This is a genomic window from Anaerotignum sp. (assembly GCF_030625865.1).
GTDB lineage: Bacteria > Bacillota > Clostridia > Lachnospirales > Anaerotignaceae > Chakrabartyella.
The window spans coordinates 1-57,671 of sequence record NZ_DAOUQB010000008.1 but is presented as its reverse complement, the minus strand read 5'-3'; the positions used below and the strand labels follow the sequence as shown (position 1 = coordinate 57,671).

The following is a 57,671-nucleotide window of genomic DNA, read 5'->3' as shown; positions in this document are numbered from 1 at the left end:
GCTGATTCTGATGTTATTCAAAAAAGCAAGCAAACACTAGGTAAAATGGAAGCCATATTAGGGGCGGATTCTACCTTGGATTCGTTGGTGGCAGATATCCTTGACCACTACGAGAATTACAGAGCCAATGAGTTAACAGGTAAGGCAATGATAGTCGCTTATTCAAGAGGTATAGCACTTCAGATATATAGAAAAATCCTTGCCATTCACCCCGACTGGACAGAGAAAATTGCTGTGGTTATGACATCTAGTAATAAAGACCCAGAAGACTGGCGAGAGATTATCGGTAATAAATCTCATAAAGACGAACTTGCCAAGAAGTTTAAGGACAACAGCAGTCCACTCAAAATAGCCATTGTGGTGGATATGTGGTTGACAGGGTTTGACGTTCCTTCTCTTGCTACTATGTATGTGTACAAGCCTATGAGCGGTCATAACCTTATGCAGGCCATAGCAAGAGTAAACCGTGTATTTGGTGATAAAGAGGGCGGCTTGGTTGTAGACTATGTTGGTATAGCCTCTGCCCTAAAGCAAGCCATGAATGACTACACTAAGCGGGATAAAAAGAATTACGGTGATACGGATGTTAGCAAGGTTGCTTATCCAAAGTTCCTTGAAAAACTATCCGTTTGTCAGGATATGTTTCATGGATTTGACTATTCAAAGTTTATGGATGGAACGAATTTAGAGCGAGCAAAGACCATTAGTGGTGCAGTGAACTTTATTATTGCTCGTGAAAAAGAAGCGGAGAAAGATATTTTTGTCAAGGAAGCACTTATGCTACACCAGGCATTATCTCTTTGTTCGTCATTGGTAGAAAAATCTATGCGTCTGGAAGCAGCCTTTTTTGAATCTGTCCGTGTTCTCGTTATGAGACTGACAAATCAAGGCACAGGTAAGAAAATTTCACTACCGGAGATGAACGCTCATATCAACGAATTATTGAAACAGAGCATTCAAAGCGACGGAGTTATCAATCTATTTTCAGACGTTCAGCAAGAGTTTTCTCTATTCGACCCTAAGTTCTTAGAAGAAGTTGCAAATATGAAGGAAAGAAATTTAGCGGTTGAACTACTTAAAAAACTTATCGCAGAACAGATACAAGTTTATCGCAGAACCAATGTGGTTAAGTCAGAGAAGTTTTCAGATATTATTCAGCGTGCTATGAATGCTTACCTCAATGGGATGCTTACTAATGAAGAAGTTATAGAAGAATTAATGAATTTGGCAAAACAAATAGCAGCCGCAAAGGCTGAAGGAGATTCCCTCGGTTTATCCGAGGATGAGTTAGCATTTTATGATGCGCTGACAAAACCACAAGCAATTAAGGATTTCTATGAAAATGCAGAACTTATTGCTATTACAAAGGAATTGACTGATACACTGAAAAAGAACAAAACCATTGACTGGCAAAAGAAAGATTCTGCAAGAGCCAGAATGCGTATGCTCATTAAAAAGTTATTAAAGAAACATAAATACCCGCCTGAGGGAATGGAAGATGCTGTTCAGACAGTTATGACCCAATGTGAACTTTGGACTGATAGGGTTATGGCAGTATAAAGAAGAAAAAAAAGTGGGCATATATAGTTTTATGTTTGACAGTAGGAAATGTCCTATTGTCCAGTTAATTTTAAGGATTGGTTGTCATTTCAACCATAGAGGAATATGTTTTATTTAGAAATCTTAGGGGAAAGTGAGGGTGGAAATCAGGTTTTGGGGGGGAATGGACTTGCCTTGATTTGGTTTCCCTTGAGTAGTCCCTATAACCCCTGAAGTAAATATATTTAAGTATGCATGCTTATTGCACGATGTTGGGCATGCTCCCTTCTCACACAAGCAATCTGTCGTTTTGTCGCTTTAGAAATTTAAAGCTTGATGGATACGGATATTTGAAAGTTCTAATTATAATATTTCAGTAGCTATTAACAATTCTTTGTGATATCCTTTGTAACTAACAAAGGAGGTGCTACAATGCCAAAACGATTAGACGATCTATACCACTGCTTTTATAAGCCACAAGAGTTGACAGAGTTAAAATCTTCGATTGAAGAAAATCATAAGTTACTGATTGAAAATCTCTCTGAGGGAGATAGAAAAATGGTTCTTAGGATTATTGATGCTGAAGAAATGATTTGCAACTATCAAAGCAAGGCAAGTTTCATACAAGGATTTATGCTTGGTGTAGAGCTTATAACAGAATTACAAAATTATTATGACCATAGTTGTGAGAAAAGAAATCTCAATGACCATGGTCATTTTTTTATGCCAAAAGGAGAGCATGATGAAAAAGAAAACTAAAGTTAAAATAACTTCTACAACTATCTTGATTATTGCTTCTCTGCCAATGGCAGCACTGCAAACCCCCAAACAATATGCGAATTCCATTGGAATTTGTCCTGAGTCCGAGTTCGTAAAAATCCATAGAGATAATCCCTCATCCTCACAGGTACACAACACTGTTGGGGAAGAAATACCTCATATTAAAAATCGAATTGCGAATTCAAAACAACCATCTCTCGAATTACCATCCACGCAACCGGCAGAAAACGAAGAATCAAACGTACCTCCGCCAGCTACCACACAAACTGCTACTAATTGGACTAAATCAACACTCACTGAGCTATCCAATCCTAAAATGGGTGACACACGAGTTATTGAAGGTCAAAAACAAGTTTACTTCTTAGGATTCGGTTGGATAGACGACGATGACGAGCCAAATGAGAGCATCTACTGCGATGATATGTATGAGAATGGCGATAAAATCGGAAGTATGGGTGGTGCAATCATCGGTGAGAGTGATGGTGACATTAATAAAATGGTGGGAGTAATGGACTGATGTTAAGCAAATATGGGTGCCTTGAAACATGGCACCCATACAATCAAAACTTTTTCATTATCTCCTTAAATTCAAAATCAGACAGTTCTCCTCGCATATTTTGTTCCATATAAGAAATCGCTTGTGCCACTTGCTTGTTCCATTCATCAATGGATAGCTTGCCACGATTCTTTCTTGTTTTCAATCGGTTATAAACCTTAGCGTACTCCTGCTGTGCCGGGGTACGCTTTTCTTTTTTCTGTGTTTCTTTAATATGGGCGCCAATATCCCGACAAGTTTTTGTATCACCTTCTTTTTTCTGGTTGGGTGCAACATTTGCACAATAACAAGTGTTATGCCCGGAAAGCAACAAAAAGTATTTACCGCAGTTATGACATTGGCGGGGACAATGCCCTTTCATTAACCCTCGAAAGAAATCTAAGTGCAAAAATCCGCCCATGCTTTTAAAAACAATGCGCTCAGCGATCAAATATTGTTTTTTGTTATCGGGGTTGTGCATAGGAGCATATTCTATGCCTACTTCTCTTGCTTGAGAAAAATCAAAGCTTGGCAAAGGTGGCAAGGTTATACGGATTTCATTTAAAAGCTTTGTATTTGCGAAAAAGCTGTAAACTCCAACAGCGTAATGCTCTTCATTACGTTTTTTTAGTTTTTCAAAATAGAGTTCAAGCATTGCCGAAATATACTGTTTAAAGGCTATGGTTTCATCAATAATAGAAATCAGCTTAAAAATTAAGTAATTTAGAACCTGACCCTGATGGCTTTCTCTATTTGTTAATATCAGAAATTCATTTGGCTGAACATTAAAAATATCTATAAGCATGGAGTGACCGAAGTCTTTATCAATTAAATAATGAAATGGTGGTAAAGCAAGTACCAAGTCTAAAACCTTGTTTAACTTGTTCTGTATTTCAGTAACATTTGCAAGGTCTTTATTTATGTTTGGATTAAATAATGTTTGGGTAGCCAAAGCAAGTTCATTGCGACTGTTATTCATCTGGGTTAAATAGTCATCGCTTAAATTTAAAATATCGGTCGTGCACTGTCCCAAAGGAATTTTAATCTTATCTATTAATATTTGGTTTTGCCAAAACATCAAGGTGAATTCTTGGATGGTATTTATTTTTTCGTTTGTTCTCTTTGTTCCATCAATCATATATTTCGCTTCCTTTGTATCAGATGAATTTTTCAGTTGTACCTGACCTTATGGTACAAGCCTAAAAGATATTGAAAAGTTATTTTAATCTGTTACCATTATTGTATCAGATAAATTTTAAAATATCAATCAGTGACTTTTGAACCTTGAAAAGTAAATGAACCGGCTAAAGATGATATGTTTGCAACGACCTTGAAAAAGTGAGCAGGCAATACGATGGGGTGAGATTCCCGGTCAGGAACTACTTTAGAACAGACGGTCAAAAATTAATTTATATTTAGGAGGCGTTAGAAATGTCAAAAAAATTGGAAACCATAGATGCCGAAACCTTAATGACCACTCCGCTCCAACAACTGAGATTTATTGTAGAAGGGCTGATTCCACAAGGACTGCATATTTTAGCGGGCTCACCGAAAATCGGTAAGAGTTGGTTATCTCTATGGATTTGTTTACAGGTTGCGAAAGGTGAAAAAATCTGGGAGTTTGAAACACTGAAAAGTGAGGTTTTGTATCTCTGTCTTGAAGACAGCTTTGCTCGAATCCAAAATAGACTGTTTGAAATTACTGATGATGCACCGCACACTTTGCACTTTGCAATTATGAGCGACACCATCGGCAACGGCTTAGAAAATCAGATTGAAAACTTCATTAAAGAATATCCTGAAACAGGTTTAATCGTAATTGATACTCTGCAAAAAGTTCGAAGCAATATTTCTACAAATGTAAATCTATACGCAGCCGACTATGATGATATCAATGCTCTAAAACAAATAGCTGATAAATATAAAATTGCAATCGTTTTAGTTCACCACCTAAGAAAAACTGGTGACACCGATCCACTGAACATGATTTCCGGAACAAGTGGAATTGCTGGCGGAGCTGATACTAACTTCATCTTGCAGAAAGAAAAAAGAATTGAAAACCGAGGGATACTCATATGTACAGGCCGTGACATTGAACAGCGAGAATTGTTTTTAGAATTTAACAAAGATACTTTTCTTTGGGAACTGCGTCAACCCATTGAAGTGGAGCAGAAAAAAGTTGATGAGGTGATTATTCTTCTCTCTGAATTTATGAAGTCGGTTAAAGGTTTTACTGGTACAGCAACAGAGTTAGCAGAGAAGCTAAAAGAATATGAAGGAACAGAATTTACGCCAGCAATTCTAAAAAAGAAAATTATTAAGCATATGAGCTATTTATTGGAAAACGGCATCAGTTATTCAGAAAACAGAACCTTTGAAAGGCGAGAATTTACACTTTCTTATGACGGTAAAAGTGAAAATGACGGTATGACGGTTGAAAACCTCCCCATAAATTTACCGTCTTTGCCGTCAGCACTGTCAGTGAGAAGCAATTCTGCCAACGTTGCCCCCTGTTCGCCCCTGTGTGCCATTGTAACAAGGAGGTAGAGTAATACTGCCAAAGCTATAGTTTGAGAGCAAATTTGACAAGGTGTGCCAATGTTTTAGATGAGGGGATGTTTCATAGCATTATCTAAAAGATTCCCATCTTAGGACTGTGCTCAAGATGTTCTCAAAACGGTAGGTGAACCCACCACTCGATAAAGTTGCAGGATAAAGCGGCGGTGTCGCCGCAGTCACAGCGGAGGGCAATGCCCACCGCAAAGTCCCACCGTTAGGGGATTTGTGGGAGGTAACGGGATGATATTAAACCCCGCCGTATTTCCGACTTTGGTGTCATAATCGAGTTTGAATGTGATGATAAAACCTCGATAAACCCCAGTACACAGCGTTTCCACAAGCACAGGTAGTGGTGTCAAGAAGAAAAGGGAGATGTAGCAGATGAAAAGCGAAAAAGTAAAAACAACCATTTATATGGACAAAGACTTACAGGAACAGCTTGAAAAATTCAGTGAAACCTACGGCTATAAATCTAAAAACGAGTTTATAATTGAGGCACTTAAAGATCACATTGCAACTAAAACTTTGGAAAACGAAAGCGATATTTTTGCTGAAAAGCTGGCGGATGCAATTCAAAAGCAAACAGATACTCTATCCAAAAGAGTTTCGAAAGGTCTCTATCGCTATGCGGTGGAACTCTCAATGATTATGCACATCTTAGCGGCACAAATCGAATTAGATGATGAAACAATAAAAATTTTAAGAGGAAGAGCCATGCGCGAGGTTAAAGGCTTGCGTGGTAAACTCTGCCTTGAAGCAATTGCGGATCACAAAATGGAATAGATAATCCCTACTATAAAGAAAGGGTTGATGGCTAATGGCTAGACTAAATATTAATATAAACAGCGAACTGCTTGAAGATATGGACTATCACTTAGGAAAAGAAAAATGCAAAAGTCGCAGTGAGTTTATTGAAAAAGCGTTACAGTTTTACATAGGATATCTTGAAACAGGCAACAGCAAGGAGTATCTAAATAAATCTGTAGCGGCGGGCGTAAGACAAGGAATAAATGATATTGAGAAACAAACGATGCCCAATATTTTTAGACTTTCGGTGGAACTATCCATGCTTATGAATGTTCTTGCCTCTGCTATTGATGTAACTCCGGAGCAGTTAAAAAGACTTCGCACTGATTGTGTAAAGGCAATTTATGCAACAAAAAGGCGGTGCAGTTTCGAAAATGCTGTTAAATATCAGAACGGCTATCCGTTAAATGATGATTTTTTTGAGAATTTCAGTGGGAAGATTGAGCTGGAGGAGGATGAGTATGATTTTAAATAAAGATTCAATGCGTGTGAATGCTACCGAGATTAGAGGAGTTAATTATGTTACCTTTAGTTTTTTTGAGGGTGAGGATTTAGTGTTTGATCATATTGGTAAGCTGATAGAAAACTCCTTTGAAACAGCAGACACGGACGAAATTACGAACGGTTTTTCAGTAGATAATGCTATAGCTATTGCATAGCAATTAGGATATATTATTACTGTCATAAACCGCTTCGTTATTATAAGGTAGGTTTACATTTAATATGTAAACAAATCTGCCATGAGAAAGGGGTAAACTATGCTAGCGAAGCAAGATAAATATATGGCTGCACTTTATTGCAGGCTCAGTCAAGATGATGGGCAAGTTGGCGAAAGTGGCAGTATACAAACACAAAAAACATTGCTTACAAGTTATGCAAAGGCAAACGGATATGAAATTTTTGACTGCTTCTGTGACGATGGCTTCAGCGGAACTAATTTTGAGCGGCCTGCATTTAAGCGAATGATAAAGGCAATTGACGATGGAAAGGTCAACATGGTAATAGTTAAAGACCTCTCCCGATTTGGTAGAGAATACGCTCAAATGGGTCTGTACATCGAACATTACTTTGAGGAAAAGAGCGTACGATTTATGGCACTGGGAGAAAATATTGACACCCTAAATGGTGTGGATAATATTTTAATGCCAATTACTAATGTTATAAATTCTATGTATGTTCGTGACTGTTCACGCAAAACTAAGGTAGGTCATCGCACCAGAGCAATGGATGGTAAATACCTTGGTAGTCATGCACCTTTTGGTTACTTAAAAGATCCTAGCGATCGTCACCATTTAATTGTAGATACTGAAGCGGCTGAAGTGGTAAGAGAAATCTTTAAAATGTTCAGCGAAGGTATCGGCTATGTTCGTATCACGAAGATTCTCCGAGAACGTAATATCTTAAATCCTCAGGCATACTTCAACCGAAACAATCCCGATTTTTATAAGAGTGATTACTGGAGACAGCCCTTTGATTGGCATGCAACCTCCATCCGTTCCATTATCTCAAACCCCGTATATTTAGGACATATCGTGTTTGGCAGAACTAAAATTAAAGGATTCTATGATAAAACACGAGTTAAAACAGGAGAGGAAGACTGGATTCTGGTGGAGAATATGCACGAGCCACTCATCACCCAGCAAACATGGGATACTGTGCAAAAGTTAATGCAGTCTAGACGCCGGGAAACAGTTGCTAAAGAAGAAATTCAATATTTTGCCGGGCTAGTAAAATGCTCAGATTGTGGTTCTTCTCTGAATGTTTCCTACGACAGGCACAAGGGCAAATACACTGGTTTTTCCTGCTGGGTTTATAAAAACTACGGTAAACAGCGTTGTACATCCCATGCTATCGGTTGGAAAACGTTGAATCAGCTTGTACTTGAGGATATTCAACGTAATGCTCAAATTGCAAAGAAAGCTTCACAAAAATATATGGAGGGTCTAATTGCCCTTAAAACTGAAAAGCAAAAGAAAGAAGTTGCCAAGTATAGACGTGAACTTACTTCCATAGAGAAGCGATTAAGTGAATTGGATAAGATTTTAAATAAGCTCTATGAGGATAACGCATTGGATAAAATCAGCGATGAGCGGTATGCAACCATGTCAAAAGATTATGAAAATGAACAGGAACGATTACAAGAGCAAAGTAAATTGCTCCTCTCTGAGATTGAAAAAGCCGACGAAATATTTACAAATGCTGAAAACTTTGTTAAACTAATAGAAAGTTATACAGATGTAAAAGAACTTAATACGAAGATACTCAACGAATTAATCGACCGTATTGTAGTGCATGAGAAAACTGAAAACTCAGATGGTAGCAAATGCCAGAGGGTGGATATTTACTATAAGTTTGTCGGATACATCTCACTTGGAGAAATGAAACAGGCAGTTAAGTTAGAAAAATCGAACGATGCTGAAGGTAAAAGAACAGCGTGAAATAGTCGCCCTTAAAAACAACCATGGGTTGTCAGTTCGATTCTGACCAGTAGCTTCAAATGTTTTGTCGAAAGATGTCGATATGTTTATATCGACATCTTTCTTGTTTTTGTTCTATACTTGTCATAGTGTATTTTATAAAATTATGATTTAAAAAAGTTGAAAGGAGAACGTTATGCCAAACATTAAGTACATTGGAAATGGGCCGGATAATGGCAAAGTTCATATCAAGGAATCCAGTCACAAAACTGGGTGCGGGGCTATTATTGACGATAATCCGGAAGACTGGGTGGAAACAACAGAAACTGTTACTTGTGAAAAAAGAGGCTGTGGTCACAATTAGTTTCACGTTTATTTAATCTAATGGAGTAAAGTAAGAAGCCTGTAAACATATGTGTTCGCAGACTTTTTTGCTTTGCCTCTAAAACTCAGCTATACAACAAGAGTGGGACAGTTCGTGTACCAGAGAAAACACGCCCCCCTTAAATGACCTTGGGTAACAAATGCAAGAAAATGTACCATTTCACTCATGGAAAAAAATCTCTATAAACTTTACGGGCTTTGAGGGATGATATAGATATTCAGGCATAAAGAATGACCCACCAAAGTGCTTTTTTTTATTTGGCGGGTATTCAGGAACTATAGTTTTATTTTGCTCCATTCCTTTGATTTGATATGATTTATTACTAATAACGTGCTCAATTCGGTAAGACCCTTCTGAGCGCTTTCTTGACTGACACTGATTTGTATAAGGAGTTCTGATAAAACGCAGTGTTTCTCATATATTCCCTTTGCGACTTCTTTTCCCATAGGAGTCAATCAAAGATATTCATTTTGATCCTTTTTCAGAAAACCCCACCTTCCAAGTGTAGAAACAGCGTGTCTAATCCTGGCGTTTGAATAACCTGTCTAATCCACAAGATTTATGCAGCAGCAACTTTCACCTTCGTAAAATGAATTATGTGAATTTCCAACCTTTAGAGGCCTGTTGAATGGATGCAAACCTCTCGTAAACTCCATTTTGGAGGTGGTAAAATTTGGTCAGTAAGCTGCAAATTTACTTTTCCTGCTACCAGATGGGCCGACAATCGCAGTGTTTTGCGGATACTTTCTAAAATAGTGCAGGCAGCTGTATGAGAAAGTGATGTTGCGATTCTATAGCTTACGATTCTTATCAGATATTTGGTAATACAAAAACCATTTTATATAAGTACAGCGTGCCAATCGACATTTTTTTCAATGAACCGTTTTATAATTTGATAAACTCCCAAGTAGGGTGCAAGGCATCCTGTTGCACTGAGAACTGCACAAAATACAGATACACTCAGTTTTCCTGTACATTCAGATGCAAAGCTGAAAAGCACTTTCCACCGGGGGTTTTCTTTCTGTTTCACGACAACATCTCCGAAAAAAAACGACTAATCTTGTTAGCCGCTTTTTTAAATGCGAAGACTGTTTTTAATTGACCTCGGTTATTTCTCCATCTGCAAGTCGGAGGATTCTTGAGCACGATTCCTGAACCAATTCTTTATCATGTGTTATGATAAAAACAATTTTGTTTTCAGCCAGCTTTTTCACCATTCGGCTTACCACCAGCATATTCGTATAATCCAATCCGCTGGTTGGTTCATCAAACACAATAATGTCCCGATCCGATAGGAAGGCAACTGCTATTGCTAATCTTTGCATCTGACCTCCCGAAAGGGTCATGGGATGCTTGTCCATCAACGGTTTTAAGTCAAGCTCCGTCAATATTTCTGTTATTTTATCATCAGGTACGGTATGATTGAGAAGCTGAAATTCCTGCTTTACACTTTCTGCAAAAAGCTGATGTACCACATCCTGCATAATCATATAGCATAGACTGCGGCGTTGCTTATGGTTATAAGTCTTATTTTGATAAGTAACGGTTCCGCCCGATTCTTTTATTAGTCCGCATAAACAGCGCATAAAGGTGGATTTTCCGGTTCCATTTGTCCCGGTAACAGCAATAACATCTCCCTTAGCTGCAGAAAATGTTGCCCGGTGTACAACCGGTTCGTTTCTATAACAACAGGTAAGGTTTGCAATCGTAAGAAGAGCCTCTGAGGGCTTTGGCTTCTTGTTTTGCCAAACAGCCATATCAATGGGATAAAATGTTCTGAGTCCCAATTCACGCCTTTGGGTATCTGAGATATTTTTAAATTCCTTATTTGAATAAACAAACTCAATATTACCGTCCTTCAAATATACGGCTTGATCCAGCAGATCCATTAGATAGTATAATCTGTGCTCTGCTATGAGAATGGTCTTTCCCCGTTTCTTCAGCTTGAAAAGGATCTGACGAATACGCTCAATTCCCTGTTCATCAATATTTGCAGAGGGTTCATCGAAAACATAAATCTGCGGATCGGCTGCATAAACCGAAGCAACTGCCAAAGATTGTTTTTCTCCGCCGGAAAGCTCGAACACTCCTCTGTTTAGTAACCCTTCAATTTCAAGCTCCTGTACCACTTTGCTAACTCTTGTTCTGATTTTGACCGGATCAGTCCCCATATTCTCTAAACCAAAAGCCAGTTCACTGTCCGTATCCAGATTAAAAAACTGTGTTTTGGGATTTTGAAAGATGGAACCTACGCGTTCTGCAATCTGATAGGTTTTCAAATTACGAGTATCCTGCTGAGAAAGAAGCACCTTGCCGTTGTACTTACCTTCTGCGAAATGAGGAATTAATCCGTTGATCAGCTTTGTCATCGTTGTTTTTCCGCATCCGCTCTTTCCGCAGAGCAAGATAAATTCTCCGGGCTGTATGGCAAGGGTAATATGAGAAAGCTGTTCTTTTTTTTGTTGTTTATATGCAAATGATACATCATCTATTTGAATCATTGTCATCCCCCCTTATAGGAACATTTTTGTAATTGTCCAGCCAAGAAGACTGATAGAAGCCACTATCATAAAAATATCAAGGCTTCTCAGACGAATATCTATGGCACAGGTTTTGGGAACTGGGTTATCAATTCCACGTGCTGTGATTGCCTGACTTAATTCATCGGCAGTATTCGATGCAGTGATCATGAGGGGCACATATATGTATTCCAGTTTTTTTGCAATTCCTTTTACATCTCTCATTTTCATTGCATTGGAAATAGCCTGCCGCTCTTCAGAAAGTGCCGGAAAATAACGAACGGTAATTGTCAGCGGGATAATTAAAGTTTGGGGAATGTGCAGTTTTTGTAGCGTAAACATCAACAAACGAATGGAAGTCGTTTGTACCAAAATTTCCCCCGCTAAAAAGCAGGGAAGGAGCTTGCGGAATGTAACAGCTACAATGTTAAAATTGGCGGCAATCATATTTGGGAGAATTGGCAACAACCCATACTTAACGGCGCTTAACGTTATGTAAATGATTATCCCTTTCAGCGCAGTTTTTGGGATGCCAAGCCCAACCGCTATCAGCATCAGTACTACCAAAATCGAAGCTTCTGCCAGATAACTGGTGTTGGTAAAAATAAAGCTGCTGACAGCAATAAGCAAGAGCATTTTTGTTCGTGGGTCTAAAGAGATAACCCCTTTTGGAATTGCGCCCATTAAATAATGCCTGCCTTTTCGAAATGCTTTTTGAAGAGAACTTTGCCAATAAAGCCTCCAATCAATCCACCTACAAAAGCAACTGCAATAAATCCAAACAGGGAACCGACTGAAATCATCTTTTGCATATTGGCGACGTAAGTAGGATCCATACCCATTTTGATGATGGAATCAACATAACTATTTTGAAACAGCCACATAGGAAGCGGAGAACCCATAAATCCGGAAGCAAGGATTCCGCAAGATACCAAAGCACTCTTTGTGGTTTGATATCCTAATGCTCCGCGCGCAATTTCAGCGACAATACCGGCAATTGCAAAGGATAAAATAATCGTCCATGTGCATTCCCCAATGGCAAAATAGATAATACCATTAATCAGTGCAACCAAAAGAGCGGTTCCCTTTTTGGGTACCTTCGCCACCAGTAACATATAAATTGATCCGCATACCACACCGCATATTGCAGGCCATAAGAGCCAAATAATCGGTGAGGCCATGGATGGTACCATGAAGATGAATGAAAGGATCATGTAGATAGCTGAAAACACACCTATGTTTACCAAATCTTTTACCTTTAAACTTTTTTCTTCCATGTTAATTTCTCCTTGAAAATATATTTTCCAATAGTTCTGATGCAGCCGCATAAAACTAGGTGGAAGCAGTAAGTAAACAATTTTAGTTAGTGTTAACTAACTAATAAAACAGAGAAAATCGGGTTTCTGCCCGATTTTTAAAATAAAAGATGATTCAGTTTTTGTGGATTCATAATTTTTTCCCAGCCGAAATTCATCGCATCAGCCATTAAATCTATGAACGTAAGCGCTTTTTCATAAGGATAACTGTGCGTGATAATCTCAAACAGCGGGGTCAGTGCTGTACTGTATAAAATGTGAAGCTGTTCATCATTAAATTTCTGAATGGGAATTCCTTGTTGTTGTAATGCTTCGATCAAACGTTTTGCACCGCTTACTTCTAACATTACTAAATCGTGCCGGATTGTTTCATACTTTGTACCAGAAGAACGATTAAACATCAGCTGAAATTCATCAAAGTGATGATAAATATAGTCCAGCACTTCACGGTTGCTATTATCGGAAGCCATCCGAAACAAATCGAAATTTCGATTTGCAATCTGCTGGATAGCAATATTTGTTAACGCTATATCGCGCCTAAAATATTCTTTTAAAGTTGGCTCAACCAGTGCCTCAAACATCGCTTCCTTTGTGGGGAAATGCTTGTATAATCCTCCTGCTGTAATCCCAGCCTGAGCCGCAATTTTTCGCATAGATGCTTTCTCAAAACCTTGCTCCAAGAATTCTTTTTTTGCGCTTGTTACAATTTTTTTATGTGTATCTGTTTTATTACGTGGCATAATGAACTCCATCAAAATAAGATTACAGTGTTTACTAACAATATATCAGACTCAAACTTGATTGTCAAGTCTTATACTTATGTTGCTGCTGGTGCACAAACCTGCTCAACCCCCTTATTTTTTCCTTACTGGAAATGAGAGGCATTTTTCTGACTTCTCTTTTGTTGGAAAGGAGTGTGTTCGTAAATATGAAATGAGGGAATTTTTTTGCCGTACAAAATCAGATTTTTGATTTTGATTGTCACCAATTGCATTTTTTGTGTACTGCTATTTCTGCAAATGCAGAAACAAGAAAAACGGATGCTATCCTAGCAAGCAGACCATCGCATCAGCTTTTTTAAAGGAGAAATTACTGTTTTGATAAGGTTGGAAACCTTATCTTCACTCTTGTGAAGCATCCAAAGAGGTCGAGATTCCGTCCGAATCTTTAGTGGATAATGGTATAGCGATCAATGAAGATTGATGAGATCCTGTCGTGCTAAAGGAGGTGCGACTATGGCACAAACAAACACAGTGATCTACTGCGGCCTTAGTCCAGAGAATGATGGAGAATTCGCCGAGGGGGTAGGCTATGTCCGTATAACAAAAATCCTGCGGGAGAGGCGAATTCTCAACCCGCAGGCCTATTTTAATCAGAATAAACAGGACTATTTCCAGAGCGAATACTGGCGAAAACCCTCTGATTGGCATGCTACTTCCATATGCTCCATCATCAATAATCCGGTATATCTTGGCAAAGCGGTGTTGGAGCGCCGCCACACAGAGGGATTTCTTTGATAAGAGAGAGAATCGTGGATGTTCCAGATTAGAACTGGATAGTGGGAGACAACACCCATGAGCTGAGTATCTCGCAGGAAGCGTGGGATACGGTGATCAGATTATGAAAAGTAGGCGCAAGAGAAAACAGCAGCGGAGAGGTTCAGATGTTTGCTGGATTGGTGAAATGCTCCGACGGTGGTTCTTCCCTGAACGCTTCGTACAGCAAGCCGTAAGGAAAGTATATCGGCTTTTCTTGCTGGGTTTACAAGAACTATGGAAAAGAACGCTGTATTTCACATGCCATTGGTTGGGTTACTATGAATCAGCTGGTACTGGAAGATATTTACCGCCATTCTCAATCAAATTCGGTTGTTTATTTTTTTGCCGGGGCAGATCCCGGTTTTAAAAATGGAGGCAATTCCTTAGCGGCGTTCAAATTAAACACCATAGCTTTAGCCTCTGCATACCAAATTCCCGTAATGTGATAACGGTTTTTCTGTTGCCATTGTTCACCCATGACACCACGTATCATTCTACGGATAGCACTGAAAGATGTGGCAATGGCCTTCTTTTGCTCGCCCTTTGGCTTAGAAAAACGTATAGAATGTTCATTGTCCGCTTTGCAGGCCTTGATAGCAAATGCCTTATTTTTGACATCAATCATGGGGGTTATGTACTGAGGATAACCCATATCTTCAATGCACTTGAGGGTAAATGTGATGCCATTTTGCGTGATATGTACATCGGGAGTGCCAGTTACGGAAACATCAATAACCTCGAAACAAAAATCTTCAAAATTCATTTGATCAAACATTTTATCAATTCCTTTCATGTAATAATTTTTCAAGCACCTGAGCAACTTCTTTTTTGTTCCAGCTTGGATTAATATAAACAAATCCTTGCAAAGCGCCAGTTTTCACTCGTCTGACAAATATACCGATATCTGGTTTCGCATTCAGCTTTTTTGAAAAACGACGGGATTTTAGAAGATTTTGTACTGCCAGCCATCTGTCTTTCGGTATGATGGCTGGAATACCACCCTTTAAAAGATATTGAGGCCTCTGACCTGTGTTCCTCATCTTTTTGTGGGTAAAACAATCTACGGTAAATGTTTTTTGCATCAAAACATCACCGCAGTACTTCTCATTTTTTAAAATACGAAGAATGGTACTGCTTTTCCACACGGGGTTTCCCAGCACAGTAGGAATGCGGGCATCTGTAAGAGACTGCGCAATTTCACGAGCATTAGATCCATCCATATAGTTGTCATAAATATAGCGTATAATATTTGCTTCTTCTTCAACGATCACAACCTGTCCAAAAGAATCTTTGTCAAAACCGAGAAGATTGTGCGTAGAAATAATGGGAATACCTTTTTTAAAACGTTCGATAATAGACCATGTGATTGCAGCACTTTTCTGCTCGCTCTCACCTTGAGCTACCAAACTCATAACCCCCAGAGTAAATTCGTTTTTACTTTCAAGGGTATTGAGGTTTTCAGTTTCAAATAGGACACCCACAGGTGGACTTAACATTTTGAGCAGCCTGACTACATCAAGACAATCTCGTGTGTTACGTGCAAAACGGTTTACGCCCTTGGTAATAATGAAGTCTATTTTCCCGGAACGGCAATCTTCAATCATGCGCAGAAACTGCATACGTCTGTGCATAGAAGTTGCAGAAACGCCTTCATCCGCATAGATTCCAGCCAACTCCCATTTCGGGTTTTGTTCAATCACCTCCTTGTAATGCTGCACCTGTAGTTCAAAACTCCCGGCCTGAGCTTCTTCATAGGTGCTGACACGGCAGTAGGCGGCAACACGCAGTATGGTGTTATCATCTGTCAAATTTGATTCCGTAGCCGGGATAACCTCCACACTTGCTGCATTGGAAAAAGCCTGCTGAATGCGCTCTTTCTTTTGCTGCCGCTTACTTTCGGTTTGTGCAGACTTCTTCCAGTAAGTAATTTTGCCTGTCTCTAATTTTTTTCTTATATAACCACCTCCTCTTCAACAGCATGATATGGATACTTGTAAATTCGCCTTACAAGTAAATCCTGAAAAAGACTGCAGACGCAAAAAGCCGAACCTTTGCAAATAGGCTTGGCTTTACACATAGTTTAGCATGATATAGTGGGCTGTTCCATTCTCCAATGGGGGTATTCCGAAAGTTATTTCAGATCAATTGATACTGAGTACTGGTGCAACGGCTGTATCACATGTCATGACTTCAGCAATATATAAAACGGTACTTTAACGAAGAGGGCAAGCGCAATTTTCAGATGCAGTGAAAGATGACTACAATTGTCAATGCTGTTTCCTCGGATATTCAATGAATGACCGCCGTTTCCTCATGGTTCTCACATAGCCCGCTGGGGAGACAGTCTTGATAAAAGAGGGGAAAGGTGCAAACGGATTATGTCTTTGCTATTTTCCAAACGCGTATTTTACCTCATGCAGGAGAACAGATTTCTTTAGGGATTATGAAACCAGATAAGGACGCTCTATCAAAACACAGATTCCGATGTGAAATATCAGATTGAGTGTAAACTGGAAAACTATCTGATTCACTTAAATACATACGTTTAACGGTAAAAACAGATACCGAAAAGGCGATTCAGTAATAATTTAGTCTGTCTTTTCTACAAAAAGATAAAGCAACCCACCAAAATTACGGCTTTAGAGGGTTGCTTTAGAAAATTGAGGTATGGAGAATTCCTACTAAATCACGGTTTTTTATTTGGTCGGCGATACTAAATTTGATTTAGAAGTGAAGGTACACAGTAAGTCAGGTTTGCTCAGTTATTTGTATGTTTTTGTGTTTCAATTTCAAGATAACATCTGCCTGCCGTGCAACATTGTTAGAGTGGGTTACTACAACCACACATTTTTGAAGTTGATGGGCGCTTTCCTTAAGGAGTGTGGTGATTTCAGCCGCCGTATCTTCATCCAGATTTCCTGTAGGTTCATCGGCTAGTATGATTGCCGCGTCGGAAGCCAGCGCACGGGCAATGGCAACCCTTTGCTGTTGACCTCCGGATAGCTTCAAAATATTGCGCTTGATTTCTGCTGTTGTCAAGCCCAGCCGCTCCAAAATCGGTGCTGCGTCTTGTCGTGCAGTAAGCTTGGTATTTTCAACGGGTGTCATGTAGTCAATAAGGTTATAGTTCTGAAATATCAGAGCTACATGATTGCGCCGATGATAGGCTAGTCCCCGCTTGCCAATATCTTCCCCGTCAAAAAGGACTTCTCCCCTTGTAGGAACATCAAGACCGCCAAGTAATGAAAGCAATGTAGTTTTGCCGGAACCCGAAGGACCAAGTATAGCGTACAACTTACCTATTTCCAGTTCTGCTGTTACATCACTCAATATTTTTGTTTTTTTATCGTAGGTGTAAGAAACACCTTTCATTTCTAAAATAGCCATTTCAATATCACCTTTCTTAGCTCATTTTTGATAAGATTTCTCGTGGCTTCAAGCGCATAATTGTTGCACCGGAAATACCAACCGAGAGAATAATAACGGCAAAGCCAATGAAACAAAGCTGAATCAGGCTGTCGATGTCAACTGATACATGGATGCTTTCCGCCTTCGGCGTTTGCGCTAGAGCATCAGTACCGCCTGCACCTTCAGGAACTGCTGCCGTCACTTTATTATCATCCGAAGAAATTTCATTCTGGACGGTGTTTTGTGTATTCTTTTGTAACAGGCCATTGCAGACATCGTTGGCAATGATATTACTTGTAAAAAATGAAAATCCAAAAGCTAATACTGCGATCAGAAGCACTTCAACAAAATATTGTCCCAGTATAGATGCTTTTCCGATTCCTACAGCCAGGAGCACCCCTGTTTCATGGATACGGTTTTTAGCCCACATAGTCAAAATAAGCGACAGGATAATGGCACTTACAACAACAGTTACAATCAACATTGTTACCACCAAGCCATTCAGTTTTTCCAGTGGGGCGGCAGCTTGCATATATGTTTGATTGTCTGCGCTGAGAGAAAACGCTTTCCAATCTATATCAGAGAGGTTTTTGACCTGTTCCATAATCCTTTCCAGCTCAGCAGGATCTGTGGCTTTGAATGTCACTGTATCAAAGCCAGCTGTTCTATCGGGAGACAGTTGTTGCAGGGTATTGAGGTCAAAAAAGATTTTGTTTTTCAGCTTGTCATAAGATGTTACCTGCGCAAGTATACTATCGTCGCTTTTCATTTCAAACAAGCCGATAATTTTCACGTCAACAGAATTATCAGATTGCAAAGTCAGTGTATTTCCAATAGAAAGACCGTTCCGTATGGCTAATTCTTTGCTGATGATTGCAACGTGACTGTCTGTGCCACCGATGTGTTTGCCTTCAATAAGTTTTATTTGTCCGGAAGTGAAATAGCTATTATTTTGGGAATTCCCGACAATCATTGTGTTTGCCATGCTTTTGAATGCATTTTCAATGGGAATATTACCGGGAATAAAATCAACATCATCGACAGAAAGCAAAAGTTCGGATGTTGCATCATTGCTTTCAATCCCCGGAACATTCATAATTGAGGAAATGACCTTCTGGGTAATGGGCATTTCTGAATACATAATTATGCCGTCGTCTACTGGCTCTGTTTTGAAATAAGGGTTATCTTCTGAATAGCTGACGTTTACTTGAAATTCACCGCCAAGGGCTTTCCGCAAATCCTCCTGTGTGTTTTCCGATGCCTTTCCAATCGCAAGCCCCGTTAAAACAAAAGATGACATGATCAGCAGGATGACAAGAAGCAGGATGCTTTTCCCACGTTTTCGGGTGACATATAGCATCGCTCGTTTTACAAAGTTCATAATCGTTACCTCCAGTTCGTTAATTTGTTTTGTTGAACATAGTAACAGGATAACGTCTGCATATGGAGCGTATATGAAACGTAGATGGAATCACATAAAAAAGCACTCCGATTTCTCGGAGTGCTTACTTAGCGTTGTTCAAAGCTCAATGGTGAAACGCATTCCATACGGTTTCTGCATGGGACAGAAGGTATATGGGATGTTCATAGCATGTAACAGTGTATCCACAATGTATAATCCAAGTCCATTGCCGCCGTTATCCCGGTCACGTGCAAAGTCGGGGCGATAAAAAGGTTCAAAAAGGTGTTTGAGGTCTTTTTCCGGAATAGGGATACATTCGTTTTCAATGATAATTCTGTGATTGTCTAAATATACTGCTACCATTTTCCCTCGTTCAGTATAAGAAACAGCATTTGCAAGCACATTCGATACAGCTTTACAGAATAGCTTTGAGGGAAGGATGGTAGTGAAATTCTCCGATAGTTCAACATGAAATACTATCCCATGCGCCTTTGTGATTAACTGATAAGGTTCACACAAAGGCAGCAACAATTCTGATATATTTATTTCTGTGGTGGGTTCATTTTCCACGGACAAGCCAGCTTTTGAAGATTCAATAATTTCATGTATCATATCTGAAATCTGCTCAACCATTTCTTTACACTCCGGCAAATAGGTTTCATAATCCTTATATTTGCCGACACCGAGTATCATGTTCTCAAGTGTAGCGTTAAGGGCTGTTACAGGCGTTTTCAGTTCATGCGAAGCTGCTCTTAGAAAATTAACTTTTGACTGCTCACTTTCGCTTACCCGTTGTTTTTCGATCTCGAGATTTTCAATGGTGGATAGGAGATTTTGGTATAAGCAATTAATATTATTTGCCAAGATCCCTATTTCATCCTGAGAATGTACCATACAGGCCGCCGATTTATCCATCTGTGCCATGCGTTTTGTTACCTTGGAAATCTGCCGAATGGGTATGGTTGTATCTCTGGAAAAAAGCAGAGAGCAGCCGATAGAAAGCAAAATGCAGCAGATAAGAGAAATAGGCAACGCACGTTGCACCGTTTGGGTTACAAATTGTGTAGGGTCTATAACAGTACTAATTATAATGTAAGATGTCATGTTGTTAATTGGTGCAGTCTCCATTGCCATTTTGGGAGCGAGAATAAAAAGCAGAGCATGGGCAACAATCACGATAAATAACATTAGCACCAAAGTATAGGCAAAGGTTTTTGGGAAAATTTTTAATCGTTTCATTTTTTTACCTCGTATTTATAACCTACCCCTTTGACCGTTACGATGCAGTCCAACCGAAGTTTCTTGCGAATATTCTTGATGTAGGTGTCAATTGTCCTATCAATGATGGGGTAGTCATAACCCCACAAATCATCAAGTATTTGCGCCCTCGTCAGCACCAGCCCGCTATGCTTCACAAGGAGTCGGAGTAATTCTATCTCTTTTGGGGTAATATCAATTTTTCCGTTTTGATCATTTGCTGTGTATCCGGCGAAATCCACTATAACGTTGCCAAAGCTAACTACGGACGGGGATGGACTTTTCCCTGCTCGGCGCAGAAGTGCAGTAATCCGTTTGCCAAGTAAAACCATTGAGAAGGGCTTTGTCATATAATCGTCCGCCTGCTCGTCGAAACTTATGATTTGTGTATATTCATCTTCAACGGCGGTCAACATAAGTACAGGTATATTTTTGCTTTGTCTGATTTTATGTAATACTGAAATGCCTGTAATCTTCGGAAGCATAATATCCAAAACAACCAAATCAAACTGCGTATGACCCAAGACGGTAAGGGCTTGTTGTCCGTCATAGGCAGGAATTGCTTCATGCTTTGCCGAGCGCAGATATTCGCAAACCGCTTCATTGGTTTTTTTATCATCTTCAACTATTAATAGTTTTGCCAATATTAGGAACCTCCTTCATTGTTAATGTGTAGATAATTTTAATTTAACAGTATGGAATCTGTATGAAATCGTCCAATCTTTTATATAATCTTTTAGTCTGTCATCTGCTGGTTTTTTGGCATTGTTTGGAACTGTCCATGCATGATCGAAACGAATAAAATTATGAGAATAAATTTTTAAAATGATAAAAGCAGATACCGAAAAGACAATTCAGTTAATCATTTTAGATACTTTACCGATAACAAGCGGTTGTGGTTTCAGCAAGAACAGTTCCAACTGCGATACTTAATAAAGTGTCCTTTGAAACAAAGGGATAGTTTATGAAACCAACTTCTACTTTTGTTCGTTCCGCAATTTGCCGTACCGTTATTTTGTCTATATCTGAGACGTCGCTCAAAATTTCTATAGCTAACTTTATTATGGGAACCCTTGCATCTTTTTTGTTATGATTTATTTCCATATCTCCTAATTTCATCTAAAGCGAAAAGTATAGCAGACTGAATAAATTCTGAACATGTCAATTTATTACAATATCATAATTTTGTTAATAAACTGCATTTTTTTGGAACATAAAGAATTTCAATTAAATTATGCATTTGTTCTCTCCCTATAAAAAGGCAATTGTATGAAGATAATAAAGTTGATTTGCAAAGTTTTGAAATAGCATTGTTGGGTAGAATAGAAAGAAAAATTGCTGTTTATGATAAAAACACGAAGAATTAAAAAACTATTATTGACATATGACATTAACTGCCGTACAATAGGATAAATGGCATATGACGAAAAAAAGTTTTGCTTATCACTTGTTTAATTTATAGGAGAAGGATAGCATCTTATTTTGTGGGTTTGGAAATTTAGTTGGAAATTCCAAAGCATGTATTATGCCAATTTATAGTTTAATTTGGAACGAATTCAGACGAAAGGAGTTTTTTATTTATGAAAATTGCTATTCCCATGAATGAAAGTCGTGTAGATGGGGAGGTTTGTGTGTCTTTTGGCAGAGCGCCTTATTTTTTGTTCTATGATACGGAAAGCAGGGAAACAAATTTTATGGAAAATCCAGCAGCAGCGGCTCAAGGCGGTGCAGGAATCAAAGCGGCTCAGGCACTTGTTGATGAAAATGCTCAGGCGTTGCTTACCGTTCGGTGTGGTGAAAATGCGGCAGAGGTTTTCAAAGCAGCAGAAATCAAAATTTACAAAACAACGAAGGTAACTGCAAAAGAAAATATGGAAGCTTTTGAGAAGGGAGAGCTTGCACTGATGACTCATTTTCATGCGGGCTTTCACGGAAAAGTATGAAAATTGCGGTTTTAAGCGGAAAAGGCGGAACCGGAAAAACCTTCGTTTCGGTAAACCTTGCTGTTACAGCAAAAAATGCAGCTTATATAGACTGTGATGTGGAGGAGCCCAATGGCCGGCTATTTTTAAAACCAAAAAATATTAAAGCAGAAGAAATTTTTACGCTGTTGCCCCATGTTCTTGAGGAAAAATGTGTAGGTTGCCGTGAATGTGTGGAGTTATGCAGATTTAACGCCTTAAGTTTTATCAAAAATAAGCCTTTCGTTTTTCCTGAAGTTTGCCATTCTTGTGGCGCTTGTTCCCGTGTCTGTCCTACCCAGGCAATTTATGAGGTAAAACGTCCCATTGGCGTTGTGGAAAGAGGTAATCGTGGGTCGGTTGAGGTCGTAACGGGAATTTTAAACATTGGTGAGGCCAGCGGGGTTCCTGTTATTCATAAGGCGTTAGAAACAAAAACATTGAGTGGAGGGATAATGGTAATTGATTGTCCCCCGGGAAGTGCTTGTACAGTAATGGAAAGCGTGCAATCGGTGGATTACTGTATTCTCGTGGTGGAACCAACTGCTTTCGGGCTGCATAATTTTAAGATGGTGTACGAGTTGGTATCACTCTTGCAAAAGCCTTGCGGTGTTGTGATAAATAAAGAAGATCATGCATATGCTCAGTTAGAAAGCTTTTGTAAAGAAAACAAGATTCCTGTGCTTTGTCGAATTCCTTATAAGGAAAAATTGGCACAAATTGGAGCCAAGGCGGGGGTTGCTTGTGAAGAGGATGAAGAAACAAAAAAATTATTTTCCACGCTTTTGGATACAATTAAAATGGAGGTGGAAAAATGAAAAAGCTGCTGATTTTAAGTGGCAAGGGCGGTACAGGAAAAACCACAACGGCCGCTGCCTTCATAGATTTTTCAAAAGCCCAGGCTTTTGCCGATTGTGACGTAGATGCGCCGAATTTACATCTTGTTGGGGGTATAAAAAGCGAGCCTATAAGAATGGATTATTATGGTTCTGAAAAGGCAGTTATTCACCCTGAAAAGTGTAAGGGTTGTGGAATTTGCTATGAAAATTGTCGTTTTGATGCTATTATAAAGGAAGGCACGAAGTTTTCCGTAAACCCCTATGCCTGTGAAGGATGTGGCGTTTGTATGTATACTTGCCCTGGGGGAGCTGTGACTATGGAGGAAGATATTGCGGGGGAATTAATGCTCTATCATGAAGACCGTGTATTTTCCACTGCAAAGCTAAAAATGGGAAGGGGAACCTCAGGCAAGCTGGTAACGGAAGTGAAAAATCAGTTAGAAAAAGCTGTTGACACTGCAAAGTTTGCAATTATTGATGGATCTCCTGGAATTGGATGCCCTGTCATTGCTTCCATAAGCGGAGTAGACATGGTTTTGATTGTGGCTGAGCCCTCTCTTTCGGGAATCAGTGATATGGAACGTATTTTAAAAACTGCCGCAATATTTCAGACAAGGTCTGCAGTTTGCGTAAATAAATTTGACACTTGCGTTGAGAATACAGAGAAAATTGAAAAGCTGTGCTTGCAGGAGGGAATCCCTTTTTTGGGACGTATTCCCTATGATAAGCAGGCATCGGTTGCCATCAATGAAGGACATAGCTTAGCAAAAGTGGATTGCCCTGCAAGTGATGCATTGTATCAGGTTTATGAAAAGGTAAAGGAGTGCTTTGCAGAGGAAACGGGAGAAAGATAAAGGGGTTATACGCTGAGATCTGATGGAATAATTAAGGTGAAAGCTAAGTTTGAATGTTAATAAAAATAAAATTAATATAAAAAGGAGAATGAGTATGAAAATAGCAGTAGCATGTATGGGTGATTTGGTGGCACAACACTTTGGTCATTGTGAGAACTTCTACCTGTTTGAAACAGAAAATGGTAAAATAACAGAGGTAAAAAGTGTTGCCAATCCTGGACATAGACCTGGATTTTTACCTAATTTTTTAGGCGATATGGGTGCAAAGGTAATTATTTCCGGTGGAATGGGCGGCGGTGCCATTGAAATTTTCAATGAGAGAAATATTGAGGTTATTGTTGGCGCGGAAGGCAATGCACAGCAGGCGGTAGAAAGCTATTTGAAAGGCGAATTAAAATCTACAGGCTCTGTTTGTCATGAACATATGCACGCTGATGAATGCGGAAATCACTAATTAAAAAGGGATAGCTTTGTTGCCAGAAATAAAAGACAAAGGCTCTAATAGGGTATGAATCAAGAGGTAATCCTAAACAAGGGGTTACCTTTTTATTTTTTATTTAAGGGATATTCTTAGCAATAAAACAGATTTTATTTTGGTTCAAATTAGTTATTATAATGGCGGAGATAAAATCATAGTACTCTAAAACATCTTCAAGGGTGTTAATGAAAATCAAATGGGATTTGTTTTAATTTCAGGGAGACGGTTTTTCTTTACCTAAATTGCTATGATTCTTTTGTGAAAAACATTTATTGTGTTACAATGAGGGCATTAAAATATGTTTTCCTAATGAGGAGGAAAAGGGTGTGGGAAAATCTTTATCTGAAATGAGTTTACAAGAATTATGGCGGTTATTCCCCATTTTTTTGACAGAACATCAGGAACAATGGGAAGATTGGTTTAAGGAAGAAGCTGCTTTTCTCCATAAAATATTGGCAAACGAGCAGGGAATAAGAATTGGCCATGTGGGAAGCACCGCAATAAGTGCAATATGGGCGAAACCCATTGTTGATATTCTCGTTGAGGTACCGGTATCCTGTGATATGGATGAGGTGAAAAGGATTCTTATCCAAAAGGGTTATATTTGTATGTCTGAAAGTGAAAGTCGCATTTCGTTTAACAAGGGGTATACAGAAGACGGATTTGCAGAAAAAGTATATCATTTGCATTTAAGATATGTTGGAGACAATCACGAATTATATTTTAGAGACTTCTTAAATGAAAATCCTGTTACGGCAAAAGAATATGAGACATTAAAATTATGTTTATGGAAAAGGTATGAACATGATCGGGACGGATATACCAAGGCTAAGACGGAATTTGTCTTGGCGTATACACAAAGAGCAAAAGAGAAATACGGAGATAGATACTGTTAATTGAAAATCTTTTAATAATATTTAGGGTGTCATTATTTTAATCGATGACACCCTAAAATATTTAATGGATTGCGTATATTCTTGGCTAGGAATTAAAATGGTTTTGCAGCCTTCACACCTCGGAGTACAGCTTGTTCTGTTACCTTTGCCGCCATGATTCCCACCAAATCCACGGGGGCAGTAGGAAGCTCAATTTCTTCTGTGGAAAGGCAAAATAGGGTATCTCCATCTAAAGTGGTATGGACAGGAGAAATACATCTGGCAAGGCCATCATGAGCCATCCCTGCGACTTTTGCCGCCTGGGCTTTTGTGAGCTTCACATTGGTTGCGATAACCCCGATGGTGGTATTTTTACCGCTGAAGGAAAGGGTGGAAGCGTGGTGAATAATTCCCCGGGCAGTATCCAAGAAGTTTCCCTCTTCATCTTTAGTTCCGGCAATGATTTTCCCATTTTCCAATATATCTCCAAAGGCGTTTACGGCAATCAAAGCAGCAACGGTAATGCCGTTTTCCGTTGTTTCTGCCCAAGAGCCGATGCCGCTGTTGCACCAGCCCAATGTGCCCCGTAGTTTGCCCACCGTTGCACCGCAACCTGCCCCAACATCGCCTTCGGGCAACGTTTCGGTGTAAGCGTTTTCGCAGGCCTGTCTTCCCATATTTTTATCGGGACGGCAAAAAATATTTCCGTTTTCCAGATCATAGAGGACTGCTGCTGGGATAATAGGAACTTTGGTAACACCCACATCGAAGCCGATTCCTTGTTCTTCCAAATAATTCATTACCCCACAGGAGGCTTCCAAACCAAAGGCGGAGCCACCGGAAAGCACAACGGCATTTACTTTTTCCATGGCGTTTATGGGGTTTAATAAGTCAGTTTCCCTTGTTCCCGGGGCGGCCCCCCGTACATCTACCCCACAAACGGCCCCTTTTTCAGCAATAATGACGGTTACGCCTGTTTTACCTTCAGAATTTTGTGCGTGCCCAACTTTAATTCCCTTAATGTCTAAAATATTATGCTTCATCGGTTTGTCCTCCGTTGTTTTTTCTTTCATATTACATGGAATTCAAGTTTTTGTAAATATCATTGCATTTGGATATGCACCAGAAAAAATGTCCTATTATACTATGGGAGTAAGATGCTTTTTGGAGGGAACGGCATGGGGTACTACTTGATTGAGGGCGGAAAACCCATAGGCGGAGAGTTTGCGGTAAGAGGGAGTAAAAATGCAGCATTACCTATTTTAGCGGCAACACTTCTTGCAGAGGATGAAGTGGTGCTGGAAAATTGCCCGCTGATTCGTGACTTTTATCTAACGTTGGATATCTTAAGAACGTTAGGCTGTAAGGCGGAGCTTACAGGCAGGACGGCAGTCATTGATACAAGGCAAATCAAAGATGTAAAGATTCAGGAGGAAACGGTGCAAAAAATGCGTTCCTCCATCCTTTTTTTAGGCGCTCTTTTAGGGAGGGAGAAACGGGCAATTTTAGGCCATCCGGGAGGCTGTGCCATTGGGAAACGCCCCATTGATATTCATTTGAGTTCTTTTGAAAAAATGGGTGTGGAGATCAATGAGGAAGACGGACTTTTTTATTGTTCTGCGCCCCATATTTTGGGATACCATATTTATTTGAAGTATCCAAGTGTTGGTGCCACAGAAAATCTTTTGCTTTTGGCTGCAAAAGCCGAGGGGGTTACAGTGATTCACAATGCAGCAAGAGAACCGGAAATTGTTGCATTGGTTCATTTTTTGCGTGCTTGCGGAGCTGAAATTTACGGTGAGGGCACGCCATCTATTATGATAGAAGGGGTAAAAAAACTGCACGGTGCGTATTTTTCCATACCTTTTGACCGTATTGAGGCAGGTACATTCCTCTGTGCATCGGCGATGACGGGAGGAGAGCTTTCTTTATTGGGCGTTGAAAAAAATGATATTGAAACAACTCTGGATGTCTTACAAAAGACAGGGTGCAGGTTTACTTTTGAGACGGAACGCCTTCGAATGATGCCGCCCAAACAATTAAAAGCCGAATTATCATTGGTTACCGGACCATATCCGGGATTTCCTACGGATATGCAGCCCTTAATCATGAGTCTATTGACATTGGCAAAGGGAACTTGTATGATTAGTGAAACAGTATTTGAGGCTCGATTCCGCCATGCAGAAGAACTTTGTCGCATGGGTGCGGATATTGTGATTGCGGATAGAGTTGCAAAAATTAAAGGTTCCCCAGGGCTTCATGGTGCGGAAGTTTTTGGCCGTGATTTGCGTGGGGGGGCGGCACTTTTGATTGCGGCCCTGGCAGCTGAGGGGAAAAGTACAGTATACGGCTCAGAATATGTGGAGCGAGGGTATGAGAAGATTGAGGACGCCTTTTCTTTATTGGGCGGCAATGTACGGCTAATGGAGTGAAAAAAATGGCAAGAAGAAAAAAAAAGCAGACAAACAATGTGGATTTAATGGAAGAGCTTGATTATTATGAGAAACCCAAAAGAAAGATAAATTCTAAATTTATTATCGGGTTTCTTTTGGTTTTGATTATTATTGCTGGTATATTGTTTTCACCGCTTTTTGCGGTGAAAGAAATTCGTTCGGAAGGGGCCCAACATTTTACTACAAGCGAGTTAGCAGAGCGGATTTCCCTTTCCCATGGGGATAATTTGATTTTATTCGGAAAGGGCCGTGCTGAGGAAGTATTGGAACAAGATCCTTATATCTCCCAGGCCAAGGTGGCGGCTGAGCTGCCTAACACTATGGTGATTCGAGTGAAGGAGCGTAAGGTGAGAGGATATGTACCTTATATGGGTGCATACCTTTACATAGATGAAGAAGGGCGGGTTTTGGAAACCCAGAAAGCCTGTCAAGAAGCGTTGCCAATTGTAACAGGTCTTAAATTTGATAGTTTCCTTTTAGGGGAGGTATTGCCCGTTGAAAATAAAGACTCCCTTCAAGTGGTTTTGCAAATGTCGCAATTAATGAAAAAATATAATTTATTGAATCTTGTAGTAAAAATTGATGTAACGGATCCTAAGGATGTTTATGCATTTGTGAATCAAGTTGAGATTCATTTGGGTGATATGCGGGATGCAGATCAAAAAATTCGTATTATTGGTGAAATTATGAAAACCATTCCCTCCCAGGACAGAGGAACCTTAGACTTAAGGGACTTGCATAAACCCATAATTTTTCAGTACCTCACATAAGCTCTTAAAAAAAGGGGACAGGCTATGAGAAAAAATCATTATTTATTTGCACTGACGTTAATTTGTGTGCTTTTGGGTATGATTATCGGCATTCAATATAATACCGTAAAAAAGCAAAATGACTTGGCGGAGAATCAGCGCTTGACAGAACTGACAGCAACTTTAAAGAAAGTGCAGGAGGAAAATGAAGCGTTGCAGGTTCATCTGGATGAAAAAGAAAAGATAATTAAAGACTATGAAAGTGGACAGAATTATGGCGCAACCATTGAGAATTTGCAAAGAGAAATGGAGCAACTGCGTATATTTGCAGGGCTGACAGAGGTTCATGGTTCCGGGGTTATCGTAACGATGAATGACAGCAGTACAAAAAATGGTGGCGACAGTAACGCTTACTTGGTACATGCTGAGGATATTTTGGGGGTAATCAACGAGTTGAATTTGGCCGGAGCCGAAGCAGTTTCCATCAATGGAAAACGCATTGTGGGAACAAGCAGTATAAGCTGTGCGGGCTCCATTGTTATGGTTAATGGAGAGCGAGTTGCTGCACCGTTTGAAATATTGGCGGTGGGTGACAGCGATATTTTACAATCTGCATTGAGGTTTCCGGGAGGGGTTGTGGATAATTTGGCGCCGTGGGGCATTGAAATTACTATTAAAAAGGAATCGGACGTAGTGGTTCTTCCTTATACACAAACAGTGCTTTGGAAAGCGCCGGCTTTGGAACAGGAGGTTGTTGGGTGATGATTGCGCCTATCTTAGGTTTGATATGTGGTGTATTCATTGGTGTTGCCAGTAAAGTGGTGATTCCCTATGGCTATTCGGGTTATGTGGCTATAGCAATTTTGGCTTGCCTTGATTCTGTTTTGGGAGGGATTTACGCCATTTCTCAAAAACAATTTGATTTGAAGATTTTTATTAGTGGATTTTTTTGCAACGGTATTCTTGCTGTAGGTTTGGTATTACTGGGAAATCAGCTTAATATCAATCTTTCCATTGCTGCGGTAGTAGTGTATGGATCTCGCATTTTTAATAATTTTAGTCAGATTCGAAGATTTTTATTGAATAAAACGCAAAAACAGATTATAGTAGTAACGGAAAAAGAAGAATAATGCGGTAAAAAAGCCAAAATTTTTCTGAATTGTTTTCTTTTACTATGGTAAGTAAACTTGTTTTCGTGTATAATTATATATTATTATGTATTTCTTGATAATTAGGAGGGGATTTTTTTGCTCGAGTTTGATATCCCAATGAGCAGTATGGCACAAATAAAAGTAATCGGCGTTGGTGGCGGTGGCAACAATGCTGTTGACAGAATGATTGAAGACGGTTTAGACGGTGTTGAATTTATTTCAATTAATACAGATGGACAAGCTTTATCAAAGGCTAGAGCGACAACAAAAATTCAGATCGGTGAAAAGCTGACAAAAGGTCTTGGGGCAGGTGGAAATCCGGAAATCGGTGAAAAATCTGTTGAAGAAACCCAGGATGACATTGCCCAAGCGCTTCGTGGTTCTGATATGGTATTTATTACCGCAGGTATGGGAGGCGGCACCGGTACAGGGGCAGCCCCAAGAATTGCGTCCATTTCCAAAGAATTAGGTATTTTGACCGTTGGTGTTGTTACAAAGCCCTTTAACTTTGAAGGCAAAAAAAGAATGAGCAACGCCGAAAAAGGTATTATGGAATTGAAGAAAAATGTGGATACTTTGGTTATTATTCCAAACCAAAGGTTACTGAGTATTATTGATAAAAAGACCACGCTTACCGAAGCATTTAAAAAAGCTGACGAAATTTTACGCCAAGGTGTTCAAGGTATTGCTGATTTGATTTCCAAGCCAGGTGTTATTAACCTTGACTTTGCGGATGTTCGTACAGTTATGGCAAATAAAGGCGTTGCCCATATGGGTATTGGTCATGCCAGTGGTGAAAACAAGGCGGAAATTGCTGCAAAAATGGCAATTCAAAGCCCTCTTTTGGAAACAACCATTGAAGGTGCGAAGAGTGTATTGATTAATTTCAGCGGTGATATGAACCTTGGATTATTGGAAACAGAAGAAGCGGCTGATTTGATCAGAGAAGCAATTGATCCGGATGCGGAAATCATCTTCGGTACAACAATTAATGAAGAACTTGAGGATGAGGTAATTGTTACAGTGATTGCAACAGGGCTTGACGGCGAAATGCCAGTACCTGAAGTGAAAAAGCCTGAAGCTGTTCCTGAACCAGAAGAAGAAGCAAAAGAGGAACAGGAAGAAGAAGCACGTCCCAGAAGATTTGCAGATTTAGATGATTTTGAGTCGGAAATCAAAATACCAGATTTCTTGACAAGAAAAAAATTCTAATACATACAATTTAGGTGAATTGATTGAAATGTTTTATTAAAATTTGATTTTTGTTTTATCGGAGCAGATGGATGATCCATCTGCTTTTTTTTGTATGTTTTTCTCCTCAAATACAAATATTAGTAGTGTAAAGGAGGTTTAAATGAAAAATTTTTGATTATCTATTACAAAAATAAAAATCCCTCAAAAAATGGAATTTAACATAGATTTAACGTGGGAGTGATTTTTCATTTAACATAGCTTCGGTATACTTTGCTTGTATCTAAAATGATGATTATTAAAAGGAGAGGAAAACAATGAAGAGAAAAATAGGCTTAGGCTTGATAATGTTAATGCTAACAGGTGCACTGGCAGGTTGCGGCGGTTCTGGTGACAGCGCAGCAGAGAACAATGGTGACGCTGGGGAGGCAGCGGCAAATAATGCGGCAATTACTGTTGTTTCTAGAGAAGATGGTTCCGGTACCAGAGGCGCTTTTATTGAATTATTCGGCATTGAAGAAAAAGATGCAAATGGCAATAAAGTTGACTATACTGCTGATACAGCAGAAATTACAAATAGTACCGCAGTTATGATGCAGACGGTTGCAGGGAACAAAGATGCGATTGGATATACTTCTTTAGGTTCCATGAATGACTCCGTTAAAGCATTGGAAATTGACGGTGCGGCAGCGACGGTGGAAGATATTAAAAGCGGTACTTACAAAATTGCAAGACCTTTCAATATTGCAACAACAGGAGATATTTCCCCTGCGGCACAGGATTTTATTAGCTTTATCATGAGTGAAGAAGGTCAGGCAGTTGTGGAAGAAAATGGGTATATCAGCCAGGGTAACACAGGCGCATATGCGGCATCCGGTGCTGAAGGTAAGGTGACGGTTGCAGGTTCTTCTTCTGTAACACCTGTAATGGAAAAATTAAAAGAAGCTTATGTTGCAGTAAATTCCAATGCAAATGTAGAAGTTCAGCAGAGTGATTCAACAACGGGTATGACATCAGCAATTGAAGGAATTTGCGATATCGGTATGGCTTCCAGAGAATTGAAAGACAGCGAAATTGAAAAAGGTCTTACTCCTACAGTTATTGCAATGGATGGTATTGCAGTCATTGTAAATAAAGATAACTCTGTAAACGGTTTGACTGCCGCACAGGTAAAAGATGTCTTTACAGGTGCTGCAACAGATTGGAGTATTGCTGAATAAGCAAACAAGCATAGTGAAAAATAATTTGAGAAACCTGTAAGATAAAGGATGGTTAGATAGTTTCAGGATCTAAAAGCATTTTAGGAATGGAAGCATCTGGAGCTCACAACTCTTTTTCCCTTAAACTTTGAAGCATGAAATTCCCATATTGCTCTATATCTTTTAAAAAGCTTTTAGATCTTGTTTTTATACGACGGGCCTCAATGAAGGAACCGTCATTTTGTATAGATAAATAAAAATGTATCAAAGGATAAAGAAGGGAAGTTCGTATGAAATGAATGGCTGTTTCGTCGGATTTACAAAAAGACGCAATCCCTTTTGTGCTCAAGGAGGACTTGTATGAAAGAAAAGGCAATGCAATGGGTTTTTTTGGCTGCTGCCAGTATCTCCATATTTGCAGTGGCATTGATTTGCTTTTTCCTGTTTGCAAACGGCGTGCCGGCAATTCAGGAAATTGGTGTTTTTCAATTCCTTACAGGAACAAAATGGAAACCCTCCAATGAATTATACGGCATTTTTCCTATGATTATAGGAAGTATTTATGTTACGGCGGGGGCAATCATTTGTGGTGTACCCATGGGGATTCTTTGCGCAACTTTTTTGGCGCATTTTTGCCCCAAAAAACTATATAAAATGATTAAGCCTGCTATTGAACTTTTGGCTGGTATCCCCTCTATTGTATATGGTTTCTTTGGCTTGGTTGTGATGGTGCCCATTATGCAAAATTTGTTTGGCGGAAGCGGCAAGGGGGTTCTAACGGCATCCATCCTGTTGGGTATTATGATTTTACCTACGGTTATTGGGGTGACTGAGGCGGCCATTCGTGCTGTACCCAGCTCCTACTATGAAGGGGCACTGGCGTTGGGAATTACCCATGAAAAAAGTGTGTTTTTTACGGTTTTGCCTGCCGCAAAACAAGGTATCTTTGCAGGGATTGTTTTGGGAATTGGCCGTGCCATTGGGGAAACAATGGCGGTTATTATGGTTGCCGGCAATCAAGCAATGATTCCTACGGGATTATTTAGTGGGGTAAGAACGATGACAGCAAATATCGTTATGGAAATGGGTTATGCCACAGATTTACACAGAGAGGCCCTGTTAGGTACAGCGGTTGTTTTGTTCGTATTTATTTTAATTATCAATCTTAGCTTTTCCTTCTTAAAAAGGAGGGATATGTAATGGAAACAATGAACAAAATTACATGGAAAGAAAAATTATTAGGCTACAAAAAAGACCCTTTTTCTGCTTTTCTTTTACTCTTGGTGGTTTTGTCAGCAGTTATCACAGTGGGGGTTCTTATTTCATTGATTGCTTACATCATATTCAGAGGCGTGCCCAATATAACGCCGGAACTGTTTGCTTGGAAGTACACCACGGATAATGTTTCTATGATGCCTGCGATTATTAATACCATTACCATAACCTTGCTTTCTTTGGTTTTTGCGGTACCTATTGGTATTTTTTCTGCAATTTATTTGGTTGAGTATGCGAAAAAAGGGAATCGTTTTATCCCTGTGGTTCGTTTGACAACAGAAACCTTAGCGGGCATTCCGTCTATTGTATTCGGTTTGTTTGGCTATCTTTTATTTAATATTTATTTTGGCTGGGGATATACCCTTTTAGGCGGCGCTTTCACGTTGGCAATTATGATTTTGCCATTAATTATGCGTACCACGGAGGAAGCCCTTCTTTCTGTTTCCGATGCATACCGTGAGGGAAGCTTTGGTCTTGGCGCTGGAAAACTGCGCACGGTTTTCCGTATTGTTCTGCCTTCCGCGGTACCTGGTATTTTATCCGGGGTTATTTTGGCGATAGGACGTATTGTTGGTGAAACCGCAGCGCTTTTGTATCCGGCAGGTACTGCTACGGTGGTTCCTCATACCGTAATGGAATCCGGCAGAACTTTGGCGGTACATATGTATGCACTGCTCAATGAAGGATTTTATATTAACCAAGCATATGCAACAGCAGTTGTGCTATTGGTTTTGGTGATTGGTATTAATGCGCTTTCCGCATTTATTGCAAAGAGAGTAGGAGTGAAGGAATGAGTAAAATATCCATTTCCGATTTGGAATTATACTATGGTGATTTTAAAGCGTTAAAAGATATAAATTTGGAGATTCCCGAGAATGAAATTACTGCATTTATTGGGCCTTCGGGCTGCGGTAAATCCACATTACTGAAATCCTTAAACCGAATGAACGATTTGATAGAGGGTTGCAGGATTACGGGAACGGTTTTGCTGGACGGAGAGAATATTTATAACGGAATGGACATTAACCTTTTACGTAAACGGGTAGGTATGGTGTTTCAAAAGCCAAATCCATTTCCCATGAGTATTTACGATAATGTTGCCTTTGGGCCTCGTACCCATGGCGTTCGTTCTAAGGTGAAACTGGATGAAATCGTTGAAAAGGCCCTTCATGATGCGGCAATTTGGGATGAGGTAAAGGATAGGCTCAAAAAGAATGCGTTGGGGATGAGTGGTGGACAGCAGCAAAGGCTATGCATTGCCCGTGCTCTGGCGGTACAGCCGGAAGTATTGCTTATGGATGAGCCCACCAGTGCCTTAGATCCCATTTCTACTTCCCGTATAGAAGACCTTGCTTTGGAATTGAAAAAGGAGTACACTATTGTTATGGTAACACATAATATGCAGCAAGCAGCACGTATCTCTGATAACACAGCGTTCTTCCTCTTGGGGGATGTAGTTGAGTTTGATAAGACAGAAGAACTTTTTTCAATGCCAAAGGATAAGCGTACAGAGGATTATATTACAGGGAGGTTTGGCTGATTATGGTTAGAAGTCGTTTTGACTCACAGTTGGAACAATTGGATATAGAGATGATAAAAATGGGTGCTTTATGCGAAGAGGCCATTACCGCTTCCATGAAGGCCTTCATAGAAAACGATGATGCAGCAGCAAAGGTGGCATTTGATAAAGAAAGCGAAATTGATCGTAAAGAAAGAGATATTGAGGCATTGTGTATGCGCCTTCTACTTCAGCAGCAGCCCGTTGCAAGGGATTTACGTCTCATTTCTTCTGCTTTAAAAATGATTTCCGATATGGAACGTATTGGGGATCAGGCAGCAGATATTGCAGAAATTACTGCTTTTGTTAAGGATAACGAAACGAAAAGTAAGCTGCATTTTCGAGACATGGCTGCCGCGGCGGTGAAAATGGTAACGGAAAGCGTGGATTCTTTTGTAAATAAGGATTTAAAGCTGGCAAAAAGCGTCATGGACTACGATGATGTTTTGGATAATTTATTTACTGAGGTTAAACAGGAACTGATAGATTTAATCGGTGAAGATAGGGCAAACGGTGAGTTTTGCATTGATTTAATTATGATTGCAAAATACTTGGAGCGTATTGGTGACCATGCCACAAATATTGCGGAATGGGTAGAATATTCTATAACCGGAAGCCATGTAAAAATGGGACTGGAAGAGGGGAATAAATGATAACATTTGAAGAAATTAGACAGAATGAGGGGATTCGTACTTATATTAAAAAAGCGGATGAATCTTTGGCTGCATTAGGCTATACGGAGCATTCTTTTGCTCATGTGACTAAGGTGGCAGAGTCGGTAAAATATATTTTGGCAACACTGGGGTATACACCTCATGAGGTTGAGTTAGGGCAAATTGCCGGATTTTTGCATGATATTGGGAATTTGGTAAACCGTGTGGATCACTCCCAGAGTGGTGCGGTTATGGCTTTTCGTATTCTTGATAATTTGGATATGTCACCGGAAGATATTGCAACAGTGGTAACGGCTATTGGCAATCATGATGAGGGTACAGGGATTCCTGTTAACGCTATTGCGGCAGCGCTCATTTTGGCAGATAAATCTGATGTTCGCAGAAGCCGTGTGAGAAATCAAGATAAAACCACTTTCGATATTCATGACAGGGTGAATTATTCCGTGAAAAAATCTGTTTTAAAAATTAATGAGGAACACACTATCATTAAACTAAAGCTGACGGTTGATACCCGCTATGGCTCAGTAATGGATTATTTTGAAATATTTTTAGGACGTATGATATTGTGTCGGAAGGCGGCAGAAAAGCTGGGATTACACTTTAAACTGATGATTAACGAGCAGTCTTTGATTTGAAAGGATGTTGTGTTTTGATTTATTTGGTTGAGGATGATAACAGTATTCGGGAGTTAGTTGCCTATACATTACATAGTGCGGGGTTTATTGCGGAAGGATTTGAAAAACCCTCCGCTTTTTGGGATGCAATGGAAAACGAGTTACCTTCCTTAATACTGTTAGATGTGATGCTGCCTGAAGAGGATGGGATCAGCATTTTGAAAAAAATTAGGGCTTCCGCAAAAACAAAAAAAATTCCTATTATACTGTTGACAGCAAAGGGAAGCGAATATGATAAAGTTATGGGCTTAGACAGCGGAGCCGATGATTATGTGGCAAAACCTTTTGGCATGATGGAATTACTTGCCCGGGTGAAAGCCCTTTTGCGTCGAGCAGAAGGAGAAGAGAAGAAGGCAGAATATGAACTTGGTGAATTATCCGTCAGTCAATCCCGTCATGAGGTAGCGGTAGCTGGTAAAGAAGTAATACTTACGTTAAAAGAATTTGAGCTTCTTTGTTTACTTTTGGAAAACAAAGGTAGGGTTATGACAAGAGATCAGTTGTTGAATCATATTTGGGGGTATGGTTTTGACGGGGAAAACCGTACCATTGATGTGCATATAAGAACCCTTCGTCAGAAGTTAGGGGAATGGGGACAATATATTGAGACGGTGCGGGGAATTGGATATAAGATAGGAGGAAATTTGTGACAAAGCGTATTTTCCGAGCCATATTTGGATTGACGATGGTTATGATGCTGGCAGTAATTGGGCTGGTTTTTGGGATGATGAACGCATATTTTTCCTCAGAGCAGCGGGATGATTTACGCAGTCAAGCAGTTTTTATTGGGGCGGAAATTCAAGACGGTGGTTTGGCATACCTTGAAAAAATCCAAAAGCCTTCTCAGCGTATTACATGGATCGATGAAAGTGGGACAGTGCTTTTTGATTCCAAGGCTAATCCCCAAAAAATGGATAATCATAAAGAACGTGAGGAGGTTGCTGCTGCATTTGAAACAGGAGAAGGCTTCAGTGTTCGATATTCCAAGACCCTTTCTGAAAAAACGGTGTACTATGCCTTGAAGCTGGATGATGGTACCGTTTTACGCATCTCTGATTTGACAATCAGCCCCATTGCTTTATTCTTTACCATGACACAGCCATTGGCCATTATTTTGCTTTTAGCAATTCTCTTCTCTGTTTTTTTGGCATTTCAAACAGCAAAAAAAATCACAAAGCCAATTAATGATATTGATTTAGAGCAGCCTGAACTTGCCGTTGTATATGATGAATTGGCGCCGCTGTTAAGGCGAATTGCCGTTCAAAAAAAACAGATTCATTTACAAGTGCGGGAATTGCAATGTCAAAAGCAAGAATTCGATACAATTACCTCAAATATGCAGGAAGGACTTTTGGTTTTGGATGCGCATGGTGATGTGCTGTCCTATAATATCGGTGCCCTTCATCTGATGGGAATTGAGGCGCCCAGGGAAAAAGCCAATGTTTTTCAGTTAAACCGCAGCGAGGGATTTCGCTGCTCGGTGGAGGCGGCTTTGGCGGGGGCCCATCGGGAAGAAAAGATTCAAATAGGGGGAAAGGTTTGCCAGATTTTTGCAAATCCGGTGCTCCAGGAGGATACTCTTGCAGGAGCTATTTTACTGCTTTTTGATGTTACGGAACGGGAAGAAGGGGAACGCCTTCGCAGAGAATTTACAGCCAATGTCTCCCATGAACTGAAGACCCCTTTAACATCCATTTCGGGCTTTGCGGAAATTATGAAAAATGGAATGGTACATGGGGATGATGTACCTAGATTTGCAGGGAAAATATACGATGAAGCACAAAGATTAATTCAAATGGTACAGGATATTATTGGTCTTTCTAAGTTGGATGAAAAGCAGAACACCATGGAAAAAGAATCTGTTGACTTGGAATCTTTGATTCAAGACACGGTGAGAAGGCTGGAACCCATTGCTGATAAAAAGGGAGTGGCCATTGCCGTAAATGTAGAGCCGGCAATGATTACAGGTGTAAAACAGGTTTTGCAGGAAATGATTTATAATCTTTGTGACAACGCCATTCGTTATAATTATGAGAATGGAAAGGTTACCATTTCTTTAGAAAATAAAGAAAATGAAATTCTGGTTACCGTATCCGATACGGGTATGGGAATTGATCCGAAGCACCAGGCCCGTGTGTTTGAACGGTTTTATCGGGCAAATGAAAGTCGTTCCAAGGAAACGGAAGGAACTGGCTTAGGGCTTTCTATTGTGAAGCATGGGGCAATGCTTCATGATGCGAAAATTAATTTGACCAGTGAACTGAAAAAAGGGACGAAGATTACACTGGTGTTTCCCAATTGAATTTTGTTTTTCTAATCCTTAAACCTCTTTAACATGTTTTTAACAATTGGACCTTTTACGAAACAGGTAAGAGGTTTTTTTGCTGTTTTTTTTAAAATATAAACTTATCGGTCAAAGAAAAAGCCTTATGAGCAATGGTTTTTAAGAGAATAATTGTCTATAGTAATATGCTTTTCCAACTACATGGCAGATAGCATTAAAATGGGACTAAAATTTTGTTCACTATTACATGGTTTTCAAGGATAATTAGCTTGCATGCGAAATAAAACTGTGTTAGAATTAGCCCATAAGTAGGGGATTACGAAAAAGTTACGAAAAATTTTTGGGAAATGTTTAAAAAAAAGTAACGCGGTATACTGTATACAGTGAGCTTCGTTTTTATAGCATTATAAAAAGAGTAACTTTTAATCAGTCTTTCGAATTATGGGTTATGTTCAAAAATAGAAATTTTTGTTTGCATAATATTAAGGGGATTTTTTATCTGTGTAATCAAAAATGGACTTAAATGCCAGGGCATTTTTATTATTAAGAGGAGGAGCAAAAAAATGAAGGAATTTGAAAGCAATGTTCAATATATCAAATACTTGGTAAATAAAGAAGTTGCACAGCGCTTTTTTCATGGAACACTGGATAAATCCATCAATTCTTATAGAGAGATTGCGGAGGCAATTATTCCGGGGCCCAAGGCAATGTTTCGATGTTGTATTTATAAGGAACGTCATATTATAGAAGAGCGTGTTCGTTTAGTTCTGGAACCTTCCAAGGATAATCGGGTTATTAATGTGCTATCTTCTGCTTGTGACGAATGTCCCATTGACCGTTTTGTTGTTACGGAGGCGTGCCGTGGCTGTTTAGGACACAAATGTCAAGAGGTTTGTCCAAGAAATGCAATTACTATTGTAAACCACAGATCCTATATCAATCAGGCGCTTTGTATCGAATGCGGACGCTGCAAGCAGGCTTGTCCTTTTAATGCGATAAGTGAAGTAAAAAGACCTTGTATTCGTTCTTGTGCCGTTGGTGCGGTTAAAATAAATGAAGAGAGAAAAGCATACATTGATCACGAAAAATGTATTTCCTGTGGAGCATGCGTGTATCAGTGTCCCTTTGGGGCAATTGTGGATAAATCCTTTATTTTGAATATTTTGGATTTAATTCAAAATTCATGGAACAATACAAGTTATCATGTTTATGCCATTGTGGCTCCTGCAATTGCCAGCCAGTTCCCTGAGGTGAAAATGGGTCAAGTTTTTGCGGCGATTAAAGAGTTAGGTTTTTATGATGTAATTGAAGCGGCAATCGGCGGGGATATGGTTGCCATTGCCGAGGCTAAGGAATTTGCAGAAACTATTGACGAAAAAGGCTGGAAAACAACTTCTTGCTGCCCTGCCTTTGTGGATTATATCCGTAGAAATTATCCGGAATTTATGGATCATGTTTCTACAACGGTATCACCGATGATTGCCCTTGCCAGAGCAATTCACGAAAAGGATAAAAAAGCCAAGATTATTTTTATTGGGCCTTGCGTGGCAAAGAAGGTTGAAATTAAGCAAGAAGATTTGCTGGGAATCGTTGATTATGTTTTGACTTTTGAAGAATTAAAGGCAACGTTTGATGCAAAAGGTCTTGTGTTGGAAGATTTTGATGAAAGAGACGCAGGCGCACCCTCGTATTTTGGACGGATTTTCGGAAGAACGGGCGGGGTTGGAGAAAGCGTTGTAAAGGTTGCGGAGTTGGAAGGCATTGAAAAAGAAATCAAACCTATCTACTGCAACGGAATTGATGAATGTATTAAAAATATGAAACTGGCGTCTTTTGGCAAGCTGAATGCTAATTTATTGGAAGGTATGGCTTGCAAGAATGGCTGTACCGGTGGTGCGGCATCCTTGTCTCATGATCAAAAGGGGATCGCTCTTTTGAACCGCTACGGCAAAGAGGCAGCAACGGAAAATCCTTATGAAGGCATGGCTGGTTACGATATGAACACAATTAATATGGAAAGAGAATTTGGTTTGGAAGAGAAATAAGAGGGGAACCTCGAGGAGGCAAAATGAAATCAAAACAATTGGTATTAACTGCTTTATTACTGGCAATGTGTATTGTTTTTCAGAGTTTGAAAGGAATTTCTGTTTATCTTACGGGCTCTGCTGTTAATGCACTGTTGGTTATGGCAACCTTGGCTGTAGGAACTTCCAGCGGCGTTTTTATTGCTGTCATTACTCCTGTGATTGCTTATTTTATGGGGCAGACACCCATTTTGCAAATAATTCCTATGATGGTCATTGTGATTATGTTGGGGAATTTAACGTTAGTGTTATTGGCAAGCAAAGGAAAAAAAGAGAAGCTTTTGGCATGGTTAGCACTTGGGGCAATCTTAAAGGCTGTCGTTCTATGGTTGTTGGTATGGTACGCAGTGCTTCCGTTCTTTGGCGGAGGCGTGCCCGAAAAGATGGTGGGAGTTGTAAAAGCGACGTTCTCAATTACGCAGTTTATTACTGCAGCAATTGGTTGTGCCATTGCCTTTATCGTTCATGCAAGAATAAAGTATTTATATTTAACAGAACAAAAAAATTAAGCAAAAAGGGTGTCGACTTAGTCGACACCCTTTTAGACCGTTGACAAACCTTGGGTGTTGCCCCCTTACTGCCAAAGCCAAAGATAGGTAGACAGTGAAGCTGGCTTTTGCGTAGCAAAGTGCTGATCTGAAAACCTTTGTGGATGTTTGAGGACAAAACCCTCAAAGGTTTGACTTTGTCTACAGTCTGGGTGTGAAAAGAAATTAATATATTCTTTGTTTGCGCACGCTGCGAGGTTTCTTCTGTTTCCCAATATAAATCATTCCGCAAATGATTGCAGTAAGAGGAATAGTAAGCAGAATTGCAGTGCTTCCGATGAGTGCTTGGATAAATTCAACAATAATCATTTCTCTATTTATCAACGAAGAAATTGAATCAGCATAGGTAATTAACAATAAAACAACAGAAAGAGAGCTTCCAATATAGGCCAACACCAATGTGTTTGACATGGTGCCCATAATATCCCGCCCGATGGTAAGACCACTTTTTACTAGTCTAGCAAAGGATAATCTATCTGAGTGTTGGCATATCTCGTAGAGGGAGGATGCGATATCCATCGCCACGTCCATAACTGCACCTAAAGAACCTACAACAATGCTGCCAAAAATAATTGCATTTAAATTTACCGGAGAAGGCAGTGCGGTCAAATAAATGGAGTTTTCATCTATAACACCAGTCAAATGCAGAACCCTGTCCATGATAAGGGAAAGACAGGCAGCGACACAAACACCAAACAGACAGCCAAGTATGGTGGCTAAAGTTTTTTTGCTCCATCCGTTTGTAATTAGAATGGTCATGATTGTAATAAAGCCGCATGCAATTAAAGTGCTTATGTATATGTTTTGACCACTTAAAATAGATGGAATATATACGAGGAAAATCGCCAAACAAGTAAATGTCAGCGAAATGATTGTATTAATTCCTTTTCCCCATCCAAATAGCAATAACAGAACAAAAAAGGTAGCAGCAAAGATCATCAAGGTATCGAAACGTACATAATTACCGAATATCCACTCTGTTCCATATTCTTCTGCGGGATAGTTATATACGATAATTTTGTCACCAACGGAAATGATTTTCTGTTTTGCAGCCGAAAAGGAAGAATCACCTATCTGAGCAGCAAGGATTTCTTCCCCTTTATGCTCCCCTTCCAATAGCCTACAAGTAAATAGGGTTGTTGTATCTGCCACAATTGGTGCAATTCCCTCATAAGATTGCCCTTGTACTTCATCTTCAATACTCAAAACGATTGCTTTTGCGGAATAGGATTGTTGGCTATCCATAACCGTAAGATTTTTTGAAGCAATATTATGACCAAAAAATATGTAGATAATAGACAAAAATACGGTTACTATCCAGACAATAATATTTTTGTAATTCATATGACGTCACCGGACTTTCTATCAAGAAAAATCAGTTCATAACATGTGAATCTGTTTTCCATTGTATTACTTTCTAAGGTGTTGGTGATTTGTATTATTATCTTTTTGTCTTGTGTAATAGATAAATTCAAAAAATTCATTTTTGACCTCCTTTTATTTTTCAGAAAAAAAAACTAGGACAAACCTAGAAAATATGGACAAACGCAGTGGTGACAGAATGAATAGAATATCCCAACATTGCTTATAATTATAACTGTAAAGCTAAAAATTTACAAGTTTTCTCGACCATCTGTGCATCTTCTATTAAATCAGTGTTTCCTTAGGAGTAAAACGGATTATAAGTAATTCAATACAAATTACTGCGTTTGACTTGAATATTATTTTATGAATGGAAATTAAAAATGTATGCGAATAAAATTTTTAAAATTCATTTATTTGTTCAGATATTTACTTAGTAAGAATTTCATACAATGCCATACAACAGTAAGAAAATTTGATGGACAGTTTATTGACAATTCCAGAATAATCTATATAATAGTAGTGAATATGTATACAAAAAAATCCAAAAAAATGCATTTAATAAAAAATGTGCTTTTTTGGATTTTGAAGCAATGCTAAATTGTATAGTGTTGATTGAAAAAGAAATGCTTCATGAATAATCAAAGTTTCTTAAGTGGGGTGAAAGAATGAATTTACAGGAAGAAATAGGAAAGCTGAAGGCAAAGAATGATGTGGCCATTTTAGCACATTATTACGTAGACGGAGAGGTACAGGATATTGCGGATTATGTAGGGGATTCTTACTATTTAAGCAAAATTGCAACGGAAATTTCTCAAAAAACCATATTGTTTTGCGGTGTTAAATTTATGGGAGAGAGTGCTAAAATTTTGAATCCTGAAAAACGTGTGATTATGGTTGACGATACAGCTGACTGTCCGATGGCACACATGATTGATGAAGAAACAATACAGAATATAAAAGCCAAGTATGATGATATCGCTGTTGTTTGTTATATTAATTCCAGCGCAGAAATAAAAGCACATTCCGATGTATGTGTAACATCATCCAATGCATTAAAGATTGTTTCTAAACTGCCACAGAAAAATATTTTGTTTATTCCTGATAATCATCTGGGGACTTATTTGTCCACAAAGATGCCTAATAAAAATTTTGTTTTTCATCATGGTTACTGTCCTGTTCATCAGGACATCAGAATGGAAGATGTAAAAAGGGCAAAACAAGAACATCCTGAGTCTGAAGTTTTAGCCCATCCGGAATGCAGTATCGATGTTTTAAGCTTAGCCCATTTTATCGGAAGTACTTCGGAAATTATTGATTATGCTACAAAAAGTGAAGGTCATAGTTTTATTATTGCTACGGAAGACGGTGTTTTACACCAACTTCGCAACAAAAATCCAAATAAGATTTTTTATCTTGTAAATGAAAAACAACAGTGTCTCGGAATGAAGCTGAATACACTTGAAAAGGTCTATCAGATTTTAAATTCTATGGAGAATGAAATGATTTTAAATGAAGATTTAAGACAAAAAGCCCAAGCTCCTTTAACAAAAATGCATGAACTGGCCAAATAATGAAAACCACTAAAAATATGACAGGTAGCAAAGGATATTGTGAAGGAAGGTATCGTTGTGATAAAAGAAGCTGATGTTGTAATTGTTGGAACAGGAGCAGCAGGTTTATTTTGTGCTTTAAATATACCGGAAAACTATAAGATTATTATGATTACAAAAAAGCAGCCTGAGGACAGTGATTCGTTTTTAGCCCAAGGCGGAATTTCTGTACTTAAGAATCAAGATGATTATGAAGCATATTTTGAAGATACATTAAAAGCGGGAAGATATAAAAACAACAAAAAATCCGTTGAGGTACTCATTCGCTCATCACGCAGTATTATAGAGGATTTGGTGAAACTGGGTGTAAATTTTGATTGCGAAGGGGCTGATTTTTTATATACAAGAGAGGGTGCCCATTCTGTTAACAGAATTTTGCACCATAAAGATATTACTGGGAAAGAAATTACTGAAAAATTGCTGGAGCAAGTAAAAGAGAAATCTAACATCAGCATCATTCCTTTTGTTACGATGATTGATATATTGGAAGAAAACAGTACTTGCGTAGGCGTTGTTTTAAAAGATAAGGAAGATGCAATTTATAACATATCCTCTCGTGGAGTGGTTTGGGCCACTGGGGGGGTTGGAGGTTTGTTTGAACATTCCACGAATATGGAACATATTACAGGAGATGCCATTGCCATTGCTATAAAACATGGGGTTAAATTGCTTGATATGAACTATGTTCAAATTCATCCTACCACACTTTTTTCCAAGGGAAAGGGTAGAAGTTTTTTGATTTCAGAAGCTGTCAGAGGGGAAGGAGCCATACTTCTTAATAAAGAGGGTCAGCGGTTTGTTGATGAATTGTTGCCAAGAGATGTTGTAAGTGCTGCAATTTTTGAGCAAATGAAAAAGGATGATTCCGATTATGTTTATTTGTCCATGCGTCATATCCCAGAGGAGAAAATCAAACAAAGATTCCCAAACATATACGAAAAATGTTTAGAAGAAGGATATAATTTATCAATGGATATTCTTCCGGTTACGCCGGCACAGCATTATTTTATGGGTGGCGTTGAGATTAATATTGATGGCCAAACGTCCATGGAGAATTTATTCGCCGTGGGGGAGACAAGCTGTAATGGAGTACATGGTGCCAACCGTTTGGCAAGTAATTCTCTTTTAGAAGCCTTGGTTTTTTCAAAAAGAGCGGCATATGTTATTGGTGAAAAGCTTAAAAATATGCAGTTTAAGAATATGGGTGTGACAAAGGAGGATAATCGGTATAAAAACATAGAACAACTGGAAAAAGAGTACCATAAGTTGGTTTGGGAGGAATTAAACAAAGGGAGTGTTAAATATGCTAGATTGTGCAAGCATGAAAGTTAACATAGAGGATTACGTTAAAGCTGCGCTGAAAGAAGATATCACCAGCGAGGATATTACAACAAATGCAATTGTCTCTCCTACAAAGGAAGGCTTGGCACAATTAATATGCAAACAGACAGGTGTTGTTGCGGGACTTGATATATTCGCTTTTGTTTTTCAATTAATTGATTCCACTGCTCGCTTTGAAACGGAATATAAAGATGGTGATTTCATCCAAAGGGGAACAATCGTAGGAACTATTTATGGAAATGTGAGAGCCTTATTAACCTGTGAACGTACAGCTTTAAATTTTTTACAGCGCATGAGTGGGATCGCAACATATACCAATGAATGTGTTCAGGTAATGAAACCTTATAAAACGAAATTACTGGATACAAGAAAAACAACGCCCAATATGCGTATTTTCGAGAAGTATGCAGTAAAGGTTGGTGGAGGCAATAATCACAGATATAACCTTTCAGACGGTATACTGATAAAGGATAATCATATTGCGGCAGCAGGAAGTATTTCTGAGGCTGTAAGGCTGACAAAGGAATATGCGCCGTTTGTCCGTAAGATTGAAGTTGAAGCAGAAACCTTGGAAATGGTTGATGAAGCGATAGAAGCCGGGGCAGATATTATTATGCTTGATAATATGAGTAATGAAATATTGAAAAAATCAGTTGATCGAATTGGAGACAAAGCAAAAACGGAATGCTCGGGGAATGTAACCAAAGAACGTTTGAAAGAACTTTGTGAAATTGGAGTGGATTATATTTCCAGTGGAGCCCTTACCCATTCTGCTCCCATTTTGGATTTTTCCCTTAAGAATTTAAAAAATTTAAATTGATAAGAGAAGGATGCTTTGTCAATCGTTGTAAACAAACAATAGGTTTAATGTAGAAGTGGCAGCCGAAAGGCTGCCACTTTTGGCTGTTTTAAAAATAAAATATGATTTTTTGCAGAAAGTAAAAGTGGCGGTTTAAATGTGGAACCGCCACTTTTATAAGAATAAAAAAGGAGACAAAGTATAGAAAAATCTTTTCAGATTATTTGCTTAAGTATCCGCCGTCAACGGGAATTACTGCACCGCTTAAGTAGTCAGAAGCTTGGGAGGCTAAAAAGATGGTAATGCCCTTCATATCTTCCCCATTTCCCCAACGTTTTGCGGGAATACGACCTAAAATTTCTTTATTTCTGCCTTCATCATTGATCAAAGCAGTGTTCATATCTGTTGCCATATAGCCGGGGGCAATGGCGTTTACATTAATTCCTTTTGAAGCCCATTCATTGGAGAGGGCTTTGGTAAGCTGAGCCACAGCACCTTTGGAAGCTGCATAGGCGGGAACGGTATAACCTCCGAAGAAGCTGAGCATAGAAGCAACATTAATAATTTTGCCATAGCCCTGGTGAATCATTTCTCTTCCTGCCAACTGACACAACATAAATACGGCATTTAAATTTACATCAATGACAGCATCCCAATCTTCCATGGGGAATTCTTCACAAAAATGACGTCTTTGGATTCCGGCCGCATTTACAAAAATATCCAGGGATCCGTCTAATTTTTCCAAAGCTTCTTGAAACCCTTTCTCTAGGCTTTCTCTGTTGCTCAAATCAGCCGCAACGCCATGACAATGAAAGCCCTTTTCTGTATATTCTGCGGCAACCTCCAGTGTTTTTTCGGAAGTACCCATAATGACCACTTCCGCACCCGCTTCCATAAGTCCTTCTGCCATACCTCGTCCAAGACCTCTGGTTGAACCTGTTACAATTGCTTTTTTTCCTGTTAAATCGAATGATACCATGCTGTAAAGCTCCTCTCTAAGTGTTAAACTGCAACCCTAAATTGCAATATTTGTATGTCACACCAAAGGTGCAATCTGTCTTTTTCTTGCCAAAGGGTGGTTTGCAAGACACCCAAAGAGGGAAACTTACAAAAAAATATTAAATAATTTTATCCACCTTTAAAATCAAACCGATGGCAGTTTTGGCATTCATAATATGAACGGTCAAAGCCTCTTTCAGGGTGATTTCATCTCCTGCAAGAATTGCATCAAGAATTGCTAAATGCTCTTTTACTCCGTTAATATCTTTTACTTTAGATTGTCTGCGGAAAATAAAGTTGGAGTATAAAAATGGATTGATATAATGAAAGATTTCAACAATTTTTTGATTGCCACTACACTTCAAATACAACTCATGAAATTTATAATCCAATTCATAATTGCGAAGATAATCCTCTATTGGAGAATCGGGAGATAAATCCGTTACGAGCTGTAAATGCTCGTCGATATTTTTCTGAAATTCGTCCTTAAGGGCATCGTTAAAGCTAACGGTTAAAATAATTTGTTTCATATAATACAAATCCAACATTAAACGAGTATCAAAAATTTCATCGACTTCTTCTGCGGTAACGCTATGCACCTTCATGCCTTGTCTTGGGAAGTTTTCGATAATCTTTTCTGAAATTAAACGATTTAACGCAAACTTTACGGGGGTTTCACTCACACCGTATCGTTTTGAAAGTTCCTTTACGTTGATTTTTTCTCCAGGCTTAATGATATGCTGGGTGATGTCTTCACGAATATTTGCGTATATGGTATCAGCCAATGTGAGTTTTGTTGTTTGTTTTTCCATGACAATCCTCCGTAAAAATTTATTTAAAGTTAAAAACTGCATGATAATTGTTTTTTCTACCATTATATCAATTATAAATGCATTTTGGAATAATAAAAACGGAGAAATTTAGATTTTATTATTGATATAAAAAATTTTTTAACCCACTTGATATATTTAATTTAAATTTTAAACTGCAATCTGTCAATATCATTTCTATCTAATATTTTCAACACTATTTTAGCAATTAGTTTGAGAATAAAAGGCAATGAAACAAAATTTAAGCTGAGTTTGGAAGATTTGCACAAAAACAAATTAAATTTATTGGTATATTAATAATATTGACGATATACATTTTAAAATATATACTTGTATTAATAAAATATTTAAAAATGCTAAAAAAATTTTTTAGAGAAATAAAAATATTTTAACTCGATAATTTCATAGCTTTTTGAAATTTTAATCAAAACCAAATGAAGGAGTTGAAAACAAATGAAAGCATTGGTTTATACTGGGCCGAAAGGTGCTGAGGTTTTGGAAGTTGCAGAGCCTTTGGCAAAGGAAGGTGCAGTAAAGGTACGGATGAAGTATTGTGGCATTTGTGGTTCCGACATGGGAATTTATTTAGGAACACATCCCAGAGCAAAAGCCCCTTTGATTTTTGGGCATGAGTTTTTGGGAACGGTGGAAGAAGATGGCAAGAAATTTAAAAAAGGTGATCGTGTGGTGGCGTATCCTTTATTAACTTGCGGACATTGCCTTGCATGTAGAACTGGAAATGAGCATGTTTGTAACACCTTGGGATTAATTGGCATTGATGTGGACGGGGGCATTTGTGAATATGCTTATGTTGACGAAGACGTTATGTTTAAGGTACCTGATGGTGTTTCTGACAAGGCGGCAACGGTCATTGAACCTTTGGCAGTCATTGTAAGAAGTATCCATCAGGCAAAAATGAAGGCTTTGGATACCTGTGTGGTAATTGGTGCAGGCCCTATTGGAATGATTACAGGCATGATGTTAGTACATATGGGTGCTGGGAAGGTTTTCATTTCCGATGTGGACGATAAGAAATTGGAAAAAGCAAAAGCTTTTGGCATGATTCCTGTTAATGCAAAAAATGAAAATTTGGAACAGGTTGTGAAGGCTGCAACGGATAGCGAAGGTGCGGATTTATTATTTGAATGCTCCGGTTCAGAAATTGCAGCAATGCAAATGACGGATATTACTCGTGTAAGCGGAACGATTTGCATGACAGCGGTGCACAAGCATCCTCACATGGTGAACCTTAGAGATTTAAACTTTAAAGAACAAACTTTAATTGGAACCCGTGTTTATACAAAGGAAGAATTTAGACAAGCGGTTGATTATTCAGAGAAAATAAATGAAGACTTGGAAAACATCGTTTCCCATGTTGTTTCCTTAAAGGATAGCCCAAAGGTTTTCGACATGATTGCAGACCCTTCGGCAGGTACTTGCAAGGTTTTGATTGATTGTCAGGATTTTTAAGGGGTTGACAGCATGAAAATTGCAGATTTAAAGCTTTTTCAAGTTCCACCCAGATGGCTTTTTTTGAAAATCGAAACGGATGAAGGTATTTTTGGTTGGGGTGAGCCTGTTGTGGAAGGAAAGGCTTCTACGGTAGCGGCTTGTGTAAAAGAAATGTCCCATTATCTTATTGGAAGGAATCCATTGGAAATTGAGGATATTTGGCAAACCCTGTATCGGGGTGCATTTTACCGTGGCGGCCCCATTATTACCAGTGCCATCTCCGGCATTGAGCAAGCTTTATGGGATATCAAAGGGAAATATTATAATGCACCTGTCTACGAATTGTTAGGCGGTGCTTGCCGAAATAATATTGACGTTTACTGCTGGATTGGAGGGGACAGACCTACTGACGTAGGGAAAGCCGCATTACAGCAAAAGAATTTGGGCTTTCAAGCAATCAAAATGAATGCAACGGAAGAAATGCATTACCTTGACAGTTTTTCTAAAGTAGAAGGTGTGATTGAGAGAGTGGCAGCCATCAGAGAAACCTGTGGCAAAGATTTTGGGATTGCCGTAGATTTCCATGGCAGGATACATAAAAGTATGGCGAAGGTTTTGGCGAAAGAATTAGAGCCTTATCACCTCATGTTTATTGAGGAACCTGTGCTTAGTGAAAATTATGAGGCTTTGAAAGAAGTTGCCAAATATACTTCCACTCCTATTGCAACGGGGGAAAGATTATTTACCCGTTGGGATTTTAAAAAGATTTTTGAGCAAGGAATTGTGGATGTGATTCAACCGGATCTTTCCCATGCCGGGGGCATCTTGGAGTGTAGAAAGATTTCTGCAATGGCGGAGGCTTACGATATGGCAGTGGCACCCCATTGTCCCTTAGGACCCATTGCATTAGCCGCATGTTTACAGATGGATGCGTGTACGCCCAATGCCATCATTCAAGAGCAAAGCCTGGGAATTCATTATAACCAAGGCAGTGATCTTTTGGACTATTTGGTGAATCCCAGTGTATTTGATTACGGCAATGGGGTTGTGAAAATTCCCAGCCAACCGGGCTTGGGAATTGAAATCAACGAAGAATTTGTAAAAAAACAGGCAGAAACGGGTCATAACTGGAAAAATCCTGTTTGGAGAAATAGCGACGGAACCGTTGCTGAATGGTAAGAAAATGTTGGGGGTAAGGATAAATGAAGATTTTAGCATTAGAATCCAGCACTACCTCTGCAAAAGCTATGGTATATGATACAGATACCGGTAAATTCCATGTGGAATCGATACCATACATTTTAAAGCATACCGATGTGACATTACACGATGCAAAGGATGTGTTTGAGCAGACGGTATACCTAGGAAAAAAAATGTGTGAAAATCAAAAAATTGATATGGTTACGCTTAGTGGCACTTGGCATAGTTTAATGCTTTGTAATTGTAATATGGAGCCACAGACGCCCATTTATTTATGGTCTTATATGGGTGCTGCTGATATTTGCAAGGAATTAAGAAAAGACGAAGGATATGTGAATCGTTTTTATCAAAAAACCGGTTGTATGGTAAATGCCATATACCCTGTGTTTAAAATCAAGCTTTTAGGACAGTTGGGTTATAAGCTGGAAGATTACCGATTTGTAGGGCAAGGTACATATAATACGTATCGTTTGACGGGGCAGTGGGCTGTAACAGACAGCGTTGCTTCGGGGACAGGGTTATTAAATATTCATACCAAAACCTATGATGAAGATATTTTGAAGGAAAATGGTATTGGGCTGGAGCAGCTTCCAAAGATTATTACATATAAGGATACATTAAAGCTGAGCGATGAAGGTGCAGCGTTTTTAGGGCTTCCCGTAGGAACACCTGTGATTGCCACCAATCCAGACGGCGGTTTGAATCAGGTTGGTGCGGGTGCCGTTGAGGAAGGGGTTATGAGTTTTTCCGTGGGAACCAGCGGAGCATTAAGGCTAAGTACATCAGAGCCTATTCTACCTGATCAACCTAGTACATGGTGCTATTTATCGCCAAAGTCTTGGTTAAGCGGGGCGGCAACCAGCGGTTGCTGCAATTGCATTGACTGGTTTAAGGGAAAATATTTTCAAGAGGACGTTTCTTATTTGGAAATGGAGGCAGGATGCAAAAATATTGAGGATGTACCTGTATTTTTACCCTTTCTTTTTGGCGAGAGATGTCCCGGTTGGAACGATGAAAGAGATGGCGGTTTCTATGGCTTAAAACCAAGCCATACCGTATATGATTCTTATCGTGCCATTCAAGAGGGAGTGTTATTTAACCTCTATCAATGCTACGAGGAATTGGTTAAGTTAAACGGAAAGCCGAAAAAAGTAATGCTTTCCGGCGGCATTATCAGATCTAAGGTTTGGACACAAATGTGTGCAGATATATTCCAGATTAAAATGACCATTGACGAGGTGGAGCATAGCTCTTTAATCGGTTCGGTGGCGTTGGGGATGGAACTTTTGGGAGTAATTCCTGATGCGAAAAATTTTAAGAGTAATTATTCTCAGGTAATTATACCCAATCCGGAAATGAAAGATTTTTACAGTAAGAAGTACCAAAAATATTTATATTGGTACGAAATAACAAAAGAACAAGGTTAATTAGGAAAAATTCCAATAAATGAGACAAACGCTTTATATTCCAAGGAGGGAAAAATCTATGTTTAAGTTGAAAAAAGGTTTAGCAATGGCACTGGCATCTGTACTTACAGTTGCAATGGTAACAGGCTGCGGCGGCAGTGCTCCCGCAGAGGACAGCAGTGCGGAAGGCACAAAACAAGGAAGCGAAGAAACTGTAGAATTGGTATTCTCCAACGTGACCTCTGTTTCCGGTAAAGACGCAGGAGAAGTGTTCAAAAGAGTGGCGGAAGAAGAATCCGGAGGTTCTGTTGTGGTAAATCTGTTCCCCGATAATATGTTGGGGGATGACCGCGTAGTTATCGAAACAACAGCAATGGGGAACATCGACATCGGTGTATCTTCTACCAGCCCCTTGGCTACAATGTATCCCGATTTCTACCTATTTGATGCACCTTATTTGTTCTTAAATACGGAAGATGCTTATGCAAAATTAGATGGTGAAGTTGGCCAGAAAATTCTTGATGGTATGGAAAGCATGGGATTGAAAGGCTTGGCTTTTTGGGAAAACGGGTTCCGTAACTTTACAAACAACAAAGTTGCAGTAAAGACGCCTGCTGACGTAAGAGGCTTTAAAGTTAGAACAATGGAAAACGAAGTGCATATTGCAGCTTGGACTGCATTCGGTGCAAACCCTACACCCATGGCATTTACTGAGTTATTTACCGCTTTACAACAGGGTACCGTAGATGCACAGGAAAATCCTTTGGGCATTATTGATGCGAACAAGTTTGTAGAGGTTCAGAAATATGTATCCTTGACACAGCACGTTTATACACCTTATATCGTTTGCATGAACTTGGACAAATTCAACTCTCTTTCCGAAAATCAGCAGAATGCAATTTTAAAAGCGGCAGAAGAATCTACTGTTTATCAGAGAGAACGTTCTCAGGAATTAGAAAAAGAAATTCTTGGAAGATTTACGGAAGGCGGAACAACAGTTGTTGAATTAACAGATGACGAAAAGGCCGAATGGCAGCAAGTAGTAACAGACAACAATATTTTTGATTTGGTGAAAGAAAAAATGGAACACCCTGACTATTTGGATCAAATGTTGGCCGAATAATAAAAGCTTCAAACAGTTCATTTATTTATTGGGATTTTAGAGAGATAGTTTACAAAAGGAGGGCTTTGGTAAAACAATACGGTCTTATCAAAGCCCCGATTTACAATATATACAAATTTTATGAGAAAAAGTAGGTGGAACAATGAACTTTTTAAAATGGCTGGATAAGGAGTTTGAATTGGCCGTTTGCTCAATTCTGATGGTGGCAATGACCTTACTTATCTTTATTCAGGTAATCATGAGATATGTTTTTGGCAGTTCTTTGGTTTGGTCCGAAGAAATGGCAAGATATCTCTTTATTTGGCTGATTTATTTGGGGATCAGTTATGGTGCCCGCGTGATGAAGCATATCAAAATCGAGGCGGCCTTGGGGTTGTTTCCCAAAAAGCTCAGACCTTTTGTAATCATTTTAGGTGATGTTTTATTTTTTGTATTCTCTGTAATTATTGTTTATTTAGCATATGGCGTTGTAATGCAGCAGATCAAATTAAATCAGAAATCTCCCGCAATGCAAATTCCCATGTGGTTTATGTATTCCGCACCCATGATTGGCTTTGCTTTGACGGCAATCCGCCAGATTCAAGTAATTGTGTTTAAGATAAAAGATGTTATGAAAGGAGGGGCTCGAGAATGGTAATTACAGCATTATTCGGCGGCCTTGCCTTATTCCTGATTTTAAATGTACCCGTGGGTATTGCCATTGGTTCGGCTTCCCTTTTGGCCATTATGTTTACAAAAGGACTTACGCCCGGATATGTACCTCAGGCATTATTTACAGGTTGTGACTCCTTCCCGATTATGGCAATCCCTTTGTTTATTTTGGCAGGGGAATTAATGGGTGCCGGGGGTGTTTCCAAAAGAATTTTGAGCGTATGTAATGTTTTCTTCGGAAGAATTACAGGCGGTCTTGCCATTGTAACCGTAGTTGTATGTATGTTTTTTGCTGCGGTATCCGGTTCCGGCCCTGCAACCGTTGCGGCCGTTGGTTCTATGGTTATTCCCACCATGTTGGAAAAGGGATACAGTAAAAAATTCACCCTGGCATTGGTTGCTTGTGCCGGTTCCATTGGTGTTATCATTCCTCCCAGTATTCCTATGGTTATATATGGTGTTTCCACCAGTACATCTATTTCTAGTCTTTTCTTGGCTGGATTTTTACCCGGCTTATTAATCGGTCTTGCGTTAATTTTCTTTTGTTACTTCTATGCCAAAAAACAGGGCTGGAAGGGGGATGAAAAGGTTTATACAACAAAGGAAAAATTAGAAGCGGTATGGGAAGCAAAATGGGCATTGATTAACCCAGTAATCATCCTTGGAGGCATTTATGCAGGTGTTTTTACACCAACAGAAGCGGCAGCAGTGGCTGCGGTTTATGCTTTCGTTTGCGGGGTATTCATTCACAAGGAATTGGATTTCAAAAACCTGTTTGCAACGGTAGGCAGTGCTTGCTCCACAACGGCAACGACCATGGTTATTCTGGGTTGCGCAACTGCTTTTACCAAAATTCTTACCATTCAGCAAATTCCAAATATGATTACGAATGCAATTATCAATGCAACAGACAATACTTTCTTGATTTTGATGTTAATTAATATTTTGTTGTTAATTGTGGGCTGTTTTATGGATACTACACCGGCAATCATGGTGCTTTCCCCTATTTTGCTCCCAGTGGCAACTTCCATCGGTATCAACCCGATTCACTTCGGTATTATTATGGTTGTGAACTTAGCCATCGGCTTTATTACACCGCCCTTGGGCATTAACCTCTTTGTTGCCTCACGTGTGGGTTCGGAGCCTTTGGAAACAATCACCAGGGGCATCATACCTTTTATTTTGGTCATGATTGCATGTCTTCTTTTGATTACATATATCTCACCGATTTCTATGTTTCTACCAAATCTTTTTTCATAATTAATTTGTATGATGTATTCCGCAGTCATTATGATTGCGGAATACAAATAAAAAGGGGTGTGAGAAATGTATCATATTTATATAGACTCCGGCACGTCAAACTCCAAGCTTTACTTAGTAAAGGGAAAGCAGCCTGTTGATACCGTTATTGCAAATGTGGGTACCAAGGATTCGGCTATTTCGGGGAGTAATGACGTGCTTTTAAGCGGTTTAAAGGGAATTTATGAGCGTGTTTTGGAAAAAAACAAGTTGCGGGACAGGGATATTGAAAGCATATGGCTCTCCGGAATGGTGACAAATCCCTTTGGGATTATTGAGGTAGAACATATCAGCACACCTGTAGACGGAAAAAAGTTGTTGGAGCAAAGATATATTCATTTTGAAGAAAGGTATTTTCAACGGAAGTTGAATCTTATTCCGGGGGTAAAAACTGCCCAGCCGGGACAGGTGGTGACTATGGAAAATATCGAGAAAATGAATAATGTCAGAGGGGAAGAAATTGAGGCCATTGGGATGATTGCCTGTGGGGTCATTCCGAAGGAGCAAGATTGCGTTATGATTTCTCCCGGTTCCCATACCCATATGCTTTATGTAAAAAAAGGCATAATTACAGATATTGTATCCAATTTTACGGGAGAGTTAAATTATGCCATTCAAAAGGATACCATTCTTGGCGGAGAGCTTACCCAAGAAGATATTTTCTTAACGGAAGAATATGTGATTCAAGGCTATCATATGGTGAAAACCTACGGTTTGGCAAGGGCGTTGTATATCATTCATGCAACAAAGGTTTTTGGCGTTTGTGAAAATGAAATCAGAAATTCTCTTCTTTCCGGCATTCTTTCAGGTGGCGTCATTGACATGCTGAAATATAAGCTTGAAAGAGATTGGAATGGCGTGAAAAAAGTGGTCATTATCGGGGGAAAGAATTATATTAAGGGCTATGAGATGATCTCTAGACATATTCTACCGAAAATTGAAGTGGAAATTGTATCATGCAAAGCAGGGGAAAGCTTTGGGTTGTATGGTTATTTGGAGCTAGCCAGAATTGTAGAGGAAGACTAGGAAATTTGCAAAAGGAGATGGATTTTATGGCAGATACATTGCAGAGAATTTTAGATGGTAAGGTGATTGCCATTGTCAGGGGAATTTCCTCCAAGGATATGATTCAAACAGTACAGGCGTTAAAGGACGGCGGGATTACTTGCGTAGAGGTAACTTTTAGTTTAAAAAGTGAGGAACAAAGCTTAGATACATTAAAATCTATCCGCATGATTAAAGAGCATTTTGGTGATTTGGTTGCAGTAGGAGCAGGAACGGTTTTGACACCGGAAAATGTATACCGTGCAAAGGAGGCAGGTGCGGAGTATATTATTTCCCCCAACGTGGACGAGGGGGTTATCAAAGCAACGAAAAGATTGGGCTTAGTTTCCATTCCAGGTGCTGTGACCCCTACAGAAGTTATTACGGCGTACAATTGGGGTGCGGATATGGTGAAGCTATTCCCGGCAGCAGCTTTGGGCCTTCCCTACATTAAGGCGATGATGGGGCCTATTGATGGCATTCCTTTGACTGCTGTAGGGGGCGTAGACGCATCCAACTATGGTGATTTTATCAATATTGGCTGTGTTGGCGTTGGCGTTGGCGGAAATCTGGTAAACAAAAAGCTGATTGAAGCAGGGGATTTTGCAGCAATCAAAAAATTGGCTTTGGAGTACGGCTTAAAATAGGGGGCGGAGAAATGAAAAAGGTACTAGTTACATCCAGATCCTTTGGGAAAACAAGTCCTAAGCCCTTTGAAGTTTTGGAGAAAGCCGGGATTGAATACACTTTGATGGGGTCGGATTTTGACGAAAACAAGTTCAAAGAAGTAATTCCCCAATATGATGGTTTGATTATTGGTGCCCATCCCTTTTATCCTCTGGACATGGAGCGTTGTAAGAATTTGAAAATTATTGCCAAGCATGGTGCCGGGCTGGATAACATTTACTTGGAGGATGCAAAGAGATTGGGAATTTGCGTTACCAATGTACCTGCAATGAACGCAAACGCCGTTGCCGACCTGGCGTTTGGTCATATTTTAAATATTTCCCGGGGAATTTCTATTACCAATGAAAGAGTACATAACGGGGAATGGAAAACTTTTATCGGAAAAGACGTTTTTGAAAAAAACTTAGGATTAATTGGTTTTGGTTCCATTGCAAAAAATGTAGCCAGACGAGCAAAAGGCTTTTCCATGAAGGTTTTGGTTTATGACCCATTTATAACGGAAATACCAGAGGAGTTTCAAGATTTTGTAACTCTTACAGATTTGGACACCTTGACA

Annotated in this window: 60 protein-coding genes (1 of these 60 running past the window's edge); 43 read left to right on the top strand and 17 right to left on the bottom strand. The window is 39.3% G+C overall.

What is annotated here, in order from left to right; all coding sequences use genetic code 11:
* The 3 genes from P9Q65_RS03880 to P9Q65_RS03870 form a co-directional block, all read left to right on the top strand.
* Positions 1-1,560, top strand: the 3' portion of a protein-coding gene (locus P9Q65_RS03880; RefSeq protein ID WP_304507971.1) for a type I restriction endonuclease subunit R. Its footprint begins 1,503 nt before the window's first position; the window shows 1,560 of its 3,063 coding nt (coding positions 1,504-3,063); its start codon lies beyond the left edge, outside the window; its stop codon occupies positions 1,558-1,560.
* Between the two features lie 411 nt (positions 1,561-1,971).
* The gene (locus tag P9Q65_RS03875; RefSeq protein WP_304507970.1) at positions 1,972-2,298 is read left to right on the top strand and encodes a DUF6809 family protein; all 327 of its coding nucleotides are present in this window, start codon (positions 1,972-1,974) and stop codon (positions 2,296-2,298) included.
* The gene (locus P9Q65_RS03870) at positions 2,282-2,836 is read left to right on the top strand and encodes a DUF6550 family protein (protein WP_304507968.1); all 555 of its coding nucleotides are present in this window, start codon (positions 2,282-2,284) and stop codon (positions 2,834-2,836) included. The genes P9Q65_RS03875 and P9Q65_RS03870 overlap by 17 nt, the downstream gene beginning before the upstream one ends.
* A gap of 43 nt (positions 2,837-2,879) precedes the next feature.
* On the opposite strand, the gene P9Q65_RS03865 is transcribed toward P9Q65_RS03870, so the two are convergent.
* Positions 2,880-3,992, bottom strand: a complete 1,113-nt coding sequence (locus P9Q65_RS03865; RefSeq protein ID WP_304507967.1) for a DUF6076 domain-containing protein — start codon at positions 3,990-3,992, stop codon at positions 2,880-2,882.
* A gap of 293 nt (positions 3,993-4,285) precedes the next feature.
* On the opposite strand from P9Q65_RS03865, the gene P9Q65_RS03860 reads away from it, so the two are divergent.
* From P9Q65_RS03860 to P9Q65_RS03835, 6 genes are all read left to right on the top strand, one after another.
* Complete coding sequence (locus P9Q65_RS03860; RefSeq protein WP_304507965.1) at positions 4,286-5,401, top strand: AAA family ATPase; 1,116 nt, start codon at positions 4,286-4,288, stop codon at positions 5,399-5,401.
* A 393-nt stretch (positions 5,402-5,794) separates the two neighbouring features.
* Entirely contained in the window at positions 5,795-6,196 is a 402-nt protein-coding gene (locus P9Q65_RS03855) for a ribbon-helix-helix domain-containing protein (protein ID WP_304507963.1), read from the top strand.
* A gap of 34 nt (positions 6,197-6,230) precedes the next feature.
* Positions 6,231-6,695 carry a CopG family ribbon-helix-helix protein gene (locus P9Q65_RS03850; RefSeq protein ID WP_304507961.1) on the top strand — a complete coding sequence of 155 codons (465 nt, stop codon included), beginning with the start codon at positions 6,231-6,233 and terminating at the stop codon, positions 6,693-6,695.
* On the top strand, positions 6,682-6,879 hold the full coding sequence (locus tag P9Q65_RS03845; protein WP_304507960.1) for a hypothetical protein: 198 nt from the start codon (positions 6,682-6,684) through the stop codon (positions 6,877-6,879). Before P9Q65_RS03850 ends, P9Q65_RS03845 begins: the two co-directional genes overlap by 14 nt.
* A gap of 99 nt (positions 6,880-6,978) precedes the next feature.
* Positions 6,979-8,658, top strand: coding sequence for a recombinase family protein (locus tag P9Q65_RS03840; RefSeq protein WP_304507958.1), 1,680 nt, complete (start codon positions 6,979-6,981; stop codon positions 8,656-8,658).
* A 175-nt stretch (positions 8,659-8,833) separates the two neighbouring features.
* Positions 8,834-9,001 carry a hypothetical protein gene (locus P9Q65_RS03835; protein WP_304507956.1) on the top strand — a complete coding sequence of 56 codons (168 nt, stop codon included), beginning with the start codon at positions 8,834-8,836 and terminating at the stop codon, positions 8,999-9,001.
* An 859-nt stretch (positions 9,002-9,860) separates the two neighbouring features.
* On the opposite strand, the gene P9Q65_RS03830 is transcribed toward P9Q65_RS03835, so the two are convergent.
* The 5 genes from P9Q65_RS03830 to P9Q65_RS03810 all read right to left on the bottom strand — a co-directional run bounded on the left by P9Q65_RS03830 (position 9,861) and on the right by P9Q65_RS03810 (position 13,597).
* Entirely contained in the window at positions 9,861-10,052 is a 192-nt protein-coding gene (locus P9Q65_RS03830; RefSeq protein ID WP_304507955.1) for a hypothetical protein, read from the bottom strand.
* Positions 10,053-10,116: 64 nt separating this feature from the next.
* Positions 10,117-11,523 (bottom strand): ABC transporter ATP-binding protein, encoded by a 1,407-nt coding sequence (locus P9Q65_RS03825; RefSeq protein ID WP_304507954.1) that lies wholly within the window; start codon positions 11,521-11,523, stop codon positions 10,117-10,119.
* 12 nt (positions 11,524-11,535) lie between these two features.
* On the bottom strand, positions 11,536-12,225 hold the full coding sequence (locus P9Q65_RS03820) for an energy-coupling factor transporter transmembrane component T (RefSeq protein WP_304507953.1): 690 nt from the start codon (positions 12,223-12,225) through the stop codon (positions 11,536-11,538).
* Complete coding sequence (locus tag P9Q65_RS03815; RefSeq protein WP_304507951.1) at positions 12,225-12,818, bottom strand: MptD family putative ECF transporter S component; 594 nt, start codon at positions 12,816-12,818, stop codon at positions 12,225-12,227. Before P9Q65_RS03815 ends, P9Q65_RS03820 begins: the two co-directional genes overlap by 1 nt.
* 137 nt (positions 12,819-12,955) lie before the next feature.
* Entirely contained in the window at positions 12,956-13,597 is a 642-nt protein-coding gene (locus tag P9Q65_RS03810) for a TetR/AcrR family transcriptional regulator (RefSeq protein WP_304507950.1), read from the bottom strand.
* 238 nt (positions 13,598-13,835) lie between these two features.
* On the opposite strand from P9Q65_RS03810, the gene P9Q65_RS13380 reads away from it, so the two are divergent.
* Both P9Q65_RS13380 and P9Q65_RS03805 read left to right on the top strand, forming a co-directional pair.
* Positions 13,836-13,958, top strand: a complete 123-nt coding sequence (locus P9Q65_RS13380; RefSeq protein WP_442870833.1) for a helix-turn-helix domain-containing protein — start codon at positions 13,836-13,838, stop codon at positions 13,956-13,958.
* Positions 13,959-14,092: 134 nt separating this feature from the next.
* The gene (locus P9Q65_RS03805) at positions 14,093-14,374 is read left to right on the top strand and encodes a recombinase family protein (RefSeq protein WP_304507948.1); all 282 of its coding nucleotides are present in this window, start codon (positions 14,093-14,095) and stop codon (positions 14,372-14,374) included.
* A gap of 355 nt (positions 14,375-14,729) precedes the next feature.
* On the opposite strand, the gene P9Q65_RS03800 is transcribed toward P9Q65_RS03805, so the two are convergent.
* The 7 genes from P9Q65_RS03800 to P9Q65_RS03770 form a co-directional block, all read right to left on the bottom strand.
* Positions 14,730-15,170, bottom strand: a complete 441-nt coding sequence (locus P9Q65_RS03800; RefSeq protein ID WP_304507947.1) for a hypothetical protein — start codon at positions 15,168-15,170, stop codon at positions 14,730-14,732.
* A 4-nt stretch (positions 15,171-15,174) separates the two neighbouring features.
* On the bottom strand, positions 15,175-16,233 hold the full coding sequence (locus P9Q65_RS03795) for a recombinase family protein (RefSeq protein WP_304507946.1): 1,059 nt from the start codon (positions 16,231-16,233) through the stop codon (positions 15,175-15,177).
* A gap of 910 nt (positions 16,234-17,143) precedes the next feature.
* On the bottom strand, positions 17,144-17,782 hold the full coding sequence (locus P9Q65_RS03790) for an ATP-binding cassette domain-containing protein (RefSeq protein ID WP_304507944.1): 639 nt from the start codon (positions 17,780-17,782) through the stop codon (positions 17,144-17,146).
* A 16-nt stretch (positions 17,783-17,798) separates the two neighbouring features.
* A complete protein-coding gene (locus tag P9Q65_RS03785) occupies positions 17,799-19,184 on the bottom strand; it encodes an ABC transporter permease (protein WP_304507942.1) in 1,386 nt (461 codons plus the stop codon).
* A 138-nt stretch (positions 19,185-19,322) separates the two neighbouring features.
* Entirely contained in the window at positions 19,323-20,444 is a 1,122-nt protein-coding gene (locus P9Q65_RS03780; RefSeq protein WP_304507940.1) for a sensor histidine kinase, read from the bottom strand.
* The gene (locus tag P9Q65_RS03775) at positions 20,441-21,106 is read right to left on the bottom strand and encodes a response regulator transcription factor (RefSeq protein ID WP_304507938.1); all 666 of its coding nucleotides are present in this window, start codon (positions 21,104-21,106) and stop codon (positions 20,441-20,443) included. The genes P9Q65_RS03780 and P9Q65_RS03775 overlap by 4 nt, the downstream gene beginning before the upstream one ends.
* Before the next feature lie 232 nt (positions 21,107-21,338).
* Entirely contained in the window at positions 21,339-21,566 is a 228-nt protein-coding gene (locus P9Q65_RS03770; protein WP_304507937.1) for a TetR family transcriptional regulator, read from the bottom strand.
* 476 nt (positions 21,567-22,042) lie between these two features.
* Between P9Q65_RS03770 and P9Q65_RS03765 the strand changes: the two genes are divergently transcribed.
* The 5 genes from P9Q65_RS03765 (at position 22,043) to P9Q65_RS03745 (ending at position 25,490) form a co-directional block, all read left to right on the top strand.
* Complete coding sequence (locus tag P9Q65_RS03765) at positions 22,043-22,405, top strand: NifB/NifX family molybdenum-iron cluster-binding protein (protein WP_304507936.1); 363 nt, start codon at positions 22,043-22,045, stop codon at positions 22,403-22,405.
* Positions 22,402-23,241 carry an ATP-binding protein gene (locus tag P9Q65_RS03760; protein ID WP_304507934.1) on the top strand — a complete coding sequence of 280 codons (840 nt, stop codon included), beginning with the start codon at positions 22,402-22,404 and terminating at the stop codon, positions 23,239-23,241. Before P9Q65_RS03765 ends, P9Q65_RS03760 begins: the two co-directional genes overlap by 4 nt.
* Positions 23,238-24,116: an ATP-binding protein gene (locus P9Q65_RS03755; protein WP_304507933.1), complete on the top strand. Its 879-nt coding sequence runs from the start codon at positions 23,238-23,240 to the stop codon at positions 24,114-24,116. The genes P9Q65_RS03760 and P9Q65_RS03755 overlap by 4 nt, the downstream gene beginning before the upstream one ends.
* A gap of 94 nt (positions 24,117-24,210) precedes the next feature.
* Positions 24,211-24,570 carry a NifB/NifX family molybdenum-iron cluster-binding protein gene (locus tag P9Q65_RS03750; protein ID WP_304507931.1) on the top strand — a complete coding sequence of 120 codons (360 nt, stop codon included), beginning with the start codon at positions 24,211-24,213 and terminating at the stop codon, positions 24,568-24,570.
* Positions 24,571-24,920: 350 nt separating this feature from the next.
* A complete protein-coding gene (locus P9Q65_RS03745) occupies positions 24,921-25,490 on the top strand; it encodes a GrpB family protein (RefSeq protein ID WP_304507929.1) in 570 nt (189 codons plus the stop codon).
* Between the two features lie 92 nt (positions 25,491-25,582).
* On the opposite strand, the gene P9Q65_RS03740 is transcribed toward P9Q65_RS03745, so the two are convergent.
* Positions 25,583-26,512, bottom strand: coding sequence for a P1 family peptidase (locus tag P9Q65_RS03740; RefSeq protein ID WP_304507927.1), 930 nt, complete (start codon positions 26,510-26,512; stop codon positions 25,583-25,585).
* A gap of 135 nt (positions 26,513-26,647) precedes the next feature.
* Between P9Q65_RS03740 and murA the strand changes: the two genes are divergently transcribed.
* From murA to P9Q65_RS03665, 15 genes are all read left to right on the top strand, one after another.
* Positions 26,648-27,901 carry a UDP-N-acetylglucosamine 1-carboxyvinyltransferase gene (gene murA / locus P9Q65_RS03735; RefSeq protein ID WP_304507925.1) on the top strand — a complete coding sequence of 418 codons (1,254 nt, stop codon included), beginning with the start codon at positions 26,648-26,650 and terminating at the stop codon, positions 27,899-27,901.
* Between the two features lie 5 nt (positions 27,902-27,906).
* Positions 27,907-28,692 (top strand): cell division protein FtsQ/DivIB, encoded by a 786-nt coding sequence (locus tag P9Q65_RS03730; RefSeq protein WP_304507923.1) that lies wholly within the window; start codon positions 27,907-27,909, stop codon positions 28,690-28,692.
* A 24-nt stretch (positions 28,693-28,716) separates the two neighbouring features.
* Entirely contained in the window at positions 28,717-29,433 is a 717-nt protein-coding gene (locus P9Q65_RS03725; protein ID WP_304507922.1) for a DUF881 domain-containing protein, read from the top strand.
* Positions 29,433-29,801, top strand: a complete 369-nt coding sequence (locus P9Q65_RS03720; protein ID WP_330695190.1) for a small basic family protein — start codon at positions 29,433-29,435, stop codon at positions 29,799-29,801. The genes P9Q65_RS03725 and P9Q65_RS03720 overlap by 1 nt, the downstream gene beginning before the upstream one ends.
* A 117-nt stretch (positions 29,802-29,918) precedes the next feature.
* Complete coding sequence (ftsZ, locus tag P9Q65_RS03715) at positions 29,919-31,034, top strand: cell division protein FtsZ (protein WP_304507920.1); 1,116 nt, start codon at positions 29,919-29,921, stop codon at positions 31,032-31,034.
* Between the two features lie 296 nt (positions 31,035-31,330).
* Positions 31,331-32,233 (top strand): substrate-binding domain-containing protein, encoded by a 903-nt coding sequence (locus tag P9Q65_RS03710; protein ID WP_304507918.1) that lies wholly within the window; start codon positions 31,331-31,333, stop codon positions 32,231-32,233.
* A 339-nt stretch (positions 32,234-32,572) separates the two neighbouring features.
* Positions 32,573-33,412, top strand: a complete 840-nt coding sequence (pstC, locus tag P9Q65_RS03705) for a phosphate ABC transporter permease subunit PstC (RefSeq protein WP_304507916.1) — start codon at positions 32,573-32,575, stop codon at positions 33,410-33,412.
* An 8-nt stretch (positions 33,413-33,420) separates the two neighbouring features.
* Positions 33,421-34,281: a phosphate ABC transporter permease PstA gene (gene pstA / locus P9Q65_RS03700; protein ID WP_304508000.1), complete on the top strand. Its 861-nt coding sequence runs from the start codon at positions 33,421-33,423 to the stop codon at positions 34,279-34,281.
* A complete protein-coding gene (gene pstB / locus P9Q65_RS03695; RefSeq protein ID WP_304507915.1) occupies positions 34,278-35,027 on the top strand; it encodes a phosphate ABC transporter ATP-binding protein PstB in 750 nt (249 codons plus the stop codon). Before pstA ends, pstB begins: the two co-directional genes overlap by 4 nt.
* Positions 35,028-35,029: 2 nt before the next feature.
* Entirely contained in the window at positions 35,030-35,698 is a 669-nt protein-coding gene (gene phoU, locus P9Q65_RS03690; protein ID WP_304507914.1) for a phosphate signaling complex protein PhoU, read from the top strand.
* Entirely contained in the window at positions 35,695-36,354 is a 660-nt protein-coding gene (locus tag P9Q65_RS03685; RefSeq protein ID WP_304507912.1) for an HD domain-containing protein, read from the top strand. Before phoU ends, P9Q65_RS03685 begins: the two co-directional genes overlap by 4 nt.
* A 14-nt stretch (positions 36,355-36,368) precedes the next feature.
* Entirely contained in the window at positions 36,369-37,043 is a 675-nt protein-coding gene (locus P9Q65_RS03680) for a response regulator transcription factor (protein ID WP_304507910.1), read from the top strand.
* Positions 37,040-38,695, top strand: a complete 1,656-nt coding sequence (locus tag P9Q65_RS03675) for an ATP-binding protein (protein ID WP_304507908.1) — start codon at positions 37,040-37,042, stop codon at positions 38,693-38,695. Before P9Q65_RS03680 ends, P9Q65_RS03675 begins: the two co-directional genes overlap by 4 nt.
* Positions 38,696-39,240: 545 nt before the next feature.
* Positions 39,241-40,722 (top strand): 4Fe-4S dicluster domain-containing protein, encoded by a 1,482-nt coding sequence (locus tag P9Q65_RS03670; protein ID WP_304507906.1) that lies wholly within the window; start codon positions 39,241-39,243, stop codon positions 40,720-40,722.
* A gap of 23 nt (positions 40,723-40,745) precedes the next feature.
* Complete coding sequence (locus P9Q65_RS03665) at positions 40,746-41,270, top strand: ECF transporter S component (RefSeq protein ID WP_304507905.1); 525 nt, start codon at positions 40,746-40,748, stop codon at positions 41,268-41,270.
* A gap of 204 nt (positions 41,271-41,474) precedes the next feature.
* On the opposite strand, the gene P9Q65_RS03660 is transcribed toward P9Q65_RS03665, so the two are convergent.
* Positions 41,475-42,653, bottom strand: coding sequence for a YibE/F family protein (locus P9Q65_RS03660; RefSeq protein WP_304507904.1), 1,179 nt, complete (start codon positions 42,651-42,653; stop codon positions 41,475-41,477).
* A gap of 686 nt (positions 42,654-43,339) precedes the next feature.
* Here P9Q65_RS03660 and nadA point away from each other — a divergent pair.
* Genes nadA through nadC form a run of 3 tightly spaced genes read left to right on the top strand, consistent with a single transcriptional unit; the run spans position 43,340 to position 46,445 of the window.
* A complete protein-coding gene (nadA, locus tag P9Q65_RS03655) occupies positions 43,340-44,245 on the top strand; it encodes a quinolinate synthase NadA (protein WP_304507903.1) in 906 nt (301 codons plus the stop codon).
* A gap of 60 nt (positions 44,246-44,305) precedes the next feature.
* The gene (locus P9Q65_RS03650) at positions 44,306-45,616 is read left to right on the top strand and encodes an L-aspartate oxidase (protein WP_442870834.1); all 1,311 of its coding nucleotides are present in this window, start codon (positions 44,306-44,308) and stop codon (positions 45,614-45,616) included.
* Entirely contained in the window at positions 45,588-46,445 is an 858-nt protein-coding gene (nadC, locus tag P9Q65_RS03645; RefSeq protein WP_304507900.1) for a carboxylating nicotinate-nucleotide diphosphorylase, read from the top strand. The genes P9Q65_RS03650 and nadC overlap by 29 nt, the downstream gene beginning before the upstream one ends.
* Positions 46,446-46,644: 199 nt before the next feature.
* Here the strand turns inward: nadC and P9Q65_RS03640 are convergent, their stop codons facing one another.
* Together P9Q65_RS03640 and P9Q65_RS03635 are read right to left on the bottom strand one after the other, a co-directional pair.
* The gene (locus P9Q65_RS03640) at positions 46,645-47,403 is read right to left on the bottom strand and encodes an SDR family NAD(P)-dependent oxidoreductase (RefSeq protein ID WP_304507899.1); all 759 of its coding nucleotides are present in this window, start codon (positions 47,401-47,403) and stop codon (positions 46,645-46,647) included.
* 139 nt (positions 47,404-47,542) lie between these two features.
* Positions 47,543-48,235: a GntR family transcriptional regulator gene (locus P9Q65_RS03635; RefSeq protein ID WP_304507897.1), complete on the bottom strand. Its 693-nt coding sequence runs from the start codon at positions 48,233-48,235 to the stop codon at positions 47,543-47,545.
* Positions 48,236-48,706: 471 nt separating this feature from the next.
* Between P9Q65_RS03635 and P9Q65_RS03630 the strand changes: the two genes are divergently transcribed.
* The 9 genes from P9Q65_RS03630 to P9Q65_RS03590 all read left to right on the top strand — a co-directional run.
* Positions 48,707-49,723 (top strand): zinc-dependent alcohol dehydrogenase, encoded by a 1,017-nt coding sequence (locus tag P9Q65_RS03630; protein WP_304507895.1) that lies wholly within the window; start codon positions 48,707-48,709, stop codon positions 49,721-49,723.
* A 12-nt stretch (positions 49,724-49,735) separates the two neighbouring features.
* Positions 49,736-50,884, top strand: a complete 1,149-nt coding sequence (gene dgoD / locus P9Q65_RS03625) for a galactonate dehydratase (protein WP_304507893.1) — start codon at positions 49,736-49,738, stop codon at positions 50,882-50,884.
* A gap of 23 nt (positions 50,885-50,907) precedes the next feature.
* Positions 50,908-52,332 carry a gluconokinase gene (locus P9Q65_RS03620; RefSeq protein ID WP_304507891.1) on the top strand — a complete coding sequence of 475 codons (1,425 nt, stop codon included), beginning with the start codon at positions 50,908-50,910 and terminating at the stop codon, positions 52,330-52,332.
* 58 nt (positions 52,333-52,390) lie between these two features.
* Positions 52,391-53,434 (top strand): DctP family TRAP transporter solute-binding subunit, encoded by a 1,044-nt coding sequence (locus P9Q65_RS03615; protein WP_304507889.1) that lies wholly within the window; start codon positions 52,391-52,393, stop codon positions 53,432-53,434.
* A 142-nt stretch (positions 53,435-53,576) separates the two neighbouring features.
* Positions 53,577-54,071: a TRAP transporter small permease gene (locus P9Q65_RS03610; protein ID WP_304507887.1), complete on the top strand. Its 495-nt coding sequence runs from the start codon at positions 53,577-53,579 to the stop codon at positions 54,069-54,071.
* Positions 54,065-55,345: a TRAP transporter large permease gene (locus P9Q65_RS03605; protein WP_304507886.1), complete on the top strand. Its 1,281-nt coding sequence runs from the start codon at positions 54,065-54,067 to the stop codon at positions 55,343-55,345. The genes P9Q65_RS03610 and P9Q65_RS03605 overlap by 7 nt, the downstream gene beginning before the upstream one ends.
* A 66-nt stretch (positions 55,346-55,411) precedes the next feature.
* Entirely contained in the window at positions 55,412-56,410 is a 999-nt protein-coding gene (locus P9Q65_RS03600) for a 2-dehydro-3-deoxygalactonokinase (protein ID WP_304507884.1), read from the top strand.
* A gap of 26 nt (positions 56,411-56,436) precedes the next feature.
* On the top strand, positions 56,437-57,075 hold the full coding sequence (locus tag P9Q65_RS03595; protein WP_304507883.1) for a bifunctional 4-hydroxy-2-oxoglutarate aldolase/2-dehydro-3-deoxy-phosphogluconate aldolase: 639 nt from the start codon (positions 56,437-56,439) through the stop codon (positions 57,073-57,075).
* A gap of 11 nt (positions 57,076-57,086) precedes the next feature.
* On the top strand, positions 57,087-57,671 hold a 585-nt coding region (locus tag P9Q65_RS03590; RefSeq protein WP_304507881.1), incomplete at its 3' end, for an NAD(P)-dependent oxidoreductase.

Excerpts from the sequence above, each read along its gene's own strand:
- dgoD (WP_304507893.1), top strand. The coding sequence starts at position 49,736 with ATGAAAATTGCAGATTTAAAGCTTTTTCAAGTTCCACCCAGATGGCTT.
- P9Q65_RS03710 (WP_304507918.1), top strand. The coding sequence starts at position 31,331 with ATGAAGAGAAAAATAGGCTTAGGCTTGATAATGTTAATGCTAACAGGT.
- P9Q65_RS03670 (WP_304507906.1), top strand. The coding sequence starts at position 39,241 with ATGAAGGAATTTGAAAGCAATGTTCAATATATCAAATACTTGGTAAAT.
- P9Q65_RS03810 (WP_304507950.1), bottom strand. The coding sequence starts at position 13,597 with ATGCCACGTAATAAAACAGATACACATAAAAAAATTGTAACAAGCGCA.
- P9Q65_RS03665 (WP_304507905.1), top strand. The coding sequence starts at position 40,746 with ATGAAATCAAAACAATTGGTATTAACTGCTTTATTACTGGCAATGTGT.
- P9Q65_RS03845 (WP_304507960.1), top strand. The coding sequence starts at position 6,682 with ATGATTTTAAATAAAGATTCAATGCGTGTGAATGCTACCGAGATTAGA.
- P9Q65_RS03740 (WP_304507927.1), bottom strand. The coding sequence starts at position 26,512 with ATGAAGCATAATATTTTAGACATTAAGGGAATTAAAGTTGGGCACGCA.
- P9Q65_RS03750 (WP_304507931.1), top strand. The coding sequence starts at position 24,211 with ATGAAAATAGCAGTAGCATGTATGGGTGATTTGGTGGCACAACACTTT.
- P9Q65_RS03790 (WP_304507944.1), bottom strand. The coding sequence starts at position 17,782 with ATGGCTATTTTAGAAATGAAAGGTGTTTCTTACACCTACGATAAAAAA.
- P9Q65_RS03720 (WP_330695190.1), top strand. The coding sequence starts at position 29,433 with ATGATTGCGCCTATCTTAGGTTTGATATGTGGTGTATTCATTGGTGTT.
- P9Q65_RS03635 (WP_304507897.1), bottom strand. The coding sequence starts at position 48,235 with ATGGAAAAACAAACAACAAAACTCACATTGGCTGATACCATATACGCA.
- P9Q65_RS03755 (WP_304507933.1), top strand. The coding sequence starts at position 23,238 with ATGAAAAAGCTGCTGATTTTAAGTGGCAAGGGCGGTACAGGAAAAACC.
- P9Q65_RS03865 (WP_304507967.1), bottom strand. The coding sequence starts at position 3,992 with ATGATTGATGGAACAAAGAGAACAAACGAAAAAATAAATACCATCCAA.
- P9Q65_RS03800 (WP_304507947.1), bottom strand. The coding sequence starts at position 15,170 with ATGTTTGATCAAATGAATTTTGAAGATTTTTGTTTCGAGGTTATTGAT.
- P9Q65_RS03850 (WP_304507961.1), top strand. The coding sequence starts at position 6,231 with ATGGCTAGACTAAATATTAATATAAACAGCGAACTGCTTGAAGATATG.
- pstA (WP_304508000.1), top strand. The coding sequence starts at position 33,421 with ATGAACAAAATTACATGGAAAGAAAAATTATTAGGCTACAAAAAAGAC.
- P9Q65_RS03860 (WP_304507965.1), top strand. The coding sequence starts at position 4,286 with ATGTCAAAAAAATTGGAAACCATAGATGCCGAAACCTTAATGACCACT.
- P9Q65_RS03805 (WP_304507948.1), top strand. The coding sequence starts at position 14,093 with ATGGCACAAACAAACACAGTGATCTACTGCGGCCTTAGTCCAGAGAAT.
- pstB (WP_304507915.1), top strand. The coding sequence starts at position 34,278 with ATGAGTAAAATATCCATTTCCGATTTGGAATTATACTATGGTGATTTT.
- pstC (WP_304507916.1), top strand. The coding sequence starts at position 32,573 with ATGAAAGAAAAGGCAATGCAATGGGTTTTTTTGGCTGCTGCCAGTATC.
- nadA (WP_304507903.1), top strand. The coding sequence starts at position 43,340 with ATGAATTTACAGGAAGAAATAGGAAAGCTGAAGGCAAAGAATGATGTG.
- P9Q65_RS03835 (WP_304507956.1), top strand. The coding sequence starts at position 8,834 with ATGCCAAACATTAAGTACATTGGAAATGGGCCGGATAATGGCAAAGTT.
- P9Q65_RS03820 (WP_304507953.1), bottom strand. The coding sequence starts at position 12,225 with ATGGGCGCAATTCCAAAAGGGGTTATCTCTTTAGACCCACGAACAAAA.
- P9Q65_RS03855 (WP_304507963.1), top strand. The coding sequence starts at position 5,795 with ATGAAAAGCGAAAAAGTAAAAACAACCATTTATATGGACAAAGACTTA.
- P9Q65_RS03600 (WP_304507884.1), top strand. The coding sequence starts at position 55,412 with ATGTATCATATTTATATAGACTCCGGCACGTCAAACTCCAAGCTTTAC.
- P9Q65_RS03765 (WP_304507936.1), top strand. The coding sequence starts at position 22,043 with ATGAAAATTGCTATTCCCATGAATGAAAGTCGTGTAGATGGGGAGGTT.
- P9Q65_RS03660 (WP_304507904.1), bottom strand. The coding sequence starts at position 42,653 with ATGAATTACAAAAATATTATTGTCTGGATAGTAACCGTATTTTTGTCT.
- P9Q65_RS03760 (WP_304507934.1), top strand. The coding sequence starts at position 22,402 with ATGAAAATTGCGGTTTTAAGCGGAAAAGGCGGAACCGGAAAAACCTTC.
- P9Q65_RS03730 (WP_304507923.1), top strand. The coding sequence starts at position 27,907 with ATGGCAAGAAGAAAAAAAAAGCAGACAAACAATGTGGATTTAATGGAA.
- P9Q65_RS03840 (WP_304507958.1), top strand. The coding sequence starts at position 6,979 with ATGCTAGCGAAGCAAGATAAATATATGGCTGCACTTTATTGCAGGCTC.
- P9Q65_RS03725 (WP_304507922.1), top strand. The coding sequence starts at position 28,717 with ATGAGAAAAAATCATTATTTATTTGCACTGACGTTAATTTGTGTGCTT.
- P9Q65_RS03825 (WP_304507954.1), bottom strand. The coding sequence starts at position 11,523 with ATGATTCAAATAGATGATGTATCATTTGCATATAAACAACAAAAAAAA.
- P9Q65_RS03785 (WP_304507942.1), bottom strand. The coding sequence starts at position 19,184 with ATGAACTTTGTAAAACGAGCGATGCTATATGTCACCCGAAAACGTGGG.
- P9Q65_RS03595 (WP_304507883.1), top strand. The coding sequence starts at position 56,437 with ATGGCAGATACATTGCAGAGAATTTTAGATGGTAAGGTGATTGCCATT.
- P9Q65_RS03620 (WP_304507891.1), top strand. The coding sequence starts at position 50,908 with ATGAAGATTTTAGCATTAGAATCCAGCACTACCTCTGCAAAAGCTATG.
- P9Q65_RS03770 (WP_304507937.1), bottom strand. The coding sequence starts at position 21,566 with ATGGAAATAAATCATAACAAAAAAGATGCAAGGGTTCCCATAATAAAG.
- P9Q65_RS03780 (WP_304507940.1), bottom strand. The coding sequence starts at position 20,444 with ATGAAACGATTAAAAATTTTCCCAAAAACCTTTGCCTATACTTTGGTG.
- P9Q65_RS03640 (WP_304507899.1), bottom strand. The coding sequence starts at position 47,403 with ATGGTATCATTCGATTTAACAGGAAAAAAAGCAATTGTAACAGGTTCA.
- murA (WP_304507925.1), top strand. The coding sequence starts at position 26,648 with ATGGGGTACTACTTGATTGAGGGCGGAAAACCCATAGGCGGAGAGTTT.
- nadC (WP_304507900.1), top strand. The coding sequence starts at position 45,588 with ATGCTAGATTGTGCAAGCATGAAAGTTAACATAGAGGATTACGTTAAA.
- P9Q65_RS03610 (WP_304507887.1), top strand. The coding sequence starts at position 53,577 with ATGAACTTTTTAAAATGGCTGGATAAGGAGTTTGAATTGGCCGTTTGC.
- P9Q65_RS03630 (WP_304507895.1), top strand. The coding sequence starts at position 48,707 with ATGAAAGCATTGGTTTATACTGGGCCGAAAGGTGCTGAGGTTTTGGAA.
- P9Q65_RS03615 (WP_304507889.1), top strand. The coding sequence starts at position 52,391 with ATGTTTAAGTTGAAAAAAGGTTTAGCAATGGCACTGGCATCTGTACTT.
- P9Q65_RS03685 (WP_304507912.1), top strand. The coding sequence starts at position 35,695 with ATGATAACATTTGAAGAAATTAGACAGAATGAGGGGATTCGTACTTAT.
- P9Q65_RS03605 (WP_304507886.1), top strand. The coding sequence starts at position 54,065 with ATGGTAATTACAGCATTATTCGGCGGCCTTGCCTTATTCCTGATTTTA.
- phoU (WP_304507914.1), top strand. The coding sequence starts at position 35,030 with ATGGTTAGAAGTCGTTTTGACTCACAGTTGGAACAATTGGATATAGAG.
- P9Q65_RS03875 (WP_304507970.1), top strand. The coding sequence starts at position 1,972 with ATGCCAAAACGATTAGACGATCTATACCACTGCTTTTATAAGCCACAA.
- P9Q65_RS03815 (WP_304507951.1), bottom strand. The coding sequence starts at position 12,818 with ATGGAAGAAAAAAGTTTAAAGGTAAAAGATTTGGTAAACATAGGTGTG.
- P9Q65_RS03870 (WP_304507968.1), top strand. The coding sequence starts at position 2,282 with ATGAAAAAGAAAACTAAAGTTAAAATAACTTCTACAACTATCTTGATT.